The 57,081-nt window shown below is 51.0% G+C and carries 55 protein-coding genes and 3 pseudogenes (2 of these 58 running past the window's edge); 30 read left to right on the top strand and 28 right to left on the bottom strand.

Annotated features, from left to right (window positions below):
- A protein-coding gene (locus ACYVGC_RS11835; RefSeq protein WP_460584033.1) for a DEAD/DEAH box helicase crosses the window boundary here: on the top strand, positions 1 to 1,376 show its 3' portion. 46 nt of this gene lie to the left of the window's left edge; only the last 1,376 of its 1,422 coding nucleotides appear in the window; its start codon lies off the left edge, out of view; its stop codon occupies positions 1,374 to 1,376.
- 188 nt (positions 1,377 to 1,564) lie between these two features.
- On the opposite strand, the gene aqpZ is transcribed toward ACYVGC_RS11835, so the two are convergent.
- From aqpZ to ACYVGC_RS11815, 4 genes are all read right to left on the bottom strand, one after another.
- Positions 1,565 to 2,416 carry an aquaporin Z gene (gene aqpZ / locus ACYVGC_RS11830; protein ID WP_460584032.1) on the bottom strand — a complete coding sequence of 284 codons (852 nt, stop codon included), beginning with the start codon at positions 2,414 to 2,416 and terminating at the stop codon, positions 1,565 to 1,567.
- Between the two features lie 157 nt (positions 2,417 to 2,573).
- The gene (locus tag ACYVGC_RS11825) at positions 2,574 to 3,005 is read right to left on the bottom strand and encodes a hypothetical protein (RefSeq protein WP_460584031.1); all 432 of its coding nucleotides are present in this window, start codon (positions 3,003 to 3,005) and stop codon (positions 2,574 to 2,576) included.
- A gap of 172 nt (positions 3,006 to 3,177) precedes the next feature.
- A complete protein-coding gene (gene upp / locus ACYVGC_RS11820) occupies positions 3,178 to 3,882 on the bottom strand; it encodes a uracil phosphoribosyltransferase (protein ID WP_460584030.1) in 705 nt (234 codons plus the stop codon).
- Positions 3,867 to 4,814 carry a GNAT family N-acetyltransferase gene (locus ACYVGC_RS11815; RefSeq protein ID WP_460584029.1) on the bottom strand — a complete coding sequence of 316 codons (948 nt, stop codon included), beginning with the start codon at positions 4,812 to 4,814 and terminating at the stop codon, positions 3,867 to 3,869. Before ACYVGC_RS11815 ends, upp begins: the two co-directional genes overlap by 16 nt.
- Positions 4,815 to 4,931: 117 nt before the next feature.
- Between ACYVGC_RS11815 and ACYVGC_RS11810 the strand changes: the two genes are divergently transcribed.
- The 11 genes and pseudogenes from ACYVGC_RS11810 to ACYVGC_RS11760 all read left to right on the top strand — a co-directional run bounded on the left by ACYVGC_RS11810 (position 4,932) and on the right by ACYVGC_RS11760 (position 20,122).
- A complete protein-coding gene (locus ACYVGC_RS11810; protein ID WP_460584028.1) occupies positions 4,932 to 6,944 on the top strand; it encodes a capsule assembly Wzi family protein in 2,013 nt (670 codons plus the stop codon).
- A gap of 98 nt (positions 6,945 to 7,042) precedes the next feature.
- A complete protein-coding gene (locus ACYVGC_RS11805; protein WP_460584027.1) occupies positions 7,043 to 7,390 on the top strand; it encodes a hypothetical protein in 348 nt (115 codons plus the stop codon).
- A gap of 95 nt (positions 7,391 to 7,485) precedes the next feature.
- Positions 7,486 to 9,333: an ABC transporter ATP-binding protein gene (locus ACYVGC_RS11800; protein ID WP_460584026.1), complete on the top strand. Its 1,848-nt coding sequence runs from the start codon at positions 7,486 to 7,488 to the stop codon at positions 9,331 to 9,333.
- Between the two features lie 69 nt (positions 9,334 to 9,402).
- Complete coding sequence (locus ACYVGC_RS11795) at positions 9,403 to 9,837, top strand: hypothetical protein (RefSeq protein ID WP_460584025.1); 435 nt, start codon at positions 9,403 to 9,405, stop codon at positions 9,835 to 9,837.
- Positions 9,838 to 9,846: 9 nt separating this feature from the next.
- Complete coding sequence (gene lpcA / locus ACYVGC_RS11790; protein WP_460584024.1) at positions 9,847 to 10,428, top strand: D-sedoheptulose 7-phosphate isomerase; 582 nt, start codon at positions 9,847 to 9,849, stop codon at positions 10,426 to 10,428.
- A gap of 190 nt (positions 10,429 to 10,618) precedes the next feature.
- Positions 10,619 to 11,677: pseudogene (locus ACYVGC_RS11785) on the top strand (YifB family Mg chelatase-like AAA ATPase); the annotation flags it as partial.
- 321 nt (positions 11,678 to 11,998) lie between these two features.
- Entirely contained in the window at positions 11,999 to 14,665 is a 2,667-nt protein-coding gene (locus ACYVGC_RS11780; protein ID WP_460584023.1) for an N-6 DNA methylase, read from the top strand.
- Between the two features lie 118 nt (positions 14,666 to 14,783).
- Complete coding sequence (locus ACYVGC_RS11775) at positions 14,784 to 15,506, top strand: recombinase family protein (protein ID WP_460584022.1); 723 nt, start codon at positions 14,784 to 14,786, stop codon at positions 15,504 to 15,506.
- Between the two features lie 84 nt (positions 15,507 to 15,590).
- Positions 15,591 to 15,911, top strand: coding sequence for a hypothetical protein (locus ACYVGC_RS11770; RefSeq protein WP_460584021.1), 321 nt, complete (start codon positions 15,591 to 15,593; stop codon positions 15,909 to 15,911).
- Positions 15,912 to 16,066: 155 nt separating this feature from the next.
- Positions 16,067 to 16,258, top strand: coding sequence for a hypothetical protein (locus ACYVGC_RS11765; RefSeq protein WP_460584020.1), 192 nt, complete (start codon positions 16,067 to 16,069; stop codon positions 16,256 to 16,258).
- Positions 16,259 to 17,308: 1,050 nt separating this feature from the next.
- A complete protein-coding gene (locus ACYVGC_RS11760) occupies positions 17,309 to 20,122 on the top strand; it encodes a tetratricopeptide repeat protein (RefSeq protein WP_460584019.1) in 2,814 nt (937 codons plus the stop codon).
- 147 nt (positions 20,123 to 20,269) lie between these two features.
- Here ACYVGC_RS11760 and ACYVGC_RS11755 read toward each other — a convergent pair whose 3' ends face one another.
- Complete coding sequence (locus tag ACYVGC_RS11755) at positions 20,270 to 21,217, bottom strand: TonB family protein (protein ID WP_460584018.1); 948 nt, start codon at positions 21,215 to 21,217, stop codon at positions 20,270 to 20,272.
- A gap of 76 nt (positions 21,218 to 21,293) precedes the next feature.
- Here ACYVGC_RS11755 and ACYVGC_RS11750 point away from each other — a divergent pair, with 76 nt between their 5' ends.
- A complete protein-coding gene (locus tag ACYVGC_RS11750) occupies positions 21,294 to 21,584 on the top strand; it encodes a helix-turn-helix domain-containing protein (RefSeq protein ID WP_460584017.1) in 291 nt (96 codons plus the stop codon).
- A 50-nt stretch (positions 21,585 to 21,634) separates the two neighbouring features.
- Here the strand turns inward: ACYVGC_RS11750 and ACYVGC_RS11745 are convergent, their stop codons facing one another.
- The 3 genes from ACYVGC_RS11745 to ACYVGC_RS11735 all read right to left on the bottom strand — a co-directional run bounded on the left by ACYVGC_RS11745 (position 21,635) and on the right by ACYVGC_RS11735 (position 24,540).
- Positions 21,635 to 22,330 (bottom strand): protein rep, encoded by a 696-nt coding sequence (locus ACYVGC_RS11745; protein WP_460584016.1) that lies wholly within the window; start codon positions 22,328 to 22,330, stop codon positions 21,635 to 21,637.
- Positions 22,331 to 22,657: 327 nt separating this feature from the next.
- Positions 22,658 to 23,341 carry a hypothetical protein gene (locus ACYVGC_RS11740; protein WP_460584015.1) on the bottom strand — a complete coding sequence of 228 codons (684 nt, stop codon included), beginning with the start codon at positions 23,339 to 23,341 and terminating at the stop codon, positions 22,658 to 22,660.
- A gap of 26 nt (positions 23,342 to 23,367) precedes the next feature.
- Positions 23,368 to 24,540 carry a site-specific integrase gene (locus tag ACYVGC_RS11735; RefSeq protein ID WP_460584014.1) on the bottom strand — a complete coding sequence of 391 codons (1,173 nt, stop codon included), beginning with the start codon at positions 24,538 to 24,540 and terminating at the stop codon, positions 23,368 to 23,370.
- Positions 24,541 to 24,897: 357 nt separating this feature from the next.
- Between ACYVGC_RS11735 and ACYVGC_RS11730 the strand changes: the two genes are divergently transcribed.
- On the top strand, positions 24,898 to 26,643 hold the full coding sequence (locus ACYVGC_RS11730) for a hypothetical protein (RefSeq protein WP_460584013.1): 1,746 nt from the start codon (positions 24,898 to 24,900) through the stop codon (positions 26,641 to 26,643).
- 145 nt (positions 26,644 to 26,788) lie between these two features.
- Here ACYVGC_RS11730 and ACYVGC_RS11725 read toward each other — a convergent pair whose 3' ends face one another.
- The 4 genes from ACYVGC_RS11725 to ACYVGC_RS11710 all read right to left on the bottom strand — a co-directional run bounded on the left by ACYVGC_RS11725 (position 26,789) and on the right by ACYVGC_RS11710 (position 28,284).
- Positions 26,789 to 27,025, bottom strand: coding sequence for an integrase core domain-containing protein (locus tag ACYVGC_RS11725; protein ID WP_460584068.1), 237 nt, complete (start codon positions 27,023 to 27,025; stop codon positions 26,789 to 26,791).
- 108 nt (positions 27,026 to 27,133) lie between these two features.
- Positions 27,134 to 27,658: a DDE-type integrase/transposase/recombinase gene (locus tag ACYVGC_RS11720; protein ID WP_460584012.1), complete on the bottom strand. Its 525-nt coding sequence runs from the start codon at positions 27,656 to 27,658 to the stop codon at positions 27,134 to 27,136.
- A 25-nt stretch (positions 27,659 to 27,683) separates the two neighbouring features.
- Entirely contained in the window at positions 27,684 to 27,935 is a 252-nt protein-coding gene (locus ACYVGC_RS11715; protein ID WP_460584011.1) for a transposase, read from the bottom strand.
- 100 nt (positions 27,936 to 28,035) lie between these two features.
- Complete coding sequence (locus ACYVGC_RS11710) at positions 28,036 to 28,284, bottom strand: helix-turn-helix domain-containing protein (RefSeq protein WP_460584010.1); 249 nt, start codon at positions 28,282 to 28,284, stop codon at positions 28,036 to 28,038.
- 96 nt (positions 28,285 to 28,380) lie between these two features.
- On the opposite strand from ACYVGC_RS11710, the gene ACYVGC_RS11705 reads away from it, so the two are divergent.
- The 5 genes from ACYVGC_RS11705 (at position 28,381) to ACYVGC_RS11685 (ending at position 32,747) form a co-directional block, all read left to right on the top strand.
- Positions 28,381 to 28,764, top strand: a complete 384-nt coding sequence (locus ACYVGC_RS11705; RefSeq protein WP_460584009.1) for a hypothetical protein — start codon at positions 28,381 to 28,383, stop codon at positions 28,762 to 28,764.
- Positions 28,765 to 29,026: 262 nt separating this feature from the next.
- The gene (locus tag ACYVGC_RS11700) at positions 29,027 to 29,461 is read left to right on the top strand and encodes a hypothetical protein (RefSeq protein ID WP_460584008.1); all 435 of its coding nucleotides are present in this window, start codon (positions 29,027 to 29,029) and stop codon (positions 29,459 to 29,461) included.
- Between the two features lie 18 nt (positions 29,462 to 29,479).
- Positions 29,480 to 30,076, top strand: coding sequence for an SHOCT domain-containing protein (locus tag ACYVGC_RS11695; RefSeq protein WP_460584007.1), 597 nt, complete (start codon positions 29,480 to 29,482; stop codon positions 30,074 to 30,076).
- Positions 30,077 to 30,963: 887 nt separating this feature from the next.
- Positions 30,964 to 32,220 (top strand): TRAFs-binding domain-containing protein, encoded by a 1,257-nt coding sequence (locus ACYVGC_RS11690; protein WP_460584006.1) that lies wholly within the window; start codon positions 30,964 to 30,966, stop codon positions 32,218 to 32,220.
- A complete protein-coding gene (locus tag ACYVGC_RS11685) occupies positions 32,208 to 32,747 on the top strand; it encodes a TIR domain-containing protein (RefSeq protein ID WP_460584005.1) in 540 nt (179 codons plus the stop codon). The genes ACYVGC_RS11690 and ACYVGC_RS11685 overlap by 13 nt, the downstream gene beginning before the upstream one ends.
- On the opposite strand, the gene ACYVGC_RS11680 is transcribed toward ACYVGC_RS11685, so the two are convergent.
- The 3 genes from ACYVGC_RS11680 to ACYVGC_RS11670 form a co-directional block, all read right to left on the bottom strand.
- Positions 32,744 to 33,184: a TIR domain-containing protein gene (locus ACYVGC_RS11680; protein WP_460584004.1), complete on the bottom strand. Its 441-nt coding sequence runs from the start codon at positions 33,182 to 33,184 to the stop codon at positions 32,744 to 32,746. The two genes, ACYVGC_RS11685 and ACYVGC_RS11680, sit on opposite strands and share 4 nt — an antisense overlap.
- Before the next feature lie 280 nt (positions 33,185 to 33,464).
- Positions 33,465 to 33,926, bottom strand: a complete 462-nt coding sequence (locus ACYVGC_RS11675; RefSeq protein ID WP_460584003.1) for a toll/interleukin-1 receptor domain-containing protein — start codon at positions 33,924 to 33,926, stop codon at positions 33,465 to 33,467.
- Positions 33,927 to 34,606: 680 nt separating this feature from the next.
- Complete coding sequence (locus tag ACYVGC_RS11670; protein WP_460584002.1) at positions 34,607 to 34,783, bottom strand: hypothetical protein; 177 nt, start codon at positions 34,781 to 34,783, stop codon at positions 34,607 to 34,609.
- Positions 34,784 to 35,243: 460 nt separating this feature from the next.
- Between ACYVGC_RS11670 and ACYVGC_RS11665 the strand changes: the two genes are divergently transcribed.
- Entirely contained in the window at positions 35,244 to 35,831 is a 588-nt protein-coding gene (locus ACYVGC_RS11665; RefSeq protein WP_460584001.1) for a TIR domain-containing protein, read from the top strand.
- A 35-nt stretch (positions 35,832 to 35,866) separates the two neighbouring features.
- Here ACYVGC_RS11665 and ACYVGC_RS11660 read toward each other — a convergent pair whose 3' ends face one another.
- Positions 35,867 to 36,313: a TIR domain-containing protein gene (locus tag ACYVGC_RS11660; protein ID WP_460584000.1), complete on the bottom strand. Its 447-nt coding sequence runs from the start codon at positions 36,311 to 36,313 to the stop codon at positions 35,867 to 35,869.
- A 12-nt stretch (positions 36,314 to 36,325) separates the two neighbouring features.
- Between ACYVGC_RS11660 and ACYVGC_RS11655 the strand changes: the two genes are divergently transcribed.
- Positions 36,326 to 36,889, top strand: a complete 564-nt coding sequence (locus ACYVGC_RS11655; RefSeq protein WP_460583999.1) for a hypothetical protein — start codon at positions 36,326 to 36,328, stop codon at positions 36,887 to 36,889.
- A 17-nt stretch (positions 36,890 to 36,906) separates the two neighbouring features.
- Here the strand turns inward: ACYVGC_RS11655 and ACYVGC_RS11650 are convergent, their stop codons facing one another.
- Entirely contained in the window at positions 36,907 to 37,326 is a 420-nt protein-coding gene (locus ACYVGC_RS11650) for a TIR domain-containing protein (RefSeq protein ID WP_460583998.1), read from the bottom strand.
- Between the two features lie 92 nt (positions 37,327 to 37,418).
- On the opposite strand from ACYVGC_RS11650, the gene ACYVGC_RS11645 reads away from it, so the two are divergent.
- The 4 genes from ACYVGC_RS11645 (at position 37,419) to ACYVGC_RS11630 (ending at position 41,158) form a co-directional block, all read left to right on the top strand.
- Entirely contained in the window at positions 37,419 to 38,729 is a 1,311-nt protein-coding gene (locus ACYVGC_RS11645; protein ID WP_460583997.1) for a tetratricopeptide repeat protein, read from the top strand.
- Positions 38,730 to 38,740: 11 nt separating this feature from the next.
- On the top strand, positions 38,741 to 40,093 hold the full coding sequence (locus ACYVGC_RS11640; RefSeq protein WP_460583996.1) for an alpha/beta fold hydrolase: 1,353 nt from the start codon (positions 38,741 to 38,743) through the stop codon (positions 40,091 to 40,093).
- A gap of 70 nt (positions 40,094 to 40,163) precedes the next feature.
- Entirely contained in the window at positions 40,164 to 40,712 is a 549-nt protein-coding gene (locus ACYVGC_RS11635; protein ID WP_460583995.1) for a RipA family octameric membrane protein, read from the top strand.
- Entirely contained in the window at positions 40,709 to 41,158 is a 450-nt protein-coding gene (locus ACYVGC_RS11630) for a hypothetical protein (RefSeq protein ID WP_460583994.1), read from the top strand. Before ACYVGC_RS11635 ends, ACYVGC_RS11630 begins: the two co-directional genes overlap by 4 nt.
- Before the next feature lie 28 nt (positions 41,159 to 41,186).
- Here the strand turns inward: ACYVGC_RS11630 and ACYVGC_RS11625 are convergent, their stop codons facing one another.
- From ACYVGC_RS11625 to ACYVGC_RS11610, 4 genes are read right to left on the bottom strand one after another with little or no spacing between them, the layout of a single operon-like run.
- Complete coding sequence (locus ACYVGC_RS11625; protein ID WP_460583993.1) at positions 41,187 to 42,281, bottom strand: TniQ family protein; 1,095 nt, start codon at positions 42,279 to 42,281, stop codon at positions 41,187 to 41,189.
- 5 nt (positions 42,282 to 42,286) lie between these two features.
- Positions 42,287 to 43,171, bottom strand: a complete 885-nt coding sequence (locus ACYVGC_RS11620; RefSeq protein ID WP_460583992.1) for a TniB family NTP-binding protein — start codon at positions 43,169 to 43,171, stop codon at positions 42,287 to 42,289.
- The gene (locus ACYVGC_RS11615; RefSeq protein ID WP_460583991.1) at positions 43,155 to 45,077 is read right to left on the bottom strand and encodes a transposase; all 1,923 of its coding nucleotides are present in this window, start codon (positions 45,075 to 45,077) and stop codon (positions 43,155 to 43,157) included. Before ACYVGC_RS11615 ends, ACYVGC_RS11620 begins: the two co-directional genes overlap by 17 nt.
- Positions 45,065 to 45,742 (bottom strand): TnsA endonuclease N-terminal domain-containing protein, encoded by a 678-nt coding sequence (locus tag ACYVGC_RS11610; RefSeq protein WP_460583990.1) that lies wholly within the window; start codon positions 45,740 to 45,742, stop codon positions 45,065 to 45,067. The genes ACYVGC_RS11615 and ACYVGC_RS11610 overlap by 13 nt, the downstream gene beginning before the upstream one ends.
- A gap of 460 nt (positions 45,743 to 46,202) precedes the next feature.
- On the opposite strand from ACYVGC_RS11610, the pseudogene ACYVGC_RS11605 reads away from it, so the two are divergent.
- Positions 46,203 to 46,637 (top strand): annotated as a pseudogene (locus ACYVGC_RS11605) (magnesium chelatase subunit ChlI family protein); the annotation flags it as partial.
- Between the two features lie 87 nt (positions 46,638 to 46,724).
- Entirely contained in the window at positions 46,725 to 47,762 is a 1,038-nt protein-coding gene (locus ACYVGC_RS11600; protein ID WP_460584067.1) for a quinone-dependent dihydroorotate dehydrogenase, read from the top strand.
- A 144-nt stretch (positions 47,763 to 47,906) separates the two neighbouring features.
- On the opposite strand, the gene ACYVGC_RS11595 is transcribed toward ACYVGC_RS11600, so the two are convergent.
- A complete protein-coding gene (locus ACYVGC_RS11595) occupies positions 47,907 to 48,608 on the bottom strand; it encodes a DUF2306 domain-containing protein (protein WP_460583989.1) in 702 nt (233 codons plus the stop codon).
- Between the two features lie 139 nt (positions 48,609 to 48,747).
- Complete coding sequence (locus ACYVGC_RS11590) at positions 48,748 to 49,845, bottom strand: acyloxyacyl hydrolase (RefSeq protein ID WP_460583988.1); 1,098 nt, start codon at positions 49,843 to 49,845, stop codon at positions 48,748 to 48,750.
- A 249-nt stretch (positions 49,846 to 50,094) separates the two neighbouring features.
- Between ACYVGC_RS11590 and ACYVGC_RS11585 the strand changes: the two genes are divergently transcribed.
- From ACYVGC_RS11585 to ACYVGC_RS11575, 3 genes are all read left to right on the top strand, one after another.
- A complete protein-coding gene (locus ACYVGC_RS11585) occupies positions 50,095 to 50,793 on the top strand; it encodes a porin family protein (RefSeq protein WP_460583987.1) in 699 nt (232 codons plus the stop codon).
- A 143-nt stretch (positions 50,794 to 50,936) separates the two neighbouring features.
- Positions 50,937 to 51,545: a porin family protein gene (locus ACYVGC_RS11580; RefSeq protein ID WP_460583986.1), complete on the top strand. Its 609-nt coding sequence runs from the start codon at positions 50,937 to 50,939 to the stop codon at positions 51,543 to 51,545.
- Positions 51,546 to 51,665: 120 nt separating this feature from the next.
- Positions 51,666 to 52,286 carry a porin family protein gene (locus ACYVGC_RS11575; RefSeq protein ID WP_460583985.1) on the top strand — a complete coding sequence of 207 codons (621 nt, stop codon included), beginning with the start codon at positions 51,666 to 51,668 and terminating at the stop codon, positions 52,284 to 52,286.
- Between the two features lie 74 nt (positions 52,287 to 52,360).
- Here ACYVGC_RS11575 and ACYVGC_RS11570 read toward each other — a convergent pair whose 3' ends face one another.
- The 5 genes and pseudogenes from ACYVGC_RS11570 to ACYVGC_RS11550 all read right to left on the bottom strand — a co-directional run.
- Complete coding sequence (locus ACYVGC_RS11570; RefSeq protein ID WP_460583984.1) at positions 52,361 to 53,731, bottom strand: M20 family dipeptidase; 1,371 nt, start codon at positions 53,729 to 53,731, stop codon at positions 52,361 to 52,363.
- A 148-nt stretch (positions 53,732 to 53,879) separates the two neighbouring features.
- Positions 53,880 to 55,172, bottom strand: a pseudogene (gene preA / locus ACYVGC_RS11565) (NAD-dependent dihydropyrimidine dehydrogenase subunit PreA); the annotation flags it as partial.
- Positions 55,173 to 55,402: 230 nt separating this feature from the next.
- Positions 55,403 to 55,768 carry an FAD-dependent oxidoreductase gene (locus ACYVGC_RS11560; RefSeq protein WP_460583983.1) on the bottom strand — a complete coding sequence of 122 codons (366 nt, stop codon included), beginning with the start codon at positions 55,766 to 55,768 and terminating at the stop codon, positions 55,403 to 55,405.
- Positions 55,725 to 56,726 carry an FAD-dependent oxidoreductase gene (locus ACYVGC_RS11555; RefSeq protein ID WP_460583982.1) on the bottom strand — a complete coding sequence of 334 codons (1,002 nt, stop codon included), beginning with the start codon at positions 56,724 to 56,726 and terminating at the stop codon, positions 55,725 to 55,727. Before ACYVGC_RS11555 ends, ACYVGC_RS11560 begins: the two co-directional genes overlap by 44 nt.
- A gap of 148 nt (positions 56,727 to 56,874) precedes the next feature.
- Positions 56,875 to 57,081, bottom strand: partial view of a carbon-nitrogen hydrolase family protein gene (locus tag ACYVGC_RS11550; protein ID WP_460583981.1) — the end only. 660 nt of this gene lie beyond the right edge of the window; only the last 207 of its 867 coding nucleotides appear in the window; the start codon falls outside the window, past its right edge; it ends in the stop codon at positions 56,875 to 56,877.

Raw genomic sequence — 57,081 nt, 5'->3', positions numbered from 1 at the left:
TACTCACCGCCGTAGCCGAGGCTGGCTTCACCGAGCCCACACCGGTGCAGGTGCAGACCATTCCGCTGCTGCTGGCCGGGCACGACGTGCTGGGCATTGCCCAAACCGGCACCGGCAAAACCGCCGCCTTCGGCCTGCCGCTGCTCATGAAGGTAAAATATGCGCAGGGCGAGCACCCGCGCGCGCTCATTCTGGCCCCCACCCGCGAGCTGGCCATTCAGCTCGAAAAGCACCTCAAAGCGCTGGCTACCTACACCGACTTGCGCATTTATGCCATTTATGGTGGGCTGGGACCGAAAACGCAAATTGAAACCATTCAGGCCGGGCTCGATATTCTCATTGCCACGCCGGGCCGGCTGATGGAGATTTACCTGAAGGGCGACCTAGTGTTGAAAAATATTCAGACGCTGGTGCTCGACGAGGCCGATAAAATGATGGACATGGGCTTTATGCCCCAGATTCGGCGGGTGCTGGAGATTATTCCGCGCAAGCGCCAGAACGTGCTTTTTTCGGCCACCATGCCCGAGCGGGTAACCATATTGAGCGAGGAGTTTCTGGAGTTCCCGGTGCGCGTGGAGGTGACGCCGCCGGCCCAACCGGCCCAAACGGTGACCCAGAGTTTGTACGAAGTGCCCAACCTGGCCACCAAAATCAACCTACTGGAGCATCTGCTACACCGCGACGCCGAGCAGATGACGCGCGTGATGCTATTCACCCGTACCAAGGAAAACGCCGACGAGGTGGCGCGCTTCCTCCAGCGCAAGGCGCCTGTGGGCGAGGTGCGCGTGATACATGGCAACAAGGGCCAGAACGCCCGCCTCAATAGCATGGACGCCTTTAAGGAGGGCGGTGTGCGCTACCTGGTGGCTACCGACGTGGCCTCGCGCGGCATTGATGTGCCGCAGGTAAGCCACGTTATCAACTTCGACGTGCCGCTGGTGTACGACGACTACGTGCACCGCATTGGCCGCACGGGCCGGGCGCGGCACACGGGCGCGGCCATCACGTTTGCCAATCCTGCCGAGCGCCAGCACATTGAGCGCATTCAGGACATGATTCGGCAGGATATTGAGCTGCTGCCCATCCCGGACGAGGTGGAAATCACGAATACGCCCTTTGTAGAAGGTCAGATTCACGCCCGCGTGCTCGATGAGCAGCGCCGCCGCGAAGACCCCGACTTTAAAGGCTCGTTCCACGAGAAAAAGGAGTGGATTAAGCCCGGTGTGACTATCGACAAGCGCACCGGCAAGGCCTTTGAAGAAGGCAAGCACCACAAAAAGAGCCAGAAGGGCAATAAGAAAAACGTCGGTAAGAAAGGAGGTTCTTCTCCGGCCATGAAGGCCATTAATGCCCGCCCGCGTCGGCGCAGCAGCTAGCACTCAGTTATTCCTGAGATTAGGAAGCACAAAAAAGAACGTCCTGCTCATCTGGCATCCGCTTGCCGAAGCATCTCTACCACGCCGATAGGGTTAGTAATCCTAACGGCGTGGTAGAGATGCTTCGGCAAGCGGACGCCAGATGAGCAGGACGTTCTTTTTTAAGAACTTAGCAACGGCTCAATTGCCTACAACGGTGGAGCTGGGCTGTTAGCCGTCACCTCACCAATGGTAGTAGTAGCGCGGGAAATAGCCTGCGCCGAGCCAGCCACTGCCTCGGTGCCCTCGCTGCCCGTGAGCCATTGGTAGGAGACACCCGCCAGGGCCGCGCCCAGCAGCGGAGCCACCCAGAATAGCCACACCTGCTGCAAAGCCACGCCGCCCAGAATGAGCGCCGGCCCCAGCGAGCGCGCTGGGTTCACCGACGTGTTGGTAACCGGAATGCTGAGCAGGTGAATGAGCGTGAGGCCCAGGCCGATGGCCAGGGGGCCAAAGCCTTTGGCCGCTCGTGCGTCGGTAGCACCCATAATGATGTAGAGGAAAATCATGGTTAGCAGTACTTCGGTGACGAAGCACGCCAGCAGCGAGTAGCCGCCCGGCGACGCTGCGCCATAGCCATTGGCTGCCAGGCCATTAACGGCTTCGCTATAAGTAGCTGTGCCCGAGGCAATTATGTGCAGCACGCCCGCGCCGGCCAGGCCGCCCAGCACTTGCGCCGCCCAGTAGGGCAGCAGGTTGCGGCCCGAAAAGCGCCCGCCCAGCCACAAACCCAGGCTCACGGCGGGGTTGAAGTGCCCGCCCGAAATGTGCCCGAACGCAAACGCCATAGTGAGCACCGTGAGGCCAAAAGCTAGCGACACGCCCAGCAAACCAATGCCTACCTTGGGGAAACCCGCGGCCAGCACGGCACTACCGCAGCCGCCCAGCACCAGCCAGAACGTACCAATAAACTCGACAGCCAGGCGGCGCGCCACGGCGGCCTGCACCGGGGCCGGCTCCACCACCGGGTAAATTAGAATAGGAGAAGAAGTAGTGCTCATGAGGGCGGGAAAAGAAATGATTGTGAGGATTTTACACCCCGCATTTCTTTCCAGCAAAAACGAGGCGCTGCGCTTATACGCAACGCCTCGTTCCCTGACTACTTCTGGCCTTGTTCTTCGGGTTCAACTCATGCCTTTACGCAGGCAATGGCTGAACTTAATGATGCAGCATGTGCCCAATACGGGCGCTGGCCAGCGTGAGCACGCCGCCCCAGAGCACGGCGCTCCAGAGCATGTGCAGCATAATGCGCTGGCGTGGCACGCCCAGCAGCGTGGCAATGACGGTGCCGCCAATGGGCGAGAGCAGCACCGGCGTAAGAAACGCAATACCACCCATCCCAAACCGCTTAAACACCTTGATGATGTTGCGCGAGCGCTTGGAAAACACCGGTTCGCGGCGCAGGCGGCGCTGCTGCTGCCGGTGGCGCACCCACACCCGGCCTACGCCCGAAATGATGAACACGCTCGTCATCATGCCGGCCACGGTGAGGCCCATGGTAGGCCAAAAACCCAGGCCCATGCTGCTCCCCGCCAGCGGGCCGCCCAGGAACTTAACGGTGCTGAGCAGAAAGACGGTAGCAAGTTTCATGGCAAAGTGTAACACCAGCACGGGGAAAGTGAAATTCGATAGCCCAACCATTAAAAATGCGGCGGGCAGTCTGGCAAACATACCCGGTTTCGGCCAAGCTGGTTCCTTATTCTCTTAACGCTGCCGGTGCGGCAACCGATACAAAGGCTCCTGCCTGACCACTCGGCGCAGGCTAGATTTTGCTGCCGAAAGCCAAATCGCCGGCGTCGCCGAGGCCGGGAATGATGTAGGCCTGCTCGTTGAGCTTCTCATCGACGGCGGCTACCCACAGCGTGGCCTCCGGAATTTCGCGCATCACGTAGGCCAAGCCCTCAGGCGAGGCGATAACGGCGGCAATGTGCACCTGGCGCGGCGTGCCGAAGCGCAGCATGGCGCGGTAGGTTTGCACCAGGCTTTTGCCGGTGGCCAGCATGGGGTCCACGAGAATGAGCACACGCTCGTCGAGGCGCGGGGCGGTGAGGTAGTCGAGCTGCACCTGCACCGTGGCCGTGCCCTCGATGCGGTAGGCGGCCGCGAAGGCGCTGGGGCTTTGGTCGAAGTAATTGAGGAAGCCCTGGTGGAAGGGCAGGCCGGCGCGTAGCACCGTGGCCAGCACCGGAAAATCGCGCAGTAGCTGGCTGGCGGCCTCGCCCAGCGGCGTGCGCACCGACTGCGGCGTGTAGCTGAGGTGACTGCTGATGCGGCAGGCAATTATTTCGCCCAGCCGCTGCAAGTTGCGCCGAAAGCGCAGGCTGTCTTTTTGAATATCAACATCGCGTAGCTCGGCCAGAAAATGATTGGCAATGCTGGGCACGGCACAAATGACGTGCAGCCGCTCGGGGGACGTAGCGGCGGCGGCGGGCGCGGCAGAATCGGGGGTAGTCAGGGGCGCATCCATAGTGGTAACCAGGTTGTTCGAGTGAAGGTCAGCGTGGGGTAGGCGACGGGCCGGGCGCCGAAGTTCGCGAAGAAACGCCCAATGGCCGGCCGGCTGCTCCCCTCAAAGTCGAACACCCGGCCCGGCTGCCCGGCGTGCCGGGCCAGCGCATCATCGACCAGCAGCAGCGGCGCGCCCGCCGCCCGCCCCGCCGGCGTGGCCGCCGCAAACAGGTACACCACTCCGCCCGCGTGGCGAATAAGCAGCGCGCCCGCCAGCAGCGCGCCGGTAGCCGGGTCGCGCACCTCACGCAGCTCGGCCACGCCCTGGGTGAGCGCGGCGGCGTAGAGGCGGCGCAGCGGCGCGTAGTGGCGCGGGCGCAGGCCCGTGTGCTCGGGACCCCGGTACGTGAGAAAAAGCTGAATAAACTCGTCCAAGCTCTCGCTTTCGCTAACCACCAGTGGCACAGCTAGTTCTGCATTACGGCGCAATCGGCGGCGGTAGTCGGCTGCATAAGCGTGGCGCAGGGCGGCGGCGGTAAGGCCCAGGTCGAGGTGATACGTGAGGCGCGCGGCAGCCGCGAAACCGGGCGGCAGCGGAGGCAGCGGCAGCGCCATGGGCGGCAGCTGCTGGTAGAGCTGGGCCACGAACTTACTTGCAACTAGCAGATAGTCTGCAAGTTCTACAAACCCACTTTCCACCGTGAGCACCAGGCCCAGCTGCTGGGTGAAGAGCGGCTGGTAGGCCACCCGGCCCCAGGGCCGCCACTTGGTGGGCAGCGGCAGCAGCGAGCGGTACTCGCCGGCCGGCCCAAGCTCTACTACGGCGGCCCAGCGGCCGGCAGTAGCGCGCAGCCACCACGCCTGGGCGTAGGGCGGCGCGCCGGGGCTGGCGGCCACGCAGGCATCCCAGCGGGCAAGGTCGAGGGCAGAAAAGCGGAGCAGTTGGAGCACGGCGGGCGGGGCAGCCCGGGCAGTGGGCCGGGGCCAAAGGTCGGGGCCGAAACCCAAGGCGGCGGCGGCCGACGTAAATTTGCAACGCCTGCCCCCTTTCGGGTAGTTTTTGGTTGAATGAAATACTACTTGTCTTTCTTACTGCTCGCCCTGGCGGGCCCGCTGGCGGCGCAGACTACGCCGCCCCAGCCCAACTCGGCCAACTGGTATATTTTCGATAAGCCCCTGCCGCCCGCGCCCAGCGGCGAAAAGCCGGTGACCAAGGAGCCCAAAGCCGATAAAGCCGACCGGCCCGCCGTGGTAGACAGCAAGCCCGCACCGCCCGTCATCGTAGACAGCAAGCCCGCACCGCCCGCCGTGGTGGAAGCCAAGCCCGCGCCGCCCGCCCGCACCACCGGGCGCGGGGCGGCGCGCTCGCCCTACCAGGGCCCGCTCTACGTGCCGCTCGACCCGAATACCTACCGGCTTATCGACCGCTACGCCATTAAGTACGGGCCCGATTCGCTGCAAGACCCCCACACCAGCGCCCGACCCTACACCCGCTCGGCGGCGGGCCACCTGGGCGAGCACCTGCTCGATAGCGGGGCCGATTTATCGGCCGCCGACCGCTTCAACGCGCAGTACTTGGTGCAGGATAACTGGATGTTTTCGGCCACCGGCGACAGCCTCAACCAGAGCCGGAAGCCGTTTTTGAAGTACTTCTACCGCGACCAGACGGATTTTTACCATATCCAAACCAAGGACTTTTCCTTTCGCTTGAACCCCGTGCTGCTGTTGCAAGCCGGTAAAGACGCCGGCGACAACAGCCTCAGCGGCCTGCGCTACGTGAACACGCGCGGCGCGGCCTTTGAGGGACTCATTGACCAGCGGCTGGGCTTCTATGGCTTCTTTACCGACAACCAAATGGCTGTGCCGGGCTGGGTGCAGGCCCAGATTCGGCGCGACAACGCGGTGCCGCACGAGGGCTACTGGAAGGATTACAAAACGGTGGGCGGCAGCGCCTACGACTTTTTTACGGCGCGCGGCGGTGTTACGTACGCGGCCACCCGGCACATTAACGTGCAGCTGGCCCACGACCGCAACTTCATCGGCAACGGCTACCGCTCGCTGATTCTGAGCGATTACAGCTCGCCTTATTTCTTCCTGAAATTCAATACCCGTGTCTGGAAATTCAACTACCAGAACATTTTTGCGGAGCTTACTGCCCGCCGTAGCATCACAGGGGCCGACTCGCTGTACCCGAAGAAATACCTGGCGCTGCACCACCTGAGCTTCGACGTGACCAATAACTTCAACATTGGCGTGTTTGAGTCGGAGGTATCGGGCGGGCCGGGGCGTGGGCTAGAACTGCAATATTTGAACCCACTTATTTTCTATCGCGCTATTGAGCAGCAAGTTGGCTCGACGGATAACGCTCTGCTGGGCCTTGATTTTAAGTGGAATATCAAGCACCGCGCCCAGCTGTATGGCCAGCTGGTGCTCGACGAGTTTAAGCTGAGCGAAATTCGGGCTGGCGACGGCTGGTGGAGTAATAAGCAGGCCATCCAGCTCGGCGGCAAGCTTATTGACTTGGCCGGCATCCGCAACCTCGACTTGCAGGTGGAGTTCAACTTTGTGCGGCCCTACACCTACCAGCACGAAAACCTGTACACTGCTTACGAGCAGTATCAGCAGCCCCTCGCCCACCCCATGGGCGCCAACCTCACCGAGATTCTGGGTATTCTCAGCTACCAGCCGCTGCCGCGCCTGAACCTGGTAGCCAAGGCCTTCTACACCAAGCAGGGCCTGGACTTTGTGTATAGCCAAGTGGGCCAGCCTGCTTTGTACAGCAACTACGGCTCTAACCCCTTGCAGCCTTATAACAACCGCCCCCTCGATGCCAGCGGCCGCCCTCGCGAGTACGGCTACCGCGTGGGCGATGGCAACACCAGCCACCTCTTCCACGGCGACCTCACGGCTACTTACCAGCCCCGCCTCAACCTGTACCTCGACGCCAGCGTGATTGTGCGCCATCAATCAATCAACCAGCCCCTTAACTACCCAGCTGGCGGCTTTATCGGCAACGGCACGGAGGTGTACCCATCCGTTGCCCTACGCTGGAACATCGCGCAGCGCCTGCACGAATTTTAATCACAGATTTAGACAGATTGCGCAGATTTCGCTGATTCGGGTGCCCGCCAACTTCTTCTCTTCGTGATTGGGGGTGACTGCTAATAACCTTGTTTTTGATGGCTGAGACCACTTTTTTGTATCGCCCTATTAATCAAGTAGAATTGGATTTGATTGCGGCCAGCGGCTGGCGGGCGTTTCCGCCGCGGCTGCCCGAGCAGCCCATTTTTTACCCAGTGCTGAATGAGGAATACGCGGTGCAAATTAGCCGCGATTGGAACGTGCCTTACTATGGCGTGGGCCACGTGGTACGCTTTGCCATGGATACTGAGTACTTGGCCCAATTCGCGGTGCAAAACGTGGGCGACGCCCAACACAACGAGCTATGGGTGCCTGCTGAGCAGCTGGCCAAGTTCAACGACCATATTCAAGGCCCGATTGAAGTAACGGCCACTTTCCGCCGTTAAGCACTAGCAGAAGCTGACCCGACCACTAATCGCTTGCTTCGCCTGCCAACGCCCAAATCTGCGAAATCAGCCTAATCTGCGAAAATCTGCGATTCATGAAGACCTACCTGCGCCTGCTGAGCTTTTCGCGGCCCTACGCCGACTTTGTACCGCTGTATGCGGTGTATGCTACGCTGGGCATCTTCTTCGGTATTGCCAACTTCACGCTGGTTATTCCGCTGCTCAACGTGCTGTTTGGCACCACCGATGCGCACACGGCCGCCGCGCCAACGGCGCTGCCGGCCTTCTCGCTGTCCATCGACTTCATTAAGGCGCTGTTCAACTTCTACTTCAACCAGATGCTGGGGCGCTACGGCAAGCAGGGCACGCTGGCGTTTGTGTGCGGGCTGATAATTGTGTCGGTGTTTCTGAGTAACGTATTTCGCTATCTGGGCGGGCGGCTGCTGGCGCGGGTGCGGGCGCGGGTGGTGCGCAACGTGCGCGGCGCACTCTTTGGGCGCATCACCGAGCTGGAGCTGGGCTACTTCTCCAATGAGCGCAAGGGCGACCTCATTTCGCGCCTTACCAACGACGTGCAGGAGGTCGAGATTTCGGTGGTGAACACGCTCACGGCCGTGTTCAAGGAGCCGCTCAACATTGTGGGCATCTTCGTGCTGCTGTTCTCGATGTCGGCGCGGCTCACGCTGTTTTCGCTGGTGCTGCTGCCCATTTCGGGCGGCATCATTGCCAGCGTGTCGAAGCGCTTGCGCCGCCACGCCACCATCAGCCAAACCACGCTGGGCGCCATGCTCTCCGTGATTGAGGAAACGCTGGGCGGCATGCGCGTAGTAAAGGCTTTCAATGCCCGCAACTACGTGTTCGCTAAGTTTCAGTTTCAGAATGACTTATACGCCCGCACCACCCAGGACATTGACAACACCCGCGACCTGGCCTCGCCGTTCAGCGAGTTTGCGGGCGTGACGGTGGTGGCGGGGCTGCTGTACTACGGCGGCTCGCTGGTGCTCAGCGGCGAGGCGGGCGGGCTGTCGGCCTCAGCCTTTATCACCTACATCATCCTGTTTTCACAGATTTTGACGCCTGCCAAGTCGCTATCGGGCGCGTTCAGCAACATTCAGCGCGGGCTGGTGGCCGGCGGCCGAGTGCTCAGCATCATCGACACTGAGTCCAATGTGCGCGACCAGCCGGGCGCCATCGAGCTGCCCGAGTTTACCGACCAAGTCGAGCTGCGCAACCTGAGCTTTCACTACGGCGACGTGCCGGTGCTATTCGACGTGAACCTGACCGTGAAAAAGGGCCAGACCATCGCGCTTGTAGGGCCCAGCGGCGGCGGCAAAAGCACCCTGGCCGACCTGCTGCCCCGCTTCTACGACCCCAGTGCCGGGCAGGTGCTCATCGACGGCCACGACGTGCGCGACTGCACCCTGCACTCGGTGCGCGCCCAAATGGGCATCGTCACGCAGGAAAGCATCCTGTTTAATGACACCATTTATAATAACATCAAATTCAACACCGAAGCCACTGAGGAAGAGGTAATTGAAGCCGCCAAAACGGCCAATGCCCACGACTTTATCATGGCCTCGCCCGATGGCTACCAAACCACCATCGGCGACCGGGGCGGGCGGCTCTCGGGGGGGCAACGCCAGCGCCTGAGCATTGCCCGCGCCATCCTGCGCAACCCGCCCATTCTCATTCTTGATGAGGCCACCTCGGCCCTCGATACCGAGAGCGAAAAGCTGGTGCAAGAGGCCCTTACGCGCCTCATGTCGTCGCGCACCTCGCTCGTTATTGCCCACCGCCTCAGCACGGTGCGCCACGCCGACGAAATTATCGTGCTCCAGCACGGACGCATTGTGGAGCGCGGCACCCACGACGAGCTTTTGCAGCGCGAAGACGGCCTCTATCACCGCCTCAGCCAGATGCAAACCAACGCGGCGCTAGTCTGAACGTAAGGGAAAGCGAGCCTACTGGCTCAGCCTACTTTTTGGCCCTCATCCCCCTTTCGTTTCCTCGTTATGCTTTTTCTCAAACGCATTGTTACCGTGCTGGCCCTGCTTTATATGCTGGTGGCGCTGCTGTTCCTGTTTTTCCCGGCCGTGCGCTCCTCCATGAGCGTGTTTGGCGTCCAGGCCTACACCATGGCCATGGAAGTAAACCTGCTGCTGGGCCTCACTTGGGTGGGCGTTATTGTGACGGGCTTGCTGATGCTGGTGGAGAAGGCCGACAGCGGCCTGCTACGCCGCAGCGCTGGCAAGCAGGAGCAGAAAATCAACGAGTTGAAAGCCCAGCTTTTTGATGCTAAAAAGTCGCTGACGCAGCCCCAGTCGCAGTCGCTCCCCAACCCTACTGTGTACCCGCCCACGCGCAGCGTACCCCCGGCTACCGGCCCCACCACCCCCACCTACCCCCAGGCCTACGACACGCCACCCACCACCCCACCCATCTACTAGTTTTTCTGCTTGCACCTCCCCGACCTCATCCGCGCCGAGCTGACCGAAGCCCGCGCCGTGCTCGACCAGTTTCTGGCCGATGACACCAACCTCGCTCGCATTGCCCAGGCCGCCGAGCTGTTCGCGGCCAGCCTCCACGGCGGCGGCAAAGCCCTCACCTGCGGCAACGGCGGCAGCCTCTGCGACGCCCAGCACTTTGCCGAGGAGCTGAGTGGCCGCTACCGCCAGAACCGCCGCGCCCTGGCCGCCATTGCCCTCACCGAAGCCTCACACATGACCTGCGTAGCCAACGACTTCGGCTTTGAGTTCGTGTTCAGCCGCTTTGTAGAGGCGCTGGGCCGGCCCGGCGATGTGCTGCTGGCCATAAGCACCAGCGGCAACTCGCCCAATATCCTGCGTGCCGCCGAAGCAGCCAAAGCTGCTGGCATGAAGGTGGTCAGCCTCACCGGCAAGGACGGCGGCCAGCTAGCCGCCCTCAGCGATGTGGAAATTCGGGTGCCGCACTTCGGCTTCGCCGACCGCATTCAGGAGGTGCATATCAAGGTCATCCACATTCTTATTATGCTGATTGAGAAGCTGGTAATCGGCTAGGTTCTATTGTACTAGAACGTCATGCTGAGCTTGCCGAAGCATCTCTACTACGCCGCTGAGATTAGTAGTCTCAATAGCGTGATAGAAATGCTTCGACAAGCTCAGCATGACGTTCTTTTTTGTCCAAACCTCTATCGGTTATCCTGAAGCCTAGCGTTTCTTTGTAAGACAAAATCGTTATACTAAGAAGATGCTGACTAAAACCTATGGCTCAGCCGTGCAGGGAGTTAATGCGTATACCATTACTATTGAGGTAGTTGTGACGGCCGGGACGAACTTTTACGTGGTGGGCCTACCCGATAATGCCATCAAGGAAAGCCAGCAGCGCATCGAGTCAGCCCTGAAGCTGCGGGGCTACCGCATGCCGCGCACCAAGGTGGTGGTGAACATGGCACCGGCCGATATCCGCAAGGAAGGCGCGGCCTACGACCTGCCCATTGCGCTGGGTATTTTGCACGCCTCGCAGCAGCTAACTACCGATAATCTAGGCGATTATATCATCATGGGTGAGTTGTCGCTCGATGGCGCGCTGCGGCCCATTAAGGGCGTGCTGCCCATTGCCATTCAGGCCCGCAAGGAGGGGTTTAAGGGCATTATCCTGCCCAGGGAAAACGCGCAGGAGGCGGCCATCGTCAATAACCTCGACGTGATTCCGGTGGAGACGATGCAGCAGGCCATCGACTTCTTTGAAGGCCGCGAAGTCATTGAGCCCGTGCGCATTGACACGCGCAATATCTTCCAGCACACCGCTAACCAGTACGCCGCCGACTTTGCCGACGTGCAGGGCCAGGAAAACATCAAGCGCGCCCTGGAAATAGCGGCGGCCGGCGGCCACAACGTCATTATGATTGGGCCGCCCGGCGCGGGCAAAACCATGCTGGCCAAGCGCTTACCCACCATCTTGCCACCCCTGAATATGCAGGAGGCCCTCGAAACTACCAAGATTCACTCGGTGGCCGGCAAGCTGGGCACCGGCCAGGGCCTGCTCAATCAGCGTCCCTTCCGTGCTCCCCACCACACTATTTCGGATGTAGCGCTGGTGGGCGGCGGCAGCAACCCGCAGCCGGGCGAAATCTCGCTCTCGCACAACGGTGTGCTGTTTCTGGATGAACTGCCCGAGTTCAAGCGCACCGTGCTGGAGGTGATGCGCCAGCCGCTGGAAGAGCGCCGCGTCACCATTTCGCGGGCCAAGGTGAGCATTGACTTTCCAGCCAATTTTATGCTCATCGCCAGCATGAATCCCTGCCCGTAGGGTTAATGTACTATTGACTATCAGTCACTTACAATATTAGCAACAACAATAGTAACAATCTATCTTCTTTGAAAGATACAATTTCATTAACCTTGAGTTAAATACAGAGGTTACAAAAAGCAGGTTTGAGGTTATGTTCTTCTCATCTGCAAATTTCTTTCATGCCACCACCCTACCAAGAATAGCGGCTATAGTACCCCCTACAAAGCGTGTTGGCACTAGGAAAACACAGTACCTTTGCCAATACGCCTAGCAAACGAATGCTAAAAGTCTTATAAAGCCAAGGTGCTTTATTAATGTTTTAACTTCATAAGTACTATGAATAATAAGTTTGGAAGCTTGCTAGATATGCATAATGAGGCTGACGTAGAACAGATTTTTGTTCGCAGATTGCTAAAGGATCTTGGATTTAGTGACTCCTCAATTCGCCCAAAGGATTCGATTTCTGCATTTCATTTATCTAAGGGCAGCAAGAAAAAGGCTGATGAATCATATAAACCTGATTTTGCTATTCTTCATGAAGAAAAAGTAAGGTTTATAGTTGAAGCAAAAGCGCCTAACGAAAAGTTAGATAGTCATGTTTGGCAACCAGCAGCATATTGTTTGCAGTTGAACAGGAATTATATATCTGATAGTCCCGTAAATTACTATATACTGACTAATGGGCGCGAAACACGTCTTTATGAGTGGAGACAGAGTGAGCCACTGATGACTTTACAGTTTGAAGATTTTATTGATGGCAATGCTTCATTTAATGCTCTACGTAAGATTATCTCTGCTGACGCTGTAGCAACTTGGTCAAGTGAAAAGAAAGCTACAGTATTACACCGGCTAACCAAGAAGCCAATAAGCGATGTAAATTCGATATTTGCTTGGTGCCACCAAGCGATACATAAAAGCGACAACATCAGCCAATCAGATGCCTTTACTGAATTTGTCAAGCTGATTGCACTCAAACTCATCTCCGATCGGGAAATTCTGAGTAAGCATCCAGAAATCAAGACAAAGACTCACATTGATATTCCAGCTGCTGAAGTAAAGTTCTCAACTAAATGGATTAATGAGTACAGCACACAGACGCTTAATCCTCTGAATTCTATTCAGTTTAAGAATCTTACCAGCACAATGGAAAAAGAAATTGCTCAAAAAAAGCGAAAGCGAATTTTTGAGCAAAATGAGAATATAAATCTCAAGCCAAATACAATTAGCATGATTGTAGAAAAGCTAGAAAATATTTTTCTATTTGGTATAGATGCGGATTTAAATGGAAGACTATTTGAGACGTTTCTCAACGCCACAATGCGTGGCAAGGACCTAGGTCAATTTTTCACACCTCGCTCTGTTGTAAAATTAACGACTAAGCTTGCTACCCTGAAAGTAAATGTAACAATTAACAATGTCAAACATACCGACACTGTATTTGATGCATGTTGTGGTAGTGGAGGGTTTCTAATCGACATATTAAATGACATGTGGCGAAAAGTTGATAACAACTCTTCGTTGTCTACTACCGAAAAAACACAAATCAAATTCGACATTGCTAATAACCGTATAATTGGCGTCGATATAGCAAGAGCACCTAATCTAAGTCGCATTGCTCGCTTAAATATGTACCTGCATGGAGATGGAGGTACCCGAATTTATCAAGCTGATGCACTAGATAAAGAAGTACTTGCTAATGAAACAGTTGATACCCCTGAAATTATTGCTGAAAAGGATGAACTTAGAGGCTTATTTTCTAAAGGGGAAATTGATGTGGCTATTACCAACCCTCCTTTTGCGAAAGAATATGTAAAGGGAACAACATCAGATGGTAAGCAGACAGATGAAGGCCGGATACTTTCCAGGTATTTTGGAGGTCAATATGGGAGTCTTAAATCTAGCTTGATGTTCTTAGAACGTTATCATGAGTTACTAAAAATCGGTGGGCGTTTAGTAACAGTGATTGATGATGGTATTCTAAGTGGCAAAAATGAAAAGTGGTTTAGGCAATACATGCGCGATAAATTTCTTATCAAAGCCATAGTAAGTCTACCAGGGGATGCATTTCAACGCTCAAATGCCAGAGTCAAAACATCTGTGTTAATTGCTGAGAAACGTGACAATAGCATACAACAGGAACAGCCACCAGTATTTATGTATGGCTGCAAGTACGTAGGCATTGACGACCCAGCTAGAAGAAGGACCCTACCAATTGATGAAATCAATCGTAAAAAAGCAACAGCTGAAATTGATGATGTAACTCAAGAATACATAAACTTTCTTGATGGCAAAGGAAATCCAGTATATGTTGTATCGCCGGAAGCTATTGTTGACCGCCTTGATGTAAAACATTCTTTGGTTAAAAGAAACCGCTTAACTGAAGAGTGGTCAAGCAAAGGAATGAGTGTTTACGAACTTCAAGATTTAGTTGAAGAGAAAGAACTGGCTGAGGAGGATATAATCTCAACCAATGAAAACCCGGAAGAGATTACTTACTTGATAGTTCAGTATAATGGTAATGCAGCTCAAGGGGAAGAGAAGCCAGCATTTGAAACTACATATAGCACGTTGTACCGTGTGCACACTGGTGATATTGTAATTTCAAACATTGCGGCCTCTTACGGCAGTATTGCTGTCGTTCCACCGCAAATGGATGGATTTGTCGTAACTAATGAGTACACAATACTTTCTGCAAAGCAAGATTTCAATCCTAAAATAATAGCTCTTTTATTACGTTCGCCGGAAATACGTTCTGAAATTCTCTTGGCCGCTACTGGCATCAGTAGAACACGTATAAAGTGGTCTTTAATCAAGACCATTAACCTACCTTATCCTCTTGAGGAGCAAGAAAAACTTTTATTAGATGAGATTGCGATAGCAGAAGACGCTGAAAGATTAGCACTCAGGACTAGACAAAATGTTGTCAGAAGTTTGGAAACTCCTTTCAGACTCAACAACCAAGATGCTGATGACATTTTAATGGCCTTTAAACCACCCAAATAGCACTTCACATAATCATTCGTAACTCAAGTTGATTTGACTATTAAAAGACTGGAATTAGTTCCAGTCTTTTTTTAATGATACTTAGTCATTTTATAAAGGAACGTTTGTAAAATGACTAATGACCTTTATCTTCGTCTCGACCATGATCAAACAGCAGTTGGGAGCCATTAAGAAGTACGTCGCCTACTACCGTGTATCCACTGCAAAGCAAGGAGCCAGCGGACTTGGCTTAGATGCGCAACAGGCCGCTGTTGCCATCTTTGTGAAAGATGGGCCTCTACTGGCAGAGTTCGTAGAGATAGAAAGCGGTAAAAAGAATTCACGCCCGAAGCTGACAGCAGCCATTGCAGTAGCTAAGGCCAATGGTGCAGTATTGGTTATTGCTAAGCTTGACCGGCTTTCCCGTAACGCCGGGTTTATCTTCGCTCTTCGGGATAGTGGGGTAGATTTTGTGGCGGCTGACATGCCCGACGCTAACACGCTTACCGTGGGCATTTTTGCTGTTATAGCGCAGCATGAGCGTGAAACCATTTCTAAGCGGACCAAGGATGCTCTACAAGTCAAAAAGGCAAAAGGTGAGAAGCTTGGGACACCGGAGAACCTAACTGAATCCGTCCGACAGCAGGGATTACAGGCCCGTCAGCGCAACGCCAGAGAGCATTCAGGGAGTAAGCAGGCTACGGCGCTGATAGTGTCCCGAAAGGCTCAGAATGCAAGCTTCAACCAAATTGCTGCTGAACTCAATAATCTTGGTTTTACTGCACGTCGAGGTGGGACGTTTAACCAGAAACAGGTGCAACGGCTATATGAGCGAGCAACGAGCAAACTAGTTGGAATTTAAGGTAACTTAATGGTTTTGCCGAAGCCGGAACCGCTGTACATTTACAGTGGTTGGTGAGCCATTTCGTCCCAACCCCTACACATTATGGGACAAGCAAAAAAAATTGCAATGGAACAAGAGGAATACAGCGGTGTAACCGAGTTCCTTGAAGAGTTATTGAGGCGGCATGAGTTAAATGGGGCCTTAGCTGGGGTAGCAAAGCAGGTTATTGACAAAGGACCTTCATCTATGAGTGAGAGGCAGAAGGAAGTAATGGACGGCTACATAGAATCTTACAAGAGTAAATATATTTGTAGCAGATGCGATAATGATAATGTGACGTCTTTAATGGACTACACTGAAATTGCAGATGAAGGCATGTGTTATGCGTGCCAAAACGACCTAGAGAAAATTATGCGCGACTAATCTTCGCGTTAAATAATTTAAACTAAAAAGTGGGAATAGCATCTTTATCTAATACATCTCGAAAAAGCTAGTGTAAGCTTACAAGTGGCCCCTTTTCCAGCTGCCCTGCTGAACCAGAAATGGCTACTATCAATTACTTACATTTCTTCTATCCTATGTCTGACTTTACCCCTACAGAAGCTGACCCAGCTGGCCCGTATAGCTATCCTAACCTAACCACCAAGGAACTGGACCGGGATATTGTCAACTTGTTCCTGCCGGAAATAGACCTACTGGCTCAGCCAGGGGAACTGGAGCGCCTTTATTCGCCTGGTTTTTGGGACGATCTGCTGGCCCCAGATGCTTAACTATTGGCAGATGAGCGAAGAGTCCCATTAAATGACCTCGCAGGGGGCCTAACGCGTGCTTCTCTTTCCTCTGTGGATGCTTCCGACAAGGCTACTCAACTAGCCTAGTCTTGTCTAGCTCAGGGTGGCGTTTCAATGGGGTATTATACTCCCTCATTAAACTGCTTTTTGAGCCAAATTCACGTTTTCGGCCCACTCTAGCCAGCTTGCTTGGTAGGCGGTCCTTGCTGAACAATGCTATTTAGTGCAATTGGATTCTATTCACTTCTGACAAAGACGGCTAACCCCCAATAGCTTTTACTTACGATGAGATTTGCTGTTGCGTAGCTGAGAGATGCCAACATTAGTTAGCAGGCAGTGATATCACGCAACGATTCTTTTGCTCTTTTCATCCTGTTTTAACTCAAATTGGCTTTACTGGCCCAGCTGAGCTAGATTGCAATGGGTGGCCCCCTTGCTTCGGTTTGCTGTTTAGTGCAATTTGCTTGGTAGCTGATTAACCTAGCTGGAGTGAGCAACTAGAGCATACGACTATATTTCAAAGACATGAGGCGGTGCCCTGCGATGGGCGCTAACCGTGCGGCAACCAGCGTCAGGGCTCATGGCCTACTCTAACCAAGGCAGTCAATACACGGGCTCAGGCTTCCGCGACTTGCTTGCTGAGCATGGAGCCCGCAAGGCAACTGTTGCCGATAATGCGCGGGTTACGTCCTTTTAGAGTCGTCTAGAAACGATAGCAGCGGTTTTGCAGGGCTAGACGTAGCGCAACCGAAAAAGCGTATTACATTGTCTGGTAAAACGACGAGCGTTGGTACGCTAAATCTTATTACCAATCACCTAATTTCTTCAGATTTCAACTCTAACCCGCGGCCAACTCTATCTGACCTATTAGACTACCTCATGCACTTGAGGTCGCTTATGCCAGGATAAAATAGGACTAGGTTATACTGCACCTCAGCACGCGGATAGAAGCGTCGCAGTGGCACTTAAGAAACAATGCTTCTATCGAAAATAAGCAAACCATAATATATACAAGAGGCAGCTTAGTACATGAATCCGAAAATATACATTTCTTACAGCTGGCAAACTGATAGCTTAGAGATTGCCGATACTATCGATAAAGATTGGCAAGCGATTGGTTTAACTCTCGTAAGAGATAAACGTGATTTAGGTTTTAAAGACTCGCTTCGCAATTTCATGCGCAGCATGGCTGACGGTGATTATGTATTGGTAATCATTAGTCAAGGCTACCTAGAATCTGAAAACTGCATGTATGAGGCGCTGGAATTGTTCCAACACCCTGATTTCAAAAACAAAATTCTTCCAATTATTGCTCCTAAGGCGAATATCCATAACACTATTGGGGTACTGAAGTATATAGCATATTGGGAAAATAAAATCAATGAAACTGAGCAGCTAATAAGAGGCTTAAGCAGCCTAACGCATCTACAAAGTATTGTTGACAGGGTAGAACATTATAAAAAAATAAGAAACTCGTTCGATAGTTTCAGCGCAGCATTAACAGAAATGCGGGCCGCTTCGTGGCCAGATATTAAGCAACAGAACTACGAAGAAATTTTCAAATATATAGGCCTTGATAGAAATACCTCTTATGTTTTGGAGGAATGCATTCGCATTACTCAAATGAGCAATGAGGAAGAAAAAGAATTAGCAATAGAAGAATTATTAAAGGAGTATTCGAATGATTATAACGTATTAATTACTCAAGTTTCAGTAGCTAATAAGGCAAATAAATATATTAAGCAACGAAGAATTTTAGAAAAAGCCATTCCATTATTTCCTAATGATTGGATTATCAAATTCAATTATGCCTTATTACTAAGCGGACTAGATGGAAGCCCATTTAAAGATGCTGAAAAAGCCCGTCATTATTATGAACAAGCTTTGGAATTAAATCCACTCTATGATGGCATTTATATTAATCTTGGTTCATTATTTATTACAGCTTTCAACGATTTAACTTTAGCACAAAAAACCTTTGAGAAAGGCCTAGCCATTGCTCCTTACTCAACAAATCTTCATCAAAGTCTTGCTCAGTTACTTTATAATCAATTGCATGATCCTGAGAACGCAAAAAAACATTATGAATTAGCTTTAGCAATAAATCATAATTTAGCTTCAGCCCATGTTAACATGGCATTCTTATTAAACAAAGATTTTCATGATTACGAGCGTTCACGTTATCACTCTGAGCAAGCTTTAATCATTGATCCTACTGATGCACTTGCACATGCAAATTTTGCTGCATTACTGGATTCTAAGTTGAAAGACTTTGAGTTAGCTAGATACCACTATGAACAAGCTATTAACCTTGATCCGGCTAATGTATCAGCACATTATAATTATGCACTTCTCCTATGTGGACAGCTGGGTAGCCCTTATCGAGAATATGAAAAAGCGCGTCAACATTATGAAACAGCTTTAAATATCAAACAAGAAGCACGTACTCATTGTAATTTAGGTGTACTATTAAAGAATAAATTTCAAGATTATAATGGAGCTAAACAGCACTATGAGCAAGCTTTACTCATCGATGCTAATGATTATATTACTCACGATAACCTTGCCACTTTACTTAGCGATAAATTTGATGAACATTTACTTGCACGGCATCATTATGAAGAAGCATTGCGAATAAATCCTGCATACACAAATGCACATAGACGTTTTAGCTTCTTCTTGAGAGATAAATTACAGGATTATAAAGGTGCCAAATACCATTTAGAGCAAGTATTAGCCCTTGCTCCAAAAAACCCAAAAGATCACACGGATTTAGCTATTTTACTGGTTTCTGCTTTTAACGATGCTAATAGTGCAGTTAAGCATTTGAGGCTAGCAATCGATATTGATCCAGCTTATGTACAAGCTTATACTAATTTGTCAAAATTAGCTATTACATTTAATCAAAACTATTCAGAGGCACGTAGACAGCTTGAAATAGCTCTCAGCATATCACCCAAAGACTTCGAGGCACTTTTTTATTTAGCTAACCTACTGAATGAGCATTTTAATGATTATCAGTTAGCACGTGAGTATTATCAGGAAGCATTATTGATACAACCTAATAATATAGATGTCGCTATTAAATTATCGCATTTATTATTAAATTATTTTGAAGATGATACCGCCGCTAATCGTCAAGCCCTTGAATTAATAACTTCACTTGATCCTAAAAACGTTTTATTTCAATTGATGCTATCAAGTGTATTGATTGAAAAAGCACTAGATTATACAGCAGCACGCAATCAATTACAACTTGCCTTAAAAGCAAATCCAGAAAACATAGATATTCTAGGTAGGTTAGCCGTACTATTGCAAGAGCAATTCAATGAGTATCTTCAAGCTCGCGAGTACTACAAACAAATTTTAGAAATAAATCCAAATCAAATAGAAACTCGTTTTCGGCTTGCTCAGTTACTTAATAATCGCTTTGCAGACTATTATGGTGCTAAAACTGAGTACGAAACACTTCTTCAGCTTGATTCCAGTAACGCACCTGCACATAACAATTTAGCTGAGTTGTTAAATCGAGCTTTCGGAGATGCTGAAAGAGCTAAATACCACTACGAACAGGCTATAGCTATCAATCCTAATCACGCAAATGCTCATTATAGCTTAGGCAAGTTGCTTCTTCAGCAATTCAATAATCCTAATGAATCCCAGCTACATCTTGAAAAATGTCTTGCTCTCAGTCCCAATGACTATGAAGCGCATTTATTGCTTGCTCAGTTACTAGCGAATTCTGATCCTGCTACAGCTCAGAAGCATATGGATGCAATTATATTTCTTGCTGAAAAAGGAGCTTCTGGCATAGTAGTTATTAATCCTAATCCCAAAGAGTAAAAGAATATTTCGGTTGATCGGTCGAGGCAGCTTTGCTATATTCTAGCTGCTATCTAAGTCTTTTTCAATCTGAGATAGGCTACCCAGTTTGAAGCTGGCCTACTAAATTATATGCCTCAACTCACTGTCCGTCCGTGTTAGACCTTTCTACTTGGGTGCAAAGGGGACCACTAGTGTATAAGACACCTTTACAGGGACGCCTCCTTGTCGGCCTGGAGTAAAGGCAGGCAATAAGCGAGCGACTCGTAAGGCCTCCTCATCACAGCCACTGCCTAAGCCCTTTTGAATATTTGGCTCACTTAGCTGGCCTGTTTCGTCAATAACGAAGTGCACGAATACACGCCCTACTACGCCGTTACGGCTGGCTAGCGCCGGGTATTGGGTATTTTTGTAAATAAAATAATTTAATGCCTGCTGACCACCTTCGTATTGAGGCATCTGCTCGACGTAGGTATAGTTCGTGACCGTAGGAGTATCCTGGGCAAGAGGAAGGGGTGTAGAAGCTAATGGCTGGGCCTTCAGAGGACGCGGGGCGGGTGGGCTAAGTGGTAGCTTCGGTAAGACACTTTCTGCCTCTAAGGTGAAGAATTCAAAGTCATTGCCTTCGTGCTCTCCCAACACGCTCAAAACCTTGACCTGCTCAGCACGGCGGCTCGTAAATTGGAGCCAGAGCTGATTAGGTATGTGTTTACCGAATAATCCACCAACGGCCCCACGAAAGCCGAAGCCAGTAACAGGCGCACCCTCATAGGTAGTTTCTTCCTGGTTAATCTGGGAGAAAATACTGCCTTTGGTATCGGCTACCTCTACTACAACCTTCTGCGCGGTCTTGTCATGAGTGGCAGTAATGGTGAGAAAGTGCGTGCCCCGCGTAGGGTGATAGAGCTTATAGACGGTGGTAAAGACCGGTCCTGAACCGTGAAAGGAGCGCGTATAGCGGAAGGGAGTGGATTGATTCGTGCGCGTTAGGTATTGGTATCCTGTGTGAAAGACTACCGGTGCTTTGTGGACCACTTGACCGTAGCTAATGCCTGAGGCAGTAAGCAAGTAGACTAAAACAAGGAGAACAGAAAGCGCCGAATTAAATAATTTCATGGAAGTAGCCAGCACAGTTACAGAGGGCATTTCCCCCTGAAGATGCACTGGCAAACTTACCATTTTATTTTAAAATGTGGACTTATATGTCCACAGGTTGCTTCAGGCTTCCTCGGAGCTTGCAAAGGTGAAGAAACCGGCGAGCAACCAAGCTTTTGGTCAGCACTTGCGCACATTGCGAGAAGCCAAAGGCTGGAGCCAACAGGCATTAGCCGATGCGGCTGATGTGACTAAAAAGACGGTTTATCGCATTGAAACAGCTCAGACCTCCCCTACCCTTGATGTGTTGGTTTGCTTAGCTGAAGGCTTGGAAATGTCGCTACGGGATTTAGTCGATTTTTCTCTCATAAAATTGCCGCAGCAATAGTCAGCCCTTTACTGAGAGTACTCAGCAAGGACAGGCTCTTATTTTCCTAATTATCCTGCTGGATTTACTGCCGCACTATTGGTCTTCGCTCTATTTCCGGACTGTGCCGCATTTATTCCATACGTTTGGAATGTACGGTGCGAGGCAAGGGCACGAAAAATGGTGTCTACTGCTCCAATATCAATTTCTTTGGATTCGATATCGTAGAAATTCGCCACGGGCTTTATAACATATTTCAACAGACCCTTCATGTCGTAGACTGTCTCTAGCAATTGTCCTTTAGGCCCTGCGTTGGCTTTTTTTAAGTCTGTGTTGTCAAATAAACGCATCCATTCGGCTAACAAGTGCTCTGCACAGGCTTTATCACGCACGATGAAATGAAAATGGGGATGGTACCTCGCTTGTTCAGCAAGCCATTTGATTTCTAGGCTTCGGACCATAATAAACGGAAAAGGGCATAGCTTCTGAATCGCAGGCTTCCGCCACCGGTCCCGAATATTCTCAAAGCCTTGCTTCATCTCGTCTAGCCGGCTAGGCAGCTCGGCAACGGTGCAGGTAGACTGAGTAAGCGTTAAAAACTGGGCATTCTCCCAGTCCTGCAACACTGGCAAATACTTGCGTATCAATTTAGCCTTACGCTTGTTGGCACAAACTAAACACCATCGAAGCTTGCAGAAGAATGGTGATAATTTCCAGTTTCCATTGTGCAGAAACTCCTTATTACAGTCGTACGTCTTTTCATACACTGCCCGTAACGGACTAGGTAGAATAAGAAGTTGACGAATTAATTTATGAGTTAACTTCTTATCTGCCTGCCTTTTTAATAGAGCAGATATCCTGTCCTGACTTATGCCAATACATGAACTATGTACAACTCCTGACTTTGGGCTTTGGTGAGCGTTTGTGAGAGGAGATGATTTAGGGCTTTGCTGGGTGGTTCCGCTCTTGCCAGAATTACTAGAACTAATCAAGGTACATCCCTACACGGAAGCCCAATCGAAATCTACAGTCTTGATATATAAAACATTGCTGAGAAGAGTTTCAAACCCTACGAGGCTGCTCTCTACAGAACGCTATATTTTTCTTTGGCTCCTTTTCCGATAATAGCGTTTAAGATCAACCTCTGAATTCTCAGGAGAATTGTCTTTCGCATCATCAGTATGATTACCTTTTCGCGGCTTAGTAACCATTTTAGCTTTGTAAGCTATCAGATTCTTTTTGGGGTACCAGTTTGTATTACTACCCGGTGGCGTTAGAGGCCGTAGGAGTTCGGTTTTATTCTTTTGGTACAACGTAGAAGCACTTATACCTAAAAAAGCAGCAGCTTCCTTATGAGGTATTAACTCATCTTCGGAAGATATATTAAGGGAAGCTCCTAGCTGTACCAACGCATCCTGCTTATCAACAGTACAGTTGATTAAACTATTTAATAAAGCTTTCTCATCGTGGAGGCGGCAGGGCACGTAGTTAACCAATATATCACAGAGTTTACCCATTGTGCGGTCAACAATGCTTCTGCTGTCCATCTCATCATCAGAGATATCAGCATTCCAAAAGAACGGTTCATCATATCGCTGATGCCAAATACCCCCCTCTTTATCAAGACGACCACTTTTAAACTCGTTCAACAGATACGTCATGCATTGAACGCGCTGCCTTGGGGGTAACGAATTAAGTTTGATATCTAATGTGACTTGCGGTTCTATCGCGTCATCACTGGCCATTTTCAGTAGCAATTGTTCGAATTCGTCAATCATTGAATCAATTAATTATATATTAATATTTATGCAAACAAATCACCGATTGAGGAGGTGGCCTTATTCAATTTTGAATCAAGAATCTTTGCGTATATCTGCGTCGTATCAATCCGACTATGAGCAAGCGCTTTTTGCACCAATGATATATCTTCGTTCTGAAAGAGTAAACATGTTGCAAAAGTATGCCGCGCACAATGCCATGTTATTTTCTTATTTATACCTATTGATAGTATCCAGCGATCTAATTTCACATTCAAGTACATATTGTAAGTAAGAGGAAATATCTTTTCATTGGGCCGGCCAACCTCACCAACCATAGAAAGAGCAAAGGCACTCAATTCAAAGCGTAGCCGCTTTTTTCCTTTGCTCTTTCTTATTTCGGTATCCAATACATCTCCTTGAATATCCTTCCAAGTAAGAGCTGTTAGATCTGCCCAACGGAGACCTGTGGCACAAGCGAAAAGGAATGTGCGCTTCATTAGCCCATCAACGGGATTGACATTCAAATCCTGAACAAGTCTCTTTACTTCTCCTGGCTCTAAATAGTGCCTTTGCGGCATAATAGAGGCAAAATTTTTGACAGATGAAGCAGCATCTATTGGAATAAGTCCTGCTTTGAATGCCATTGTAGATACCATTTTCAACCGTTTGAAATAGATTAAGGCGCAATTAGAGTTAATTCCACGGTTCCCCTTCACTTCTTGGCTCTTTCCTGATTTCCGATTCTCGCTTATTGTGACCAATCTAGCCATATAAGAACGAAAATCCTCTACCAACTGGGTAGTGAAATGCTGGAATGTCAGATCCTCCCTGTAACTGCCTTGAATGAATCGTTCAAAATGTTTGAAGCAAGAATATGTATTGGACTTGCACCCACGACGGGCGCGACGGCGTTCCGATTCTGCTCGAAAGTATTCTAGAAAGGAGTGTAATTTCTGCTCTTCTGGTTGCTCTGCGCTATGTTTAGACTGAAAAATATAAGTCCCTCCTGCGAGCTTTCCCTCTAAGACACTTAAAACTCGTTGAGCTTCCTTCTCTACCTCCGCGTTAGCTTTGAGGGTTGTCTTGTCCTTCCCTGGCCTGATAATCAGTTGTGGCTCCTTGTATGTTGGATACTCACGCCGGCCTTTATAGTACACGTCGAAGTAGTACTGTTCGGAGCCATCACGTAGCTTCCGCTTTCTTAATTTTACACCCATTTCAGACAGTCTTGAGGTTTGTTACGACTTGTTACGCCCCGAAGATAGAAGTCTGTTACGAGCCCCAAAAGCTGTAGTAAAAAGATGCAAAAAGAAGATAAAGGATGTTAAAGAATGATAAAGGATAAACATTCAACATCCTATCAAGCAATGACTTGTCTTCCAAAAAGCGCCTTTATTGGTTCTAACCTAATAGCAAATAGCCTCTGCCCCTGTGGCTATTACAATCATCCTGACAAGGAGTGCGTGTGCGGCTGTCAAATACAAGAATTAATGATAATTCATAAGGATTACTGATAATCCTAAACTGTTATCACTAATTTTTGTACGCTTCGTCCAACCTTATTATTAGCTATCATGGCAGTTGCATTTGAGATAGATTTGCTGAACGGATATTGGGTATGCCGATGGATCAGCAACCTGCGTTATGAGCAGAATGATAATGAGGAAGGGGTATCGCTTATATGTCAAGCTAATTATGAGAGCAGGAAAATACCAGTTGCTTATGTGCACCACACGGTATATGGACTTTTTGCCCTAAATGTGGGTCTTGGCTTTCAGGTAAAGGACAAAACAGCCATACCGAATTTTAGCAATGCCCAGCGTGACAAAAGGGAAGGTAAGCCCCATTTTATTGTAAATGTTTTTGGTGAATCATTAACTACTGCTTCAGCAGAAATACACAACCATTTAGGACTTTCAGAAGCTGGCTATAACCATGCAATCCAATACGATATATACCTAAAGGAGGCAGTAGAAAAACTTCATCTGCCAGACAATTTTGCCTGTAATTATGCTCATCTAGTAACTAACGAAGACTCTAATTTGCCAGCCGACTACTTTATTATTCCTTCCTACGAGGTACTCCGCTATTTCTTTCTACAAGGAAGCATACTTTCAAAAGAGTTACTAACATACTTTACCAGTCCAGCAGAGCAAGCATCACATAGTATTACAGACCTCGTAGCGCATCCTACCCTGAAACCAACTATTTACATGGATGGTAAAAAGCGAGTAGCTACTTTATTAATCAGAGAGGGGTTGCGTGAAGAGGATATTAACTGCCTGGGCCGCATCGCATTTAGTAAACAGGCATCCAAATGTTTAAGTATGATTAGAAACTCTTTGTTGCTCAATAGCTCAGGGAGCAGAGATCACTCATCGAATAAATTACGCACTCTATTTCCCCAAGATAATCCTTTCAAATTAGGAGTTAGCGGGCGACGATTTACTTGGATGGGTAAAAATTACGTTTTAGTCGACCAAATCTATGACACCGCAGAAGATATGGGTTTCGACAAGATAGTATATCTTCCAATGACTGACCGCCGCAGTCAGAAAAGCCTGTCAAAAGGCCAGAAAGACAAAATTAAGAAGAGCCCTAAAACTGTACCTACACCTGCTACTATTCTAACAGAGAACGCTCCAGGAAACAGACACCAACAAGCTGAGATAGACGTATTCGTTGAAACTCTTGAAATATTCAAGAAAAAACTTGAATTACCTATTAAATTAGAAAAACGAGACCAACAAAATAGATACAAAACTACTGAAGGTATCATCGTACCTCAAGACATCATCTCTATCTTAGAAAAAGGCAAAGCCGATCAAAAAGCTGGTCGAGCTAAATTATATCGCAGAAGTGGTTATTCATCAGAATCGAATGAAGCATTCATCTTTTTTTCTGCACTCGCCGAGATAAATGGTTATCAAGTCTTTTATTTCAATTTAGATGAAGCTGTTGTTAGTTTTGCGAAGAAACATCATCTTAATAAACGGTTATTAAGCGCGGTTTCTCGCTTCGATGTCTTATTATGTCAGTTCATAATTGATAATTATAATATATACTTAGCCTGGGCCAATAATAAACGTTATGCATTATTTTACGATAAATCTCTTTTTAAAATTGATGATTCTATCCTAGAAGGCTATTGCAATGATAGCTTTCGTAAAGACGGTGTATATACAAATGAAATTGGCTCTAAATCAATAATATATGGTCGCCACAATCAAAGGCAAGTCACCTCTTCTGCAATAGCTAAGAAAATAGAAAACCAATTAAACGGGATTGTAAATAAACGTAAGTCTAGACCGCTCTATTGATACATCATATCGAACCGTTAATTATCGACACTTTTTGATAAAGCGAGGTCTAACCTATGAGTGAGTCTACAGAAACATCTTACAACCAATTATAGTATCGAAAAGCATTTTTGACTGGGGTGGTCCAGTAAAAACGGACGGTGAGCTAAGATAGGTTGATTTGGAAGTCGCGTTCGAATTGGTGCGGCGAGCGGTAGCCCAGCGCGGAGTGGCGCCGGTCAAGATTGAAGTAGGTGTCGAGGTAGTAGGCCACCTCCAGGCGGGCTTCTTCGAGACTGGCAAACGCGCCGCCGCGGGGCAGCAATTCGGTCTTGAGCGTGCTCCAGCCTGACTCAGCCTGCGCATTATCGTAGGAGTTACCCGGCCGACTATAGCTGGCCAGTGCCTGCGCTTTTTCGATGCGTGTCCGGCAAGCCGCGCTAGTGTATTGACTGCCGCGGTCGGCGTGGATAATCAGGGCGGGAGCTGGCTGGCGTAGTGTCAGGGCTTGCTACAGGGCCGTGAGCACCAGCTCGGTGGGCATCTGCTGATTGAGGTGCCAGCCGACGACCCGCCGCGAGCAGGTATCACGCCAGGTGGCCAGATAGCACCAGCGCCCGCCGACCAGGGGTAGATACGTAATATCCCCGACCCACACTTGATTGGGGGCCGTGGGCGCAGGCTGGCCGAGGAGCAGATTTTCAGCTACGACTGCCGCCGGGTCGGCTACGGTGGTACGCGGGCGGTGCGGCCGCGTACTCAGCGCCCGTAAGCCGCGGCGACGCAGCCAGCTGCGTAGCGCGTAGCGCCCAATGGCGTGTCCTTCGGCCTGTAATTCTGCGCGCAAGCGGCGGGTGCCGTAGCGCTGGGCATGGCGCAAAAAGGCAGCGTTGGCTGCAGGCTCCCAAGGGGGCGTTGGGCGCACAGCCCGGCTCCGCCACTGATAATAGCCGGCAGCGCTAACCCGTAGCACGCGGCAGAGCACCTGCACCGACGTAGTCGCAGCACCCTGCTCGATGAACTGATAACGGCTCATGACTGAGGCGGTTGGGAGAAGATGGTCACGACTTTTTTTTAAATGTTGTGCTCCTGATCCACGCGTTTGAGCTCGGCGCGCAAGCGCTGCTCGGCACGGCCTCGGCCAACGCCTGGCGCTGCCAGCGGCCAAGCAAAGCGGGCGCCAGGCCCTGGGCGCGGGCCACGTCGGTTTGCCGGGCCCCAGCGGCTACTTGGCGCACGCAATCGGCTTTAAAAGCCGGCGTGTATTTCTTGCGGGTCAGCGGCGAGCCGCTCGGAAGGGTTTTGTCGGGCATGAGCAGTGGAAGGTAAGACGTGCCACTGTCTGTTTTTACTCGACCACCTCAAACTCATTCATCAAATCAACTACTTCACCTTTATATACTTACGGGGCAATCACTTGAGCAAATTATCCGCTTGAAGTTTGCTCTCTACCTGCTTGAGTAATTCAGAAGCATTTGTTTGGAGGGCAGTTGCTAACTGAAAAATGGTCAGCAGCGAGGGTTGTTTCCGGCCGGTCTCCAGCTGTGACAAAAAAGTGCGGTCCAGGCCAGCTTCGCCAGAAAGCGACTCCTGAGATACTCCTCGCGCCTTGCGCATCTCTCTGATGACCAGCCCAAACGCCTTTATCGGTTCGCCGCTCATATAAGCGGCAAGCTACCGGGCTAAAATGCCTACCTGTTGTTGCCAGTAGTCTACAAAATTGTGTAGATTGCAGCCTCAAATCAGGTATACATCGACGTGACCTTACCTCTCTTTCCTACTTCTTCACCCACAGAACGAAACGATGACCAGACCCTGGCTCACTTCGTCACTAGCGTAGCGGGAGTCAATGGCCTTTCAGGACCCATTGAGGTGCATATCATTATCACTCGAACAACAGAGAAGGAAACAGTCATCCAACAGGAGAATTCTACTGACCCAGATTATAAGGGTAAAGCAACTCCTTATGTACATCCTGTAACAACCAATCTTAGTGAGGCCAACAAGCAAGGATTAGATAATCTCGCTTATTGGCGCAATGGGATTAAGGGTTCTAGAGTATATATCCTTAACCAAGCGCTGTCTCAATACTTGGCTCAATATCGAGAATCGCAACGAGCTATTCCAGCAGATGAATTTTAATTAATACATTTAACTAAAAATTAAAAGTATTTATTTGTCAGTGTGCTTAAATATAAGTATCCTACTGATTCCTTTTTACTACATTTACCTCATGTCTATGAATAGCCTTTTTCTACTACCCACGCTGACCGTCCTCACCGGGTCTCTGCTTTGTAGCTGCTCTCATCCTACCCCGGCCACCACAGCAGCAGGCTCCGAAACGGGGACTGACAGCCCAGCTGCCAAGTTCCCGTACGGCGGTAAGGTAGATTCGCTTAACGGCGTGCCCACTCACCGCTTCGGTGAGCCGATTAGCGCCTTTACCGGTTTAGTGAGAGCTGATGGGGTCACGCCTGGTATGGTTAGCTATTACCTACCTGCGGGCAGCACGCAACAGGTGCGATGGTTTGCTAAGCATCATGCTGAAGTACCAGGCGTATTCTACCTATTCCGAGACGGTAAGTTTGCTTCTTTCCAAGCCGTTGCCTACTCTCCCGCCGGACAGGCCGCGCTAGATGCGGAGGCTCGCTTCCTGTTCGGAACTGGGCGGCCGCTCGGCGACCGTACGGAGTGGGTTGGTGAGCAGGCCTGGGCCGTGCTGTCCACCGCGTACCTGAACGGCCAGAATGCAAAGCTATTAAACGTCAACAGCGTGACTTTACAAGCTGAGCAGGAACGCCAGCAGCAGGTGCAGCTCAAGGCTGAAAACGCACAATAAATTTAAAATTTTTTATACATGAATATTTTACTAAATTCAATCATTTCACTTTGTTCTTATTTATCCTCTAAATTTACTATGAGGCATTTCTATTTTTCCCTATTTATTAGCCTACTCTTGGCTAGCCCTATCCAAGCCCAGATTATTGGTAAATCGGTTCCTGACTTCAAAACATCAGCAGGTACTCTCGTGCATGTGGGCGATACCCTACACTTAGGCCGGGGTACGCTGCCTGATGGCAGCTTTCAATATGTATACGTGCCCGACAATGTATTTACTGGTAGCAAGCAACAGAACTTCACTTCCCAAATGACTAACCTCTCAGTCCGGGTGAAGGACATACGGCTGCAACGAACCCGCAATTTTGGTGATAAGACCGTCGCAGTTATCAAGGCTAACACGATTAACGGGTGTGTGGACCTGAACGCTGCAGAGGCCGCTGGGGAAATTATTACTGCTAATACCCGGCGTGCTACTGTCTCAGTGGCAGCTCCCGTAAGTGAAACTCCGTCCTTAAGCACTGCTGATGAACTACTTAAGCTTAAAAAACTCTATGACAACAAGGTGCTAACTAAAGCCGAATACGACGCACAAAAGGCTAAATTACTGAAATAGACTCTCTGAACTGACTTACTGTATTTGGTCCTGAATTTCTGGCTACCGTTGCCATGCCCCCTAAATACCCTTCCCTGCTTCTTCGCTACCTAATCTCGCCCCTCAATAGTAGAAGTTTTTAACACCTCTTAACCCCAATAGCCTAGCCCCTGAAGCTAGGCTATTTTTTTGTAGCCTAGCTTCACCGCCTGAGGCTCATTAATTAGCCCTAACGCTACGATAGCCAGCGGCAGGGCTAGTTGTCCACGCTGACCAGGCAGTCAATATGCCCATGCCGCGCATCGAATAGGCCAAGGCGCTGGCCAGCTATGCCCGGCCGAGCAACCCGTATGGTAACACCCAGACCGAGGTAGACTGGAGTATCCTTAGAACCAATATTGTTGCCTCACGTCGAAACATTTACCAGCCTAGCGGAAAACCGACTGGCAGTAGCCTCTCACCTCGACACCTACTTCAACCTCGACCCTTGCTACTCGGCCCTGGGCTCCCGCTCGCCCCACCAGTTTGGAGCCGACTTGTTTCAGCACCTACCTTGGCTCATTATCCGACCACACCACCCTAAAACAACGCCTTGGCGGAGAGCGGCTGGAGTACATTTAAGACCAGGTTACTATCATGTGGTGCCTATTTTGCTGACCTGGAAGAGGACCAGCTAGAATTGTACGAATACCTTGACCGTTACTACAATACTCAACGCCTGCACCCAGCTAGAAATCGAACTGCATTACCTCGTTTAACTTACCTTAGCTTGGTGTCCATTTGCACCCGACCACCTCAGTTTTTACTTCGTCCACATCAGAGGAAGGATTCAGATTAATCCAACTACTTTGTGACACAACAACTTCTACCTGCCATCGCTAGTATTAGGAAAGTTAACTAGAAAAAGTATGGCAAACGAGAAGATTTGTTTCGTACTCATGGGGTACGGCAAAAAAACGGACTTAGCCACCGGCCGTCCCTTGAACTTAGACAAAACTTACGAAAATATTATTGAGCCGGTATTTACTGAACTTGGTATCAGATGTTTTCGAGCCATAGATTATAAACACTCAGGTACAATAGATGTACCAATGTATGAATTTATCCAGAAAGCAGATATTGTAATCGCTGATATATCCACACTAAATGCCAATGCTATCTACGAGCTAGGTGTACGGCACGCATTGCGTCCCCGTACTACTGTCGTAATTGCTGAGAAGGGCCTGATTTATCCCTTTGATTTAGGTCATACTGTAATACTAGGCTATGAGCATCTAGGAGCAGATATCGGCTATACTGAGGTTATGAGATTCAGGAAAGAACTCAAAGAATTGGTACAAGCAATTGAAGCTGACCCCCGGGATGACAGCCCTGTATATACCTATTTAAAGGGATTACAACCACCTAGCTTCACAGCTCAAGAAATCGAAGAACTGAAGACAGCATCTCAGGAGGCAGATACTGTATCTGCTCTGCTTACTACGGCTGCTAGGGCAATGACAGTAGCGGACTACACGCAGGCGAAGGTTCTACTCACTGCTGCTCTTGCCTTGTCTCCACAAGAGCCATACGTCAAGCAGCAGTTGGCTCTGGCTACATACAAAGACTCGAAGCCGTCGGCGCTAGAAGCACTACAGCAAGCAGAAGAGCTATTAGCTTCCTTAAATCCTAAGCGGACTACGGACACCGAAACACTAGGACTTCTAGGAGCTGTTTATAAGCGTCGCTACGAATTGACAGGTGATGTATCCGACCTTGACAAGGCCATTGACTATTATGGTCGTGGCTTCCTTCTCGCCAAGGATTATTATAATGGCATCAATCTTTCCCTCCTTCTACTAAAACAAGCACTAGTGCGGAAGGAGAATACCGATGCACTAGCTGATATAGTGCTAGCACGAAGAGTTCGAGCACGAACCCAACTCTATTGTGAGGAATTACTAACTGATAACTTCGAAGAGCGACCAGACCGAGTATGGATTCTATTAACCTTAGCTGAGGTAATGTATGCAAATGGCAATTTAAGCGAGTTCGAAAAACGGCTATTACAAGCTGAACAACTTGGAGAAGAGAAATTCCAACGGGAATCGTTCAACGAACAAATGGCTTTATTAGAACCTGTATTACGTGACACTAACGCTCTGATGGACAAATGGCATTCCTAAATCTTTCCTCCTTATCCACAACCGCGTTCGAGAGCGCTTATAGGCTCAACGAAGATGTGCGCCTCTTTAGCCAGCCGGGAGCATCTAAGTATCACGTTTTTATCTCATACCGGCACGAAGACCGTTCTTATGTGCCAGGGGTAGCTAAATTTCTTAAAGGATTACAAGCTGGTATTTACGTAGATTTTCTAGATGAGGAATTAGCTAAAGCTCCTAATAGCGAGACAGCTCCAATTCTTCGGCGTCGAATCACACAGTGTAGCAAGCTTATCCAGATACTTACTCCTAACTCCAGTGATTCGCGTTGGATGCCATGGGAACTGGGCCTAGGGGATGGCATCCTAGGCTACCCTAATGCTGTTACCCTGCCGGTCATCAACGATTATCAACCTCGCGTCTCACAAGATTATCTTGATATGTATGGGTACATTGAGACATCTAAGAGTAGCAATGGTGCGTTTACGGATTGGGCAGTTATATATCCCAAAGGTGGTAATAAGTGGTTCAAAGATTGGCTAATCAGCTAAGCTTCTTTTATTGCTTTAGTGATTGCTTCTAAGGTAAAAGAATGAGCGAAGTTTGCCCCTGCATTAAGTAGCCCATAGGGGGTAGTATGTGACTTTTTTAATTTCACTACTATTAGCTTCAACCCTATATCTTCCTTTTTTGCGCGGGCAATCTCCCAGCGTACCCAGCGGCTCATGTGCGTTTTCTCCCCAACAATAACTAGAAGATATTTAGCTTGCTTTAGCATCTTTATAAGCTCACCTTTAATTATACGTGCCTCCTTACTATCGATGGCAGTCATGGGCGAACAACGCTCAAATGCAAAGTTGAAAGCTGAATTGGCGTTCCATGCGCATAGTAGGTCGCGGTAGCGCCGGTCTTCGCTGTGGTCATAACTGATGAATACACGAGGGTTATTCTCTGTAAACATATTAGTCAAAGCATCTAATAAGCCCATGAAAGCAGGTATTTTGTTGATAATTATTGCTCATGTAGTCGAGTAAAAACTTGACTACATGAGCAATTCTACTGGCGATTCTGAAAATTTTGCCCACTTTTCAGAAATCTATACAGTGCAATTCATTTCTGCAACCACGAAAGATGCTATATAAAGTAGCATCTTTTATAGCCAATTCGCAAGTTGTTGTCGCACTGGCAGGTTGTTCAACTGGCAAGTAATTTACAAACGTCAGGGCGCTCCAACAACTCTGAACGGCGAACCCGTGTAGGCAACAGAGCTAGAGGACGACCAACTCGGCCAGCTTGGCTGCAACGTCTGTCATGGGCTCCTCTGTAGTGCTCAGGCCACTTCGCGAGCCAAGCAAAGGACTGACTTCGCGGAGGTCTTCATACGTCGCGTTGTGCATGATGGGAACGAGTAAATCACGCGCCAATAGTGCTGAAAGCTCTTTGTCGGCGATGCCCTCGTTTTTGAGGCGGCGCAGTAGCGCAGGGGTCACCAGCACGATTCCAACACGCGACTTCGCCAGTCCCTTGTCAATTTCGCGAAGCAACGATGAACCGAGGAGAACGTCCTTTTCGCTGAACCAAACTGAGACACCGCGTGACACAAGCAGGTCATGCAAGTCTTTAGCAGCCCCTTTGCGGTCGTCCCACGCATGGCAAAGAAAAACGTCTCGAAGGTCCGGTATAGAGGAGCGATTCTCGACGTTTTCGCGTACCGGAGTGAGCGTCCTCACCTCGGCAGGCGTGTACAGAATAACCGAACCTGCTCGCGACCAGCGTGGCTTAATGCTTCTGCCAGACCCGACTCCGCTGCTCCGGCTACCCGAGCTGTTCCCCACCGAATAGGAGGGAGTTGAGTATGACGAGTATGAACCGTAGCCGCGAGAACGGCTACTACATGCAGGGCAGGCCGCTGCTGCACTTGCTGTGCGATGCCCATTTACTGGTGCTGTACATCTTGACATGTTCTTTAATTTGTTACTTGGGTGAGTAGATTTAATGCATTCCGACTAAACTGCAAGATATATGATTCCAGCCCCATTTTTAAAGCATTGCTTTCGTAATTTCTTCTTACGATAGTCCAGGTGATAGAGAATTGAACATAACGATTTAGGTATTGCCGAAAGTAGTTTTTTATGAAGTATGGACACGACCAATTCTGCGTAGAAGGAGTACAGTGAAGCCCCGCCAGTGAAACGCTAGCTATGTGTGCAAATAAGTTTAAAGCGCACGAGCAGCGCCTTAAAGTCGTTGAGCTAGACATTGATTTGCCGCTGACTGTAGAGGTTGGAATCGAGCGGGGTGTCGTTGCTTTGCCAGTCAGCGGCTCGGCGGTTACGCGGGATATGAATCTCGATATCGTGCTGGACAATACATTGACATCAAACACTTTGTTGGCATTGAAAAACAGACCTTACAGGCAGAGGCAGGTGTCTTCCATCACCTGACAGAGTGCGGCAAATACAGCGTCAAGTCGAATGGCGTGGTGATGGCCGGTCCGGGGCATGGCCACGGCCAGCGGCTGGTCCTGGTTGTCGGCTAGAAATAGGATGTTAGTAGTGCGAGCGGCCTTGCGGCCATAGTAGCTCATGGCGGCCCGCCGTTTTTGGCTGGGGTATTACTACCATCGAGTTGCACGCTGGAGAGGTTGAGCAAGTGGCGATGCCAGTTCAAGAGCGTCAGCAATAGCTATTCAATGCATCCTGCTTTCTCTATTTGTGGGAGCTGTAATACATCCCTTGCCACATCAAGGGTGGCCTGCTAGACAGGGAGGCAATCGGCGGCCAATACCACTAACAACCGATACTGAATTTGTATAGAACCGCATCTATTATCTCGGTCGGGACTACGCGATGGCAGTGGCTGGTAGTGGAAAAAGGTAGATGGGGCTGTAGCCGGGTCACGATGATATCTTTGGAGACGACTTCCACGGGCAAGCGTTAGAAAGAAGGCAGGTCGTACCCTAGATTTCTCCCCTGTGTAAGAGTCTTTTCTACTTCTAGCCTACTTCCTAAACAGTTTCTAGATTAACAATTTTATCAAAAAGTACAATGGCAAGAAAATGCTTTATCTCTTTCAAAACGGAGGACTTACTATATAAACAATATATTCAGAATCATTCTGGATTAGACATGATAGATAAGTCTCTGAATGAAGCAATTGATTCTGAGAATGAAGAATATATTATGAGGAAGATTAGAGAAGACTATCTATCAGACTCTACCGTGACTATTCACCTAATTGGGCTGTATGGCGCAGAAAGCAGAGGTGCATACGAACAACGATACATTAAACGCGAATTGCAAGCATCTCTCTACCACGGCATTGGCAATACACAGAATGGCCTATTGGGAGTAGTCCTTCCGGATGCTTATGCATCTATTTATGGAAATTCATACTACTGCTCATCATGTGGTGGCTCCCATCAGTACGTGGCTCTGAATGACAGCACAACCATAAAAGAGTTTTCATGCAATTACTACATACCAGAATACAACAAATGTTCTTGGGGGGAAGAGGATAGGTTTTGTGTTCTGGTAAAATGGGAGGATTTCCTACTTAATCCAGAATTGTATGTGGAGCAAGCTTTTCAGAAGAGAAGCTCATTACTTGCGAACAAGACGCAGGTACGGCCGTAAACCATAAGAAATTAGTGTAGCTCGTACTATGATAGTTAGGCATTTTTCAAAGCCTGGATGACAGCAGATTGAGTGAATGAGTAGGCAAAAGATGCCCCCGCGTTGAGTAAAGCGTTTGGTGTACGAAAAGATTTATCCACTTTAACCACTACCAGTTTAAGCTTAATATCATTTCTTTTCGACCGGTTTATTTCCCAGTTAATCCACTTACTGGTGTGAGTCTTTTCGCCAACAATAACTAGTAGGTAATCGGCCTTCTTCATCATTCTAGTTAAAGAGGCTTTGATGACAACAGCATGTTTGCTATCAATAGCTATTATGGGCGAACATCGCTGGAATTCGAACTCAAAGGCGGGATTGGCATCCCATGCACATAATAAATTTCGGTATCGGCTGTCTTCGCTGTGGTCATAACTGATGAAAACACGCTTTTTTGCCAACCCGAAAACATCTAAAAAACAGGCTATTAACTTCGAAACCATTAAGATAGTATCATGGAAAAATCAGTTGAGGCCCAAGACTTACGAGTGGCAGCTCTGGCTGGCCGTAGGCCAGATGCTAGTGATGCGAAGGATATACGCTTCCCTTTATCCAATGTCACCGCTGTCAGAAAAAAACTAATGCGGCTGTTTATGGACTACAGCTTCACTCACTTAGTCTGCGCAGCAGCTTGCGGGGCAGACCTTATTGCATTAGATGTAGCAACAGAATTGAAGATGAAGCGCCACATAATACTGCCTTTTAGCCCAGCAGATTTCCGCTCTTCATCTGTTATTGACCGCCCTGGCGATTGGGGAGAATTATATGACAAAATTATTTGGGAAGCTAAAGAAGCTAATTGCTTACACTTGCTCGGTTACTCATTGGATGATAATGAAGCTTTCACTAAAACGACTCAAGCTATCATTGACCAAGCTAAAGAGCTTGCAAATGACAGCTTAGCTTTCGGAGTAGTTGTGTGGGAAGGGCATAGCAGAGGTGATGATGATTTTACGAAAGAGTTTGCTGCCCTGAGTCAAAAAGAAGGCCTCCATAAAGCAGAAATTCTGACTATATAGAGGCCTAAATTTATGAATCAATAAGAATTTGTGGCCTTATCTAGAGCCGCCACAATTTTGTCATGCTCAAAGCTTGTGGCGATTGCTGCACTACTCAAGACAGATAGTCCTAGAGGTAATGTATTGGTACTAGCAATTTTTACGGCAGCGAGTTTTAGTTTAGTATCAGTCTCCTTGGCTCGGGAGATTTCCCAGTTCATCCACTTACTAGTAGACGACTTAGCTCCAACTATTACCAATAAGTAATCAGCCTGTTTCATCTTGGTAGTCAAAGACGCTTTGATAGCAGAGGCTTCCGTACTATCAATTGCAACATTAGGCGACCGCTGGTCGAACTCGAAATCAAAATTGTCATTTGCGTCCCAAGCACGAAGCATATCCTTGTAACGCAAGTCTTCACTGTGGTCATAACTGACGAACACTTTCTTTTTGGCCATGGGAGTAGGAGGAAAAGTAAGGGAACAAGTTACGAAAGAAATGAAATTTGCCGACAAAATATTTATCAGTTATTCATTAAATATATATTAGTATGTCAGAAATAGACTTTTCGAATATTTGTTTTGTTGTAATGCCGTTTGGCACCAAAAAAATAGGTGATGAGGAAGTGGATTTTGACTTCATTTATGATGAAATCTTTGCTCCCGCTATAGCTGCCACTCCCCTTCCTGAAGGAGGCTATTTAGAGGCACGAAGGACAGACAAAGATTTTTTTTCTGGCAATATTGACTTGGAAATGTTCCAATATCTGGAATATTCTCGCTTGTCGTTAGCTGACATCTCAGGGTTAAATCCCAATGTATTCTACGAATTGGGTGTTCGCCACAGGGCCCACTCAGCTGGTACAGTCATCTTCCGTCAGGTGGACGCAGCAATTCCGTTTGATATAAATCACATCAAAGCGTTTCCCTATGAATATAAGCCTGAAGCTCAGCTTTCAGGAGCAAGGGCATTGGTAATAAGGGTACTAACGGAATCGCTACTCAATAATCGCCTAGATAGCCCGGTGCAAGCAGCACTTGCTGCTCAGCGTATAATGGGCGTAGGTATTGACCGGCTCTTAAAAGATGCGGAAAATGCTATCCGCCAACGGAACTTGCCTCAAGCTATCAAAAAATATGAACAAGCCATAAAATTAGACTGTAACAACTCGACTTTGCATTTAGAAGTTGGCCTATTGTATAAAGAAAATGGTAATTGGCCCAGGGCAGCAACTTCTTTCGCCCAAGCCACTCGCTTTTCACCTGCTTACAGCGAAGCACATAGAGAACTTGGGATTGCTCAGAATAAGTTGTTCGTGAAAAAAGACTGCCCAGCGGAGATACCTAGTGGAGAGGAATCGTTGAGGAAAGCTATTGAGCTAGACGACCAGGATTTTGATGCTTACGCTTCACTCGGAGGTATTCTAAAGCGGCTGCAACGCTACGAGGAGGCATACAGCATGTATCAACACGCTACCGATGTGTCCCGAGGTCACCCATACCCACTATTAAATGCACTTAAGTTACATGTTCGCCAAATGGGAACAATCTCGCTAGATGCCAGACAAATAGCCCAGCTTAATAGAGCAGAACGAATGGTTAAATCACAAACACAAGATTCCCCGCCCTTAGATGCCCCCTGGTGCTTCTTTAATTTATCAGACATTTATTTACTTCTTGGAGCAAAAGAAGCATGTCTTGACCTGTTGAAATCTGGGGTTTTTAGCTGCCTCAGCGCATGGCAAGCCGCCACGCATCTAGCAAGCTTACAACTAATGAATAATTTGTTAGATAAAGATGACACGTTTACGCAGTGCGTCAACTTTTTAGAAGAGGAAATTCCTAACTTGCCACAAGACTGATTTTTGACCACATGGCACAGCCAGTATCCTTTTCTGTTCGAAGCACAGAGAGCACTAAAGCAGTTTTATTTGTCCACGGGTTCAGTGGTGAAGCACATCACACTTTTGGAATGCTCCCAGCTTTCTTGGCTGGCGATAAGAGCTTGACAGAGTGGGACATTCACTGTTTCGGTTATCCGACGAGTCTCTTTCCCGATATTACAGGGGTATGGGCAGCTGACCCAGACCTAACTGTACTATCTGGACATTTAGCCAGTGTACTGACAGGCTTGCGCTACAAACAATACACGGAGTTCGCCTTAATTGCTCACAGCATGGGTGGACTCCTGGTGCAACGGGCTATCCTAGACAGTACCTTGGTGCAACGAATAAGCCATGTACTCTTATTTGGTACACCAAGCAATGGATTGCAGAAGGCTGGCTTGCTAAGCTTGTTTAAGCGCCAAGTACGCGACATGGCTTCAGATAGCCCATTCATCACGCAATTGCGCTTGGATTGGGCAACTAAGTATTCAACTCACCTGCCTTTTCATTTCCGAGTGGCGGCAGGTGTTCGAGATGAGTTTGTTCCTACCTCTTCTTCGGTTGATATTTTTGAAAAGGAATATCGTATCTACGTAACAGGCAACCATCTGGAGATGGTTAAACCCGCTACATCCGAAGAAGATATCGTTTTTGCTATTAAAGAGGCTCTCTCAGTCAAAATCTTGACAAGGGTGGACTCACTTGCCTCCTCAGCTCACTTTAACACTTATTTTCAGGTCATTACCGAATCCACTGGCCTAGAGGAAATATCGACTAGCGGTCTCGTAAAACTTGTGCTTGCCCTAGAAATGGTCGGACAACAAGACCGTGCTATTGCTTTGCTTGAAAGTAAGCACAGCGGGAATGCAGAGTTGACGGGGACTTTAGCCGGACGCTTAAAGCGCCAATGGCTTGCCAGCCCGATAGGGAAGGCAAAGGAAGGTAAGCGTGCTTACGACTTATATCAGCAGGCATTCGCGCAGGCATCTCAACAAACTGACTATCAGCAAGCTTTTTACAACGGCATAAATGTAGCTTTTTTAGAACTCGCTCTACACCGGAACCGTTATAACGCCCGCTCAGTGGCAGTGCATGTGCTTGAACAGTGTCGATTAGCTCCGATGGAAAAGTGGCGACTAGCGACAGAGGGCGAGGCCCAACTTTATTTAGGAGAGTTTGACTATGCCCTCGACTGTTACGCTGCTGCCCTTCTTTTAGAGCCTTACCCACGCGAAATAGATTCCATGTATAAACAAGCAATCTGGTCTGCCCGATTGTTGGAAGATTCCACAGTAGAGCAGCGATTAGAGAAGCTGTTTGCCCCTTTTGTTAGTGTATAAGCAGTGGTAATTAATCCTGTCTTCAGGTAACAGTCACAATATTTATCTCATCTGAGTAACCGCTAAAACCATGATAGTAAAGTATTCTTTCGAGGAATTCAAGTTGGTGTATGAGTCTACAGAAAAAGTGATAGACAGAAGACTCACTAATAATAAACAGAATTATACCATAAGTGTGGCTATTCTGGTTGGTATAGCCGTTGTCTGGAAGTGGTCCATTGAAAATTCGCGGTATTTTTTCGGTGGCATGCTCCTTGTACTAATATTAGCAGTTTTTGCAGTTTTATTCTGCTCCTTATGGGTAGAGCAGATTAAAGATTTTAAGCGGTTAAATGATGCGAAATTCTCCGTGATTAACGAAATGGCAAAACAAGTGTATTTTGAATCTAATAATGAGAACGTAGAGATAAAATCTTACGACCCATTTACAAAAGAATGGGAAAAATTAAATGCTATCCATGCAATTGAGGAGAATAGCACAATAAAACTCATAACCTTAAACTCATCAAGCAGAGAATTTTTTATTCCTCAGTCTTTTAGAATAATTTTTGCGCTTATCGTGGTAGTATCTTTAATTATTAGCGGAAATAGTTTTCCTAGCTTTATATCAAGCTTATGATGCGCACTAACAATCAGATGCAAAACGTATTCATTGTATCGCCTTACAATATTGATTCTCTTTATACTGAGAAAAAGAGAATTATAGAAATATTATGTGAAAAATATTCTGTAAATTTTGTTAGAGCCGAGGATGGGGTAACAGGAAGAAGTTTAAACGCTGAGGAAACAGCTCTTTTGCTTCAGCAGTGCGATTGTGCCATAGCTGATTTATCTTATGAGAGACCTAGTTGCTATTACGAAGTTGGGTATCTACAAGCAATAAGAAAACCGGTCTACCTGACAAGTGATACAAACACTGCACTACACCAAGCACTTGAGATAGAAAATGTGCTACTATACAGTGGATTAAACGAGTATAGGAAAATAATTGAAATTTTTATGATTGAGATAGTTGATAAATGTCAAAGTATTGCGTCCAGAGGAAATTTACTTGCGGCTGACTAAGTAGTGAACAGCCTCTAAAACTGAGCCTCTATATAGGCGCAATTAGCGGATTGTGGCCCTGCCCGGCACGCGGGGGAGAGGGTGGCATAAGCCGGCGATTAGTTCTGGTCACATAGAAGTGCTCAGTTACGACACTACTGAACCAAAAAGGCACTTCTCCTGCCATATCTCGTAGCAGTACCAAGCTTCTAATTTGGTGGTAGTTCATCACATTGATGAACTGGTCAGGCCAATTCGTCAGTAGCCACATAGCTTGCTCCAACAAGTAAATACGCTCCGTAATGGGCAACTGCTCAAAAGCTCCCCCTCCCGTGAGCCACTCCACTGGCTGGCTCAGTCGAAGCCGCATATCTACTTGCAGCACGCGGGCCCGCCCAAAAGGACAGGATAGCACTCGCACTAGCTGGCGTAGCACCTGAAAGTACTGGTGCGGATACGGCACCGCTGGGCTCCAACCTTCCCGGCTGATGCGATAGAGAGTCTGGTAGTGGCGTAAGTTGTGGGAGGAAACCGGTCTGGTGGGAGCTTGGCTTAAGTCAAAGGCGCACTGGTAGCACGTCGAGAGGGGCTTGTCAGCAGCAGTGCCTTTGCGGCCTATGTCAAGACGAAAGAAAATGATAGGGGCCCCACAGGCAGGGCACCCTTCTTGTAGATAGATGCCGCAGGTTGGGCACGCTACATAGAAAGCTAATCGCCAGTTTCTGCGGTAGTAGGGCGCAACACCGTCCTGCTGTAGGCAGCGTGGACAGTAAACCAAGCCGTGTCCTTGGTGCGTGCGATGATGAATGCGCAGCGGCATCAGCCAGCAGCTGTGTCCCTGGCCCGTGAGCAGTGGCATCCCAGTCAGGCGTTCGCTTACCGGGGCTAGAGTTGTTTGTAGGATGCGATGGGGAGTAGTTAGGGTACGAGCCGCTAAAGTTTCCAGCACGATTGTCGGCGCTACCTTGTCCATGTCGCGTTTCCACAGGATAATCTGGGGCCACAAGTGGCGGCAGAGCGACTCTACTTTAATTCGGTGGGCCTGGGCCAGCCGAACCAACCAACTCGATAGTAATTCCTCCTCGCCCGGATGGAACGTGCAAGGAAGAATGCGCCTTTCTAGGAGTGCGTCTGGTGGAAGCATCAGTATCAGGCACTCATTGGCTGAAAGCGGCGCTCTGAGGGCAGCACGTGACCAATCTGGTCCAGCAGTTCACAGTCGATGTACTCCTTACCTGAATGGATGGCGGCCATAGCTGCGGTAATAAGGACACCCGCAATCTCTCCTATTGTTCCCTCGCTCATCTCGTAGATACGCTCGGCCAAGGCTGACTCGGTCAGGCCCGAGGCTTTGCGCAGGGGCAATAGCCGCTCGAAGCTGGCCAGCAGGCGTAGGTAATCCTCAGCGTAGTGCCATCTGGGCAGAAATTTTTGCACGAAGCGATTAGACATCTGAGGGTCCGCACTCATGGCATTGCGCGCTTCCATCGTGCCCGCCGCGACGATGACAATCTGTAGCTCATTGGCCATCCCTTTCAGCATGTTGAGAAACACCCGCTGATTGATACTGCTACCCGCCAGCAGGTTTTGAATCTCGTCAATGATGAGCATTCGGGCGTTCACGTGCTGCATGACGTGAAAAACCTGCCTTTCCATGCGGTCCATCCGGTCGGCCAGCCGGTAGGGCGCGTTGAGTTGGTCTAGTAGCTTCCGGTAAAACTTCTTCTCGTCGGGCTTATTTGGAGCCTCCACGGTGACTACAGGACGAACCAACTGCTCGTCGCCGTGGGTGGTGTATGGCTTGTGTAACTGGCAGAACCGGTTAAGCACTACGCTCTTACCGTTATTCGTCTCGCCCACGAGCAACAGGTTAGGCATCCGGGCAATTTTGGGATGCGCCAGCAGTTCCTCTAGCCGCTCCAGGATACGCTCAGCTGCCGGGTACTTAATCCAGCGATTGGACTGGATGAATTCCACGCGGGTGGGCGTATCTGCCATGGCAACGGAATGGAGCGCCTCAAGTAAGTGTTCCATACTCTAATTCATCAAAAGGTTGAATGGGTCCGCTAATCGGCGGTACTAATCGAGCCGGCACGGGGGCTGGTATTGCCTGATTATTAACGACCACGGCTTCCGTGACCGGTTCGGTCGTCACTGGTTCCTGTCGGATGCTTTTTTCCCGGCTGCTTTGCGTTTTCGCCCGCTTATTCTCCCGACGCACTATCTGGGTCTGCCTAACTGCCTGTTCCTCAATAGCCCGTAGCTTCTGATAGGCCTCGAAGAGCACTACTTCGTCAACCTCCCTTACGCCCTCGCTTTCCAATTGTCTCAGCACTTCCCTATGCTCCCATAGGGTCATGGGTGGGCGCTTTAGGTCACGATAAGGAATCTCAAGGTAGCTCTTGGTCTCGGGGTCGTAAAAGAACAATACGCTAATGTCGCGTGGGTCTCGTTTAAAGATGAACTTGCGCTTACGCCTGTTCTTTGGAGAATCGCCCTCCAAGGCGTTAATCCAGGGACGGAGTACGCCGCTGTAGTAGTGAATGTAGTCCAGTACGACCCCATACTCCTGAATAGTGCGCTCAAAGTAGGGTAGGAAGTCAAGCTTGACCCGCCGCTCGTCCTGAAAGCATGGCGGCAGACCCGTTTTCTGGTAGATACCATCCTCAAACATCTCCAGTGGGGACCGGCCTAGCTCGGAATGAATGCGCTTATGGTAGATATTGACGATTAAGTGCAGCAACCATTGCTCGAACTCTCCTAGCGTCAGGGCGGCCCTGTCAGCAGAGGGGTACTCCCCTCGCTGCTGCGGATTGGAAAAGGTGCTGCCGGGCAACTCGTGAATCGCTTTGGAAATCGTGCCTTGCAGCCGCTCAATGTGGCCGCTAAATTTGGGGTTGCGGATGGGCCGCCACTCCAAGTCAATACCATATTCTTCACAGGCCCGCTTGAGCATATTGCCCCGAAACTCCTTCGCGTTGTCGACCTGAATCTTTTTCATTCTACCCCAGCAGGGCCACTCGCCCAGTACGTCCAAACGATGAAGCCAAGCCTCCTTAGGTAACAGGCTATTGGCTACGCACATGCCAACAGCTAATGCTCCCGGTTTTTCGAAAGAAACGTAAAGGCCGACTACCATACGGCTGTACACGTCGATGGCTGTCGTAATCGTAGGCTTACCCAAGGGCAGCCGCGTCTTGTTGTCTACCAGGATGACATCGCCCGGCGTATGGTCAATCTGTACAACAGCCAAGGGGAAGTCGGCTCCTGGAAAACTACCCTGATGAGGAAGAAACTTATCGTCAGCAACCTTATGCCCATAGCGGAAGCGAATGGCCTTTTCTTGGCGAATGGCCAACACCCGGTTGCGAACGGTATTGAGGTGCGGAATGGCTAGCTCATGCCGCCGGCAACGGGCTATCACGTCGTGATACACGCGTCTGAGCGGGTAGCGTTGCTGAGTAAGGTATACTTCCTCCACCGAGGCCCGCACCAGGGCCTCCAGCTCGGGCGACAGCCGGGTCGTACCCTTGTCCACACCAGGACGGTCTGGGATGAGTTGGGAAAGCTGCCCGGTGGTTTCGAACGAGCGCATCCAGCGGTAGAGCGTAGCTCGGCCCAGGTCATGCTGCTGGGCTACATCCTGCACTAACTGACCATCACCCCGGCGAGCCAGCAGGGGCTGAATGATGGCCAGGCGCTGCTGGGCCACTGCCCATTGCTCGTCGGATACCAACTCCAGGGGTACCAGCGGCGTGGTAGTGGCCTCAGGGGCTGGCGGCAACAGGCGCGCGATGGGCGCGTTGAGCAAGCGACCCGAGATGGGGTCTTCCAGCACCACTGTTTTCAGGTTGCCAGCCAACTGGCGAATTTGGTAGGGCTTGCTTTTGTAAGTGACCCGGTTGCCCGGCTGTAGAGGCGTTTCAGTTACGGGATCCATAGCTCAGTTTGTAAGGATAACTCGATGGTCAGGTCACAGTGAATAAGGCCAACCGCCACTAGGTGCCAGAGGGTGTAAAGCAGCTCGGCCCGCTTGGCGCGGTCCGCGGTGGCCATAAGGAGTAGCTCCTCCGCCGTCGTCAGACGAATGTCTCGCATTAGGCTCATGAGCAGGCCCTGATCCATTTGCGTCACCTGCGCATGGGCCCCAAGATAATTAAGTAGAAAGCGCACGTTGACCAAATAGTCTGTGCGGATTTCGCGCTCGGTCATCAGCTTAAACTGCCAGCCCCGCCGGGCGGCGTAGTGAAGGGCCGCCATAAATCTGGGTTTCAGCTCGGCCCAGTTTTGTTTGAGGTCAGCACGATACTTAACTTCGCAGAGTTGCGGCCTAGTGGCCTGGGTTCCCTCCAGGTCCGCCCGGTAGTACACCAGCACATCGGGCGTGTAGTGACGGAGGAGACCCTTATGGACGTACTCAATGGTAACGGGCTGCTCGCAAAAGGATTCTACCCGGTTGTCAAATTCCAACAATTGCAGCAGGTCTCGCTCTAGAGTCGACTCGTACTGTGGAGCCCTGCTGTTTTTAGAACTGCTGATTTGTCCACGAACAGAATAGCTTGAAGGAAGAATATTCCGAACTGGTTCAGTTAATATATTGCGCATTAGAGGCGTTAATAATTGAAAAGTATTTACTTCTGAAACTGCTGGTAAATGACGATGTAATTAATAGGCCCGTGCACATGGGCTAGCTTATCACACCTTTAATAGCCAGTATTTCTCTGGTTCTTCGAAGAAACCATCTAATCAAGCCTTGGGAGGAAAATAAAGACCCTCGCACAGCTGAAATTTAATGCATTCGGTCTAATAATTGCTAAGCGCGACAAAAAATACACGAATCTCCCTGTGCTCATGATGCCCGCTTTGCCAAGTTGCTTGATCGGCCACGAATGGCATTAGGGTAGTTGCAAAAGCATCCCCTTTTTTCTTAATCCAAACTGTAATCGCTAATTGATAGCATTTCCAAAACTGGTCTCGCCCACTTTTGTACAATTCTCATCAACCTTTGTGCGAAACTGCCTGAATTTCCGCCAACTATTATCATCAAATATTGTATTTGACACCCGGCGTGGTGCAGAAGTACCTCAACAAGGTGAGCGGCCCGCTGCTCGACCGCATCGACTTGCACGTGGAAGTAACACCCGTCACGTTTGACCAAATGACGGAAACCCGCAAGTCGGAAACTAGCCACGACATTCAGCAGCGCGTCGAAAAAGCCCGCGGCGTGCAAACCAAGCGCTTCGCCGACCAGGCCGACGTGCATTCCAACGCCATGATGCCCCCGCAAATGGTGAAGGACATCTGCGAGATAAGCGAGGCCGGCCGCACACTGCTCAAAACGGCCATGGAGCGCCTCGGCCTAAGCGCCCGCGCCTACGACCGCATCCTGAAAGTAGCCCGCACCATTGCCGACCTCGCGGATACTGAAGATATTCAGATTCAGCACCTTGCCGAGGCCATTCAGTACCGCAGCCTCGACCGCGAAGGTTGGGCGGGGTAACTTTGCCCAGAACATTTAGCCAGGAGCGCTGCGTCCCAACGCCTGCTACCTGGGTCTGGTCGTCATCGCCCGTTGCTTCCCCTGCTAGTGTACAAGTCCATCGTTAAGCCGCTCCTTTTCAAGCTCGATGCCGAGCGCGCCCATCACTTTATATTCGATAACCTAAAGTGGGCCAGCCAGTTACCAGGTACCGCCGCCGCCCTGCGCAGCCTCTACGACTACCGCCACCCCAGCTTGGCGCGCACGGTGTTCGGGCTCCATTTTGCTAACCCCGTGGGGCTGGCGGCGGGCTTCGACAAGAACGCGGTCCTCACCGACGAGCTGGCTACCATGGGCTTCGGCTTTGTCGAGATTGGCACCGTCACGCCCCGGCCGCAGCCCGGCAACCCGCAGCCGCGCCTGTTTCGGCTGCCCCAGGATGAGGCGCTGATTAACCGCATGGGCTTCAACAACGACGGGGCCGCCGCCGTGGCCGCCCGCCTGCGCCTGCGCCGCAACCGGCAGCTCATTATCGGCGGCAACATTGGCAAGAATAAGGATACGCCCAACGAGCGCGCCGGCGACGACTATGTGGCCGCCTTTGAGGCATTGGCCGAGGTGGTCGATTATTTTGTGGTCAACGTAAGCTCGCCCAACACGCCCGGCCTGCGCGAGTTACAAGATAAGAAGCCCTTAATCAAGCTGTTGCAGCAGGTACAGGAGAAAAACTTGGCCCGCCCGCAGCCGCGCCCGCTCCTGCTCAAAATAGCGCCCGACCTTACCGACGCACAGCTCGACGACATCCTCGAAATAGCCCGCGAAACTCAGCTCAGCGGCTTGGTGGCCACCAACACTACCATTAGCCGCGACGGGCTGACCACCGCCGCCGGCCAGGTGGCTGCCTATGGCGCGGGTGGCCTCAGCGGGCGGCCCCTGCGCGCGCGCGCTACGGAAGTCATCGCCTACCTGCACCGCCACAGCCAAGGCGCGCTACCCATTATCGGGGCGGGCGGCATCCACTCGGCCGCCGATGCGCTCGAAAAGCTGGCGGCGGGCGCAGCACTGGTGCAGCTCTACACCGGCTTCATTTATGAAGGGCCGGGGCTGGTGAAGCAAATCAATAAGCAGCTGGTAATGAGTGCATAATGGATATTTAATGAACGTCATGCTGACGACAGGAAGCATCTCGTGTGGGGCAGTAATTCCACTCATCCAACAAAGTGAGTGAACTGCTTCCTATCTTCAGCATGACGTCCTTTTATTACCCATAAAGTATTCATTACCAATTATTTAACTCATCACCGGCTGAATGCGTACCTCCACCACGTCGGCGGGGCGCTTGCCCTGGGCAAAGCGGGCTTTATAGCGCCGGCTCACCCACATCAGGGGTGGCACGAACACTAGCGTGGGCCACAAAAAATTCCAGGGCCAGGGAATGAAGTGCAGGCTGGTGGCCGAAAACGCCGATACCGCCGCGATGTAGGCCCCCACGAAGCCCGACATGTGGTTGAGCAGCCACTGCCCCGCCGGCCACGGCCCGCGCCGCCGGAAGCCCACTAGCTGCCGCCCGGTCGTGAGCACCCCAATCGACCCAAACACGACCGACGGCACCACCCCGGCCACCACGCCATATGCCAGCGTGCCACTGAAAACCAGTAGCCCCGTGCCCACCAGCAGCCAATCGACCAAGGCCGGGCGGGCCCCGGCGTCACGGCCCACCGCCAAGTGCTTCTGGTAAAGCGAGCGGTAGCCAAACAGGGCAAGGTAGAGGCTGAAAACTCCCGTTAACAGCAAGAAAGTCAATCCTTTGAAGCTGGCGTTCAGCATAGCTGTGCTACCAGCCACCACCATGGCCCAAAAAAACACCAGTCCCCAGCGCCGGTGCGCCGGCCCACCCTTGCGCACGGCCAGCGCCACCGGGGCCACAAAAAACCCGATAAACCCCGCCGCAATGTGCAGGTAGCGGGTGTACTGAAGCACGGTAGTGAGCATGGCGTAGGCAAACCCCGGAAAGTCAGCGGAATTCGTGCGTCAAAGGTGCATGGCCGGGGGCCAGAACGCAACTCCTTGTCACTCAAGCATCACCATAAGGCACCGAGCCACCCTTTTCGCCAGCCGAAGCGTGGGTTGGCTAAAGCTTCACGCCTACCTTAAACTCGATAACGTCGGCCGTGGCGCGGTGCACTTTCAGGTCGATATCGGCAAAGAGCAGGTCGGTAAACTGGTATTTCAGCCCCACTCGCTCGTAGTACAACGGGTTAGATTTATAGGGGTTATACACGTAAAAGCCCAGGTGCGTAACCAGTGCCAGCCGCCCAAACAGCAGCTCGTGGCCCACAAAGGCGCTGGCTTTTTTGGTATCGGGCAGGTGGTCCTGGCTACGGGCAGTGTCGCGCAGCACGGCCAGCAGCGAGCGGTCATAAAAGCCTTCCACCCCCACCAGCAAATTGCTTTTACGATTGACGCGCCGGCCCGCAGCCAACGTAACCGAGTTGACAAGGTAGCGTTTGGTGTCGCCGCCAGTGCGCTGCTTATAGCCCAGGCTCGTGCTGATATTGAAGAAGTTATGCCCAATATCGGTGGGCTCCGGGGCTGGGCCGGCGGCTACCGGCACCACGCGCTGCTGGTAATAATTGAGCCCCAGCTGCAGCGTAGGCAGGTTGATGCCGAAGTTGGGCTTGGCCGTACCCCCGTTAGAGTAGTGGTTGAGGGCCAGCCCCATCAGCAGCCCCAGGTGCTCGCCGATGGCCACGTCGTACTCCAGCCGCAGTTGCAGCGTGGCATTGAGCGGCGAGCCGACAAACGTGTTTTTGCGGTTGGTATACAGGTCGTAATGCTCGGGAAAATACGCCAGCCCGGTACCCAGCCGAAAGCTCAAATCGTGGCGCGCCGTGCGGCTGATAGGTTTGCTCAGATACACCGACGCCGCGTAGCTGCGGCCTAGTATGGGGTTGTGGTAGTCGTAGTACACCAGGGCCAGGCCCACCTTGGGGTATTTGTACCAGTTATGCCAGGGCGCGGCCCCGGTAGTTTGGCGCTGCACGTTGAGCTCGAAGCCCGTGGGGTGCGAAGCTACCAAGTGGCTCACCGGGGCCGTGTGGTTGATAATAATACCTCCTTGGGCGTAAGCGCCAAAAATAAATGGCCCCGCCAACACATTTTTTTTGAGCGAGTCGGCCGGGGTTTGGGCCTGAGCTGGGGCGGGTAGCCCAACGCTTATCCAGCCCAACAGAGCGGTGCTAAGTAGATAATATTTAGCCCACTGCAACCGAAAGCCCACCGCTGGTATCACGTATCAAACAAACTAGCTTCAAAGCTACGCGCCACGCTAGCCCCACCCAAACAGCTTTAGAAAAGCCCCGAATTTTGTTCATACTGTAACCCCCGGCTACCCCCGGCAAGTATAAGGCGCATTCCTGGCCACCTCCCGTTAATTATTTTATCTCTAGCCGACCAGGGCTTAATTAATTTTTCAGTCATGAAAAAAGTACTTCTTTCTCTCGGTCTTCTCGCTGGCTTTGCCGGTGCGGCCAATGCCCAGAGCGGCGTAGTAAAATATGGTGTTAAGGGTGGTTTTAGCCTGAGCTCGTACACGGGCGGTGGCGATATCGGTAAGAACACGGGCTTCAAGCCCGGTTTCACGGCTGGTGCGCTTGTTAATTATGGCCTGTCGGATATGACCTCGCTGCAAATCGAGGCGCTTTACTCACAAAAAGGTGCTTTTGTAGAGAGCTACGATGCTACTATCAATGGTACTCGCTACAACGGCCAGTACCGTTCGACGCTTTCTTATATCGACGTGCCCGTACTATTTAAAGTGAACACGGGTGATGCGGGCAAAGGCCTGTTTTTTGAAGTAGGCCCGCAGGCTAGCTTCGCCGTGGGTCGCCGCGAATTCGTGCGCCCTTCCGGCGCTGGCGCTGGCAGCCCGGCCGAGCAAAACATCGGCGATGGCCGCGGCCGCGACCCGCTGGTGCCAGTAGGCATTGGCTACGTAGGCGGCATCGGTTACCAAATCACCAGTGGCTTGGGCTTGGGCCTGCGCTACACCGGCGACTTCTCCAATGTGTACAAGGACGGTTTTGGCTCGGGCAGTCTTAACCCTTCGTATGGCAACAACTTCCACAACGGCGTGTTCCAATTCCAGGTGCACTACCTGTTTGGTGGCAAGAGCTAGTTATCAGTTGATTAGCAAAAAAGGCCAGTTCCCTTATGGGAGCTGGCTTTTTTTGTACTATAACAATATTTTATTTATTATTTTTTTATTCGATTACTAGCAGTAGTTTTGTGGCTCATTTACTTTTTTTACGTTTTTTCAATATGAAAAAGACTTTACTAGCCTTGGTATTAGCAGTAGGCGTAACGGGTGCTGCCCAAGCTCAATCTGCAAGTTTTGGAGTTAAAGCCGGTGCTTCACTCACTAACTTCACTGGCAAAGGCACCGACGATGCCAAAAACAAATTCGGTTTCCACGGTGGGCTTGTTGCCAATTTCGCAGTAAACGACATCTTCTCGGTTCAGCCAGAGCTACTTTATTCGATGAAAGGCGCTAAAGCTGAGGAAACGCTTGGTGGCATTACGCTTACTAACAAAGTCACCTTGCATTACATAGATGTGCCAGTATTGGCTCATATTAATGCAGGCGGACTTTTTTTTGAAGCTGGCCCGCAAATTGGCTTTTTGGCATCGGCCAAAGGCATGCAGGAACTCAATGGCATGAGCGTAACGCAGGACATCAAAGACGAAATTAAGACGGTGGATTTCGGCTACGCCGCAGGCCTTGGTTACCAAATGAAAAATGGTCCCGGCATTGGGCTGCGCTACAATGGTGGCTTCAGTGACTTGAGCAAGGACAATAATAATAGCGATTACGCGGTGCGTAACAGCGCTTTTCAACTATACCTCACCTATATGTTTGGCGGCAAATAAACCAGCCTCTTCGCAGTTATAAGGCCGGCCCTCACACAGGGCCGGCCTTTTTTGTGTCTGCAAGGTCGGCTCGTAGCCGTAGCTTTGCCTTCCTAACCTATTTCCGCTACTTTTCTCCTTATGCAGAAGACCATTCTATTCCTCGCCCTCGGCCTTGGCCTCAGTACGGCTGCCCAAGCGCAGTACCGCGGCCGCGGCGGCAACGTATCGCTGGGCATTAAGGCGGGTGCTTCGCTCACCAGCTTTGTGGGGGCCGATACCAAGATTGGCAGCAACAGCGTGTATGACTACCGCTTCGGCTTCAATGCGGGCGTGTTTGCCAATATCGGTTTTGCCAAGCTGTTTGCGTTCCAGCCCGAACTGCTCTACTCGCAAAAGGGAGCCAAGCTTAACAACAACAGCGATATCGGTGTGCGCATGCACTACGTGGATGTGCCGCTGGCCTTTCACGTGAATACCGACGGCTTTTTCTTCGAGGCGGGCCCGCAGGTAGGTTTTCTGGTGGCTGCCAAGTCTGAGATTGGCAGCACCTCGATTGATGTAAAGAACAGCTACAAGTCGGTTGATTTTGGCTACCTGGCCGGCCTGGGCTACCAGCTCAAGCACGGCCTGGGCGTGGGCCTGCGCTACAACGGGGCCTTCACCAACTTCCCCAACTCAACCACCGTTGGCAACGTGACGGTGCAGCCGCGGCAGCGCAACAGCGCATTTCAGCTCTACGCCACGTATTCGTTTAATTAATTGATTATCAATTAATTAAAAAGCCCGCTCTCCAATGAGGAGAGCGGGCTTTTTTGTAGATTCAACCCACCGGGTTAGTTGGCGGCCGCGTACTCCTTGTAGAATTCGGGGATGGTTTCGATGCCCTTCAGGAAGTTGAATACCCCGAAGCTCTCGTTGGGTGAGTGAATGGCATCGCTATCGAGGCCGAAGCCGAGCAGCACCGAGTCGAGGCCCAGCTCGGTTTTGAACATGGCCACGATGGGGATGGAGCCGCCGCCGCGGGTGGGCACTGGCTTCTTACCAAACGTGGTTTCGAGGGCCCGGGCGGCGGCGCGGTAAGCGGCTGAATCGGTGGGAGTTACCACGGGCTCACCGCCGTGGTGGGGCGTTACCTTCACGGTGATGCCGGCGGGCGCAATGCGGGTGAAGTGCTCCTGAAACAGGGCCGTAATCTCGTCGCTGGTTTGGTGCGGCACGAGGCGCATCGATATTTTGGCGTAGGCCTTACTGGCAATTACCGTCTTGGCCCCTTCGCCGGTATAGCCGCCCCAAATGCCATTGACATCGAGCGTGGGCCGGATGCTGGTGCGCTCGGGCGTGGTGTAGCCGGCCTCGCCCGCGGTGGCGGGTAGGCCAATGCTCTGCTTGAACTCGGCTTCGGAGAACGGGGCCTGGGCCATTTCGGCGCGCTCGGCGGCGCTCAGCTCATCCACGTTATCGTAAAAAGTGGGGATGGTGATGCGGCGGTTTTCGTCGTGCAGGCTGCTAATCATGTCGCACAGCGCGTTGATGGGGTTCATCACCGCCCCGCCGTAGAGGCCAGAGTGCAGGTCGCGGTTGGGGCCGGTCACTTCCACCTCGTGGTAGCTGAGGCCGCGCAGGCCCACTTCGATGCTGGGCACGTCGTTGGCCAAAATGCCGGTATCAGAGATGAGGATAACGTCGGCTTGCAGCTTCTTCTTGTTCGCTTTCACGAAGATACCCAGGTTGTTAGACCCTACTTCTTCCTCGCCTTCAAACATGAATTTCAGGTTGCAGGGCGCACCGAGGCCGCCGTCGCGCAACATCATTTCCAGGGCCTTCACGTGCATATACACCTGGCCTTTATCGTCGCAGGCCCCGCGGGCGTATATTTTTTCGTCCTTGATAACGGGCTCGAAGGGCGGCGATGTCCACAGTTCGTAGGGGTCGGCGGGCTGCACGTCGTAGTGGCCATACACGAGCACGGTGGGCCGGTCGGGGCCCGCAAAATACTCGCCATACACGATGGGATTGCCAGCCGTGGGGCAGAGCTCAACATTTTGAGCACCAGCCTCTTCCAGCTTTATCTTTAGGAAATCGGCGGCTTTCAGCACATCGCCGTGAAACTTGGGGTCGGCCGATACCGAGGGAATGCGCAGCCAGTCAATAAGCTCTTCGAGGAAGCGGTTTTGGTGTTGGGTAAGGTAAGCGGGCGCGGGCATAGTGTGGAACTGGATAAATGGAAGGACAAAAGTAGGCCGCTGAAAATGGAGGACCGCAGGCCCGCGCCCCGGCGCGGCCGGGCCAGCGCCACCCATACCCAACCTGACTTGCCCGACCGCGCCGGGGCGCGGGCCTACGATTGCTACACTAACCCACGCCCAGCGCCCGGGCCATGCCGGGCAGCGTTTTGTGGCGCTCCTTGCCCAGCGCCGCAGCCGGCGCGGGCACCCAGTGGTGGCGGCCGCCGGCCTTTTCGTCGTTGAACTCGGTAGGGGTGTTGCCGGCGGCGGTGCGCTCCTTCCAGGTCAGGTGCTGTGTACCATCGTCGTGGCGCTCCATCGTAATGCACTCATCCACCGGGCACACCAAGGAGCAGAGGTTGCAGCCCACGCAGTTTTCTTCGATGATGGCGGGCGTGCGGGTGCCGGCTTGCAGCCGGATGGCCTGGTGCGCGCCGTCTTCGCAGGCCGTGTAGCAGAGCTGGCAGCCAATGCATTTTTCTTCGTGAATATGGGCCTTCACCTGGTACTTCATGTTGAGTTCTTCCCAGGGCCGCACGTTGGGCAGAGCCTTGCCCGCGAAATCGTAGATGGTAGCGAAATTTTTGTCCACCATGTATTGCTCCAGGCCGCTTACCAGTTCGCGAATGATGCCAAAGCCGAAGTGCATGGCCGCCGTGCATATCTGCACCGAGCTGGCCCCCAGCAAGATATGCTCCACGGCATCGCGCCAGTTCTCGATGCCGCCGATGCCCGAGATGGGCAGGCGCACCTCGGGGTGCTGGGCGCAGTTCTTGAGCATGTTGAGGGCAATGGGCTTCACGGCCGGGCCGCAGTAGCCGCCGTTGGTGCCCTGGCCATCTACAATGGGATAGGGCGCGAAGCGGTCTACGTCAACGCCCACTATGCTTTGAATGGTGTTTATCAGCGAGATAGCGTCAACCCCGCCGCGCCGGGCAGCCATTGCCGGCTCCGTAATATCGGAGATGTTGGGCGTGAGCTTCACGATGACGGGCTTTTGGGCCACTTCCATCACCCACTCCACTATCATTTGCAGGATTTTGGGCTCCTGCCCCACCGCCGAGCCCATGCCGCGCTCGCACATGCCGTGCGGGCAGCCAAAGTTGAGCTCGAAGCCATCGGCCCCGGCGTCCTGGCTCTGGCGCACAATGTCGTGCCACTCCTGCCGGCTCTGCACCATGAGCGAGGCAATGACGGCGTGCTGGAGAAAGCGCTTTTTGACTTCGGAAATTTCGCGCAGGTTATCGGCCAACGGGCGGTCCGAAATCAGCTCGATGTTGTTGAAGCCCACCAGCCGCTTATCGCGGTAATTAACGCCCCCGTAGCGGCTCGACACATTGATGACGGGCACGCCCAGCGTTTTCCACACTGCGCCGCCCCAGCCCGCGTCGAAGGCTTTCATCACCTGGTAGCCCGAGTTGGTAGGCGGGGCCTAGGCCAGCCAAAAGGGGTTGGGCGAAGTTTATGGAGAGGTCGGGCATGTTTTCAATTATCAATGAGCAGGGAGCAATTATCAATTTGCCAATTACGTCCCCACTCTATTTAGTCATGCTGAACGCAGTGAGGCATCTCGCGTGAATCGTTGAACAATGCGAACGAGGTGCTTCACTGCGTTTCAGCATGGCGTTCTTTTTAAATTGTATCGTTTAACTACTTGCTCAAAAACGCGTGAATGCCGCGCGCCGCCACCTTGGCTTCGGCCGCGGCATTCACCACTTCGGCACCGCCGTTGCGCGCATCGCCGGAGGCAAAGTACCGGGGGTTAGTTGTTTGACCCACTGCATCGGCCACGATGCGGCCCCGGCCATCCAGCTCCAAGCCCGGAATGTGGTGCAGAAAGTGGGTTTGCTTCGCCTGGCCGGTGGCCTTAATCACCATGTCGCAGGGCTGCGTGAACTCTGTGCCGGGCACGTCCTGCACGCGGCCGTCCACCACGGCCGTGCAGATGAATCGCACGCCCGTTACGTAACTATCACCCAGTATTTCGAGCGGGGCCACGTTGAATAAGCCCTTCACACCCACCCCCTTTAGCCAGGTCGTATTCAAACTCGTAGGCCCCCATTTCCTCCTTGCCGCGCCGGTAGGCCAGCAGCACGGTTTCGGCCCCCAGCCGCGCCGCTTCGGAAGCGGCGTCCATGGCTGTGTTGCCGCCACCCAGCACGATTACCGTGCGGCCAACTGCCTGCCCGGCCTGCCGCTGGCGCAGCTCCTCAATAAACTCCACCGCGCCCACGCAGTTGTTTTTGTCCTCGCCAGGCAGGCCCAGCAGGGTGGTTTTACCCAGGCCAATACCCAGGAAAATAGCGTCGTATTCGGCTTCGAGCGCGGCCAGGTCGGCGCGGCCAGTAATGGGCGCGTGGTAGCGCACCTCGTAGCCAAATTGGCCCTGCAAATAGGCCATTTCGGCCAGGGCTTCTTCGTTGGTTATTTTGTAAGGAGCTACACCATAAAGCGTTAGGCCCGAAGGCTGGGCCCTAGCCTCAAACACGGTTACCTCGTAGCCAAGCAACCGCAGCTCGCAGGCCGCCGAAATGCCGGCCGGCCCCGCGCCTATCACGGCCACGCGCTTGCCGGTGGCCGGGCCGGGGGCAAAGAGCTTTTTATTGTCCGCAATAGCCTGGGTGGTGGCGTAGCTTTGCAAGCGGCCAATTTCTATCGGCTTCACTTCCTGCAAGTTATACACACACGCACCCTCACATAGCACCTCCGTAGGGCACACCTTGCCGCAGGCGTTGCCGAAGTAATTGGCCTCGTAAATGGTACGCGCCGACCCGGTGACGTTACCCGAATTTATCTGACGGATGAATTGCGGAATATCAATGCCCGACGGACATGCCTGAATGCACGGCGCATCGAAGCAAAACAGGCAGCGCGCGCTTTCGTACAGCACCTCGTTGCGACTCATGGTGGGCTTGAGCTGCGCGAAGTTTTCCGCGAATTCCTGGGCGGTGGTAGGAGTAGCGAATTCGGCCATTTTCAGAAGGCTTTAAAATAAAAGCGTTTGTCATTGCGAGCACAGCGAAGCAATCGCACTAGGCACGACACCCAAACGATTCCGTTCTGGTGCGATTGCTTCGCTGTACTCGCAATGACAGATGGTATTTAATAACTAACCAGCTGGTTTACAGCTCTACCAACTTCTCGTAAGTCTCGGGGCGACGGTCGCGGAAGAACTGCCAGGTGGAGCGCACCTCGTCAATTAGGTCGAGGTCGAACTCGGCAATGAGCAACTCATCCTGGTCTTCGCTGGCCTGGGCGATAGTCTGCCCGCGCGGGTCCACAAAATAGGACGTGCCGTAGAAGCGGCCCAGGTTCCAGGGCTTCTCCTC

It is taken from the genome of Hymenobacter arcticus (assembly GCF_054779975.1).
Note: the sequence above shows the minus strand (reverse complement) of the source record. Positions and strands in the feature narration are given on the sequence as shown.

Excerpts from the sequence above, each read along its gene's own strand:
- ACYVGC_RS11825 (WP_460584031.1), bottom strand. The coding sequence starts at position 3,005 with ATGAAACTTGCTACCGTCTTTCTGCTCAGCACCGTTAAGTTCCTGGGC.
- ACYVGC_RS11810 (WP_460584028.1), top strand. The coding sequence starts at position 4,932 with ATGAAATACTACTTGTCTTTCTTACTGCTCGCCCTGGCGGGCCCGCTG.
- ACYVGC_RS11690 (WP_460584006.1), top strand. The coding sequence starts at position 30,964 with ATGGCAAACGAGAAGATTTGTTTCGTACTCATGGGGTACGGCAAAAAA.
- upp (WP_460584030.1), bottom strand. The coding sequence starts at position 3,882 with ATGGATGCGCCCCTGACTACCCCCGATTCTGCCGCGCCCGCCGCCGCC.
- ACYVGC_RS11615 (WP_460583991.1), bottom strand. The coding sequence starts at position 45,077 with ATGGATCCCGTAACTGAAACGCCTCTACAGCCGGGCAACCGGGTCACT.
- ACYVGC_RS11645 (WP_460583997.1), top strand. The coding sequence starts at position 37,419 with ATGTCAGAAATAGACTTTTCGAATATTTGTTTTGTTGTAATGCCGTTT.
- aqpZ (WP_460584032.1), bottom strand. The coding sequence starts at position 2,416 with ATGAGCACTACTTCTTCTCCTATTCTAATTTACCCGGTGGTGGAGCCG.
- ACYVGC_RS11610 (WP_460583990.1), bottom strand. The coding sequence starts at position 45,742 with ATGCGCAATATATTAACTGAACCAGTTCGGAATATTCTTCCTTCAAGC.
- ACYVGC_RS11580 (WP_460583986.1), top strand. The coding sequence starts at position 50,937 with ATGAAAAAGACTTTACTAGCCTTGGTATTAGCAGTAGGCGTAACGGGT.
- ACYVGC_RS11620 (WP_460583992.1), bottom strand. The coding sequence starts at position 43,171 with ATGGAACACTTACTTGAGGCGCTCCATTCCGTTGCCATGGCAGATACG.
- ACYVGC_RS11660 (WP_460584000.1), bottom strand. The coding sequence starts at position 36,313 with ATGGTTTCGAAGTTAATAGCCTGTTTTTTAGATGTTTTCGGGTTGGCA.
- ACYVGC_RS11805 (WP_460584027.1), top strand. The coding sequence starts at position 7,043 with ATGGCTGAGACCACTTTTTTGTATCGCCCTATTAATCAAGTAGAATTG.
- ACYVGC_RS11555 (WP_460583982.1), bottom strand. The coding sequence starts at position 56,726 with ATGGCCGAATTCGCTACTCCTACCACCGCCCAGGAATTCGCGGAAAAC.
- ACYVGC_RS11635 (WP_460583995.1), top strand. The coding sequence starts at position 40,164 with ATGATAGTAAAGTATTCTTTCGAGGAATTCAAGTTGGTGTATGAGTCT.
- ACYVGC_RS11625 (WP_460583993.1), bottom strand. The coding sequence starts at position 42,281 with ATGCTTCCACCAGACGCACTCCTAGAAAGGCGCATTCTTCCTTGCACG.
- ACYVGC_RS11740 (WP_460584015.1), bottom strand. The coding sequence starts at position 23,341 with ATGATTGACGAATTCGAACAATTGCTACTGAAAATGGCCAGTGATGAC.
- ACYVGC_RS11650 (WP_460583998.1), bottom strand. The coding sequence starts at position 37,326 with ATGGCCAAAAAGAAAGTGTTCGTCAGTTATGACCACAGTGAAGACTTG.
- ACYVGC_RS11670 (WP_460584002.1), bottom strand. The coding sequence starts at position 34,783 with ATGAGCTACTATGGCCGCAAGGCCGCTCGCACTACTAACATCCTATTT.
- ACYVGC_RS11680 (WP_460584004.1), bottom strand. The coding sequence starts at position 33,184 with ATGGGCTTATTAGATGCTTTGACTAATATGTTTACAGAGAATAACCCT.
- ACYVGC_RS11730 (WP_460584013.1), top strand. The coding sequence starts at position 24,898 with ATGGCAGTTGCATTTGAGATAGATTTGCTGAACGGATATTGGGTATGC.
- ACYVGC_RS11665 (WP_460584001.1), top strand. The coding sequence starts at position 35,244 with ATGGCAAGAAAATGCTTTATCTCTTTCAAAACGGAGGACTTACTATAT.
- ACYVGC_RS11655 (WP_460583999.1), top strand. The coding sequence starts at position 36,326 with ATGGAAAAATCAGTTGAGGCCCAAGACTTACGAGTGGCAGCTCTGGCT.
- ACYVGC_RS11585 (WP_460583987.1), top strand. The coding sequence starts at position 50,095 with ATGAAAAAAGTACTTCTTTCTCTCGGTCTTCTCGCTGGCTTTGCCGGT.
- ACYVGC_RS11765 (WP_460584020.1), top strand. The coding sequence starts at position 16,067 with ATGTCTGACTTTACCCCTACAGAAGCTGACCCAGCTGGCCCGTATAGC.
- ACYVGC_RS11695 (WP_460584007.1), top strand. The coding sequence starts at position 29,480 with ATGAATATTTTACTAAATTCAATCATTTCACTTTGTTCTTATTTATCC.
- ACYVGC_RS11780 (WP_460584023.1), top strand. The coding sequence starts at position 11,999 with ATGAATAATAAGTTTGGAAGCTTGCTAGATATGCATAATGAGGCTGAC.
- ACYVGC_RS11575 (WP_460583985.1), top strand. The coding sequence starts at position 51,666 with ATGCAGAAGACCATTCTATTCCTCGCCCTCGGCCTTGGCCTCAGTACG.
- ACYVGC_RS11795 (WP_460584025.1), top strand. The coding sequence starts at position 9,403 with ATGCTTTTTCTCAAACGCATTGTTACCGTGCTGGCCCTGCTTTATATG.
- ACYVGC_RS11735 (WP_460584014.1), bottom strand. The coding sequence starts at position 24,540 with ATGGGTGTAAAATTAAGAAAGCGGAAGCTACGTGATGGCTCCGAACAG.
- ACYVGC_RS11800 (WP_460584026.1), top strand. The coding sequence starts at position 7,486 with ATGAAGACCTACCTGCGCCTGCTGAGCTTTTCGCGGCCCTACGCCGAC.
- ACYVGC_RS11630 (WP_460583994.1), top strand. The coding sequence starts at position 40,709 with ATGATGCGCACTAACAATCAGATGCAAAACGTATTCATTGTATCGCCT.
- ACYVGC_RS11685 (WP_460584005.1), top strand. The coding sequence starts at position 32,208 with ATGGCATTCCTAAATCTTTCCTCCTTATCCACAACCGCGTTCGAGAGC.
- ACYVGC_RS11770 (WP_460584021.1), top strand. The coding sequence starts at position 15,591 with ATGGGACAAGCAAAAAAAATTGCAATGGAACAAGAGGAATACAGCGGT.
- ACYVGC_RS11715 (WP_460584011.1), bottom strand. The coding sequence starts at position 27,935 with ATGCCCGACAAAACCCTTCCGAGCGGCTCGCCGCTGACCCGCAAGAAA.
- ACYVGC_RS11640 (WP_460583996.1), top strand. The coding sequence starts at position 38,741 with ATGGCACAGCCAGTATCCTTTTCTGTTCGAAGCACAGAGAGCACTAAA.
- ACYVGC_RS11570 (WP_460583984.1), bottom strand. The coding sequence starts at position 53,731 with ATGCCCGCGCCCGCTTACCTTACCCAACACCAAAACCGCTTCCTCGAA.
- ACYVGC_RS11760 (WP_460584019.1), top strand. The coding sequence starts at position 17,309 with ATGAATCCGAAAATATACATTTCTTACAGCTGGCAAACTGATAGCTTA.
- ACYVGC_RS11775 (WP_460584022.1), top strand. The coding sequence starts at position 14,784 with ATGACCTTTATCTTCGTCTCGACCATGATCAAACAGCAGTTGGGAGCC.
- ACYVGC_RS11755 (WP_460584018.1), bottom strand. The coding sequence starts at position 21,217 with ATGAAATTATTTAATTCGGCGCTTTCTGTTCTCCTTGTTTTAGTCTAC.
- ACYVGC_RS11595 (WP_460583989.1), bottom strand. The coding sequence starts at position 48,608 with ATGCTCACTACCGTGCTTCAGTACACCCGCTACCTGCACATTGCGGCG.
- ACYVGC_RS11710 (WP_460584010.1), bottom strand. The coding sequence starts at position 28,284 with ATGAGCGGCGAACCGATAAAGGCGTTTGGGCTGGTCATCAGAGAGATG.
- ACYVGC_RS11720 (WP_460584012.1), bottom strand. The coding sequence starts at position 27,658 with ATGAGCCGTTATCAGTTCATCGAGCAGGGTGCTGCGACTACGTCGGTG.